This is a genomic window from Pseudomonas sp. St386 (assembly GCF_018325865.1).
GTDB classification, from domain to species: domain Bacteria; phylum Pseudomonadota; class Gammaproteobacteria; order Pseudomonadales; family Pseudomonadaceae; genus Aquipseudomonas; species Aquipseudomonas brassicacearum.
The window spans coordinates 977,163-1,029,002 of the sequence record NZ_AP021900.1; the positions used below are offsets into that span (position 1 = coordinate 977,163).

At 59.7% G+C, this 51,840-nt stretch carries 74 protein-coding genes and 3 tRNA genes (2 of these 77 running past the window's edge); 49 read left to right on the plus strand and 28 right to left on the minus strand.

The window, feature by feature from the left end; genetic code table 11:
* Together greA and KI235_RS04110 are read left to right on the plus strand one after the other, a co-directional pair.
* A protein-coding gene (greA, locus tag KI235_RS04105; protein ID WP_027911987.1) for a transcription elongation factor GreA crosses the window boundary here: on the plus strand, positions 1 to 421 show its 3' portion. It extends 56 nt beyond the left edge of the window; the window shows 421 of its 477 coding nt (coding positions 57-477); its start codon lies beyond the left edge, outside the window; the stop codon is at positions 419 to 421.
* A 28-nt stretch (positions 422 to 449) separates the two neighbouring features.
* Positions 450 to 854: a hypothetical protein gene (locus tag KI235_RS04110; RefSeq protein ID WP_003197702.1), complete on the plus strand. Its 405-nt coding sequence runs from the start codon at positions 450 to 452 to the stop codon at positions 852 to 854.
* A gap of 10 nt (positions 855 to 864) precedes the next feature.
* On the opposite strand, the gene KI235_RS04115 is transcribed toward KI235_RS04110, so the two are convergent.
* Complete coding sequence (locus tag KI235_RS04115) at positions 865 to 1,173, minus strand: YhbY family RNA-binding protein (protein ID WP_003197704.1); 309 nt, start codon at positions 1,171 to 1,173, stop codon at positions 865 to 867.
* 105 nt (positions 1,174 to 1,278) lie between these two features.
* Here KI235_RS04115 and rlmE point away from each other — a divergent pair, with 105 nt between their 5' ends.
* The 17 genes from rlmE (at position 1,279) to KI235_RS04200 (ending at position 18,186) form a co-directional block, all read left to right on the plus strand.
* A complete protein-coding gene (rlmE, locus tag KI235_RS04120) occupies positions 1,279 to 1,911 on the plus strand; it encodes a 23S rRNA (uridine(2552)-2'-O)-methyltransferase RlmE (RefSeq protein ID WP_003177853.1) in 633 nt (210 codons plus the stop codon).
* A 200-nt stretch (positions 1,912 to 2,111) separates the two neighbouring features.
* The gene (gene ftsH / locus KI235_RS04125) at positions 2,112 to 4,022 is read left to right on the plus strand and encodes an ATP-dependent zinc metalloprotease FtsH (protein ID WP_013692252.1); all 1,911 of its coding nucleotides are present in this window, start codon (positions 2,112 to 2,114) and stop codon (positions 4,020 to 4,022) included.
* 8 nt (positions 4,023 to 4,030) lie between these two features.
* Entirely contained in the window at positions 4,031 to 4,882 is an 852-nt protein-coding gene (folP, locus tag KI235_RS04130; RefSeq protein WP_003197708.1) for a dihydropteroate synthase, read from the plus strand.
* Between the two features lie 16 nt (positions 4,883 to 4,898).
* The gene (gene glmM, locus KI235_RS04135) at positions 4,899 to 6,236 is read left to right on the plus strand and encodes a phosphoglucosamine mutase (RefSeq protein WP_003197710.1); all 1,338 of its coding nucleotides are present in this window, start codon (positions 4,899 to 4,901) and stop codon (positions 6,234 to 6,236) included.
* Between the two features lie 66 nt (positions 6,237 to 6,302).
* A complete protein-coding gene (gene tpiA, locus KI235_RS04140; protein WP_212795515.1) occupies positions 6,303 to 7,058 on the plus strand; it encodes a triose-phosphate isomerase in 756 nt (251 codons plus the stop codon).
* Between the two features lie 4 nt (positions 7,059 to 7,062).
* Positions 7,063 to 7,446 (plus strand): preprotein translocase subunit SecG, encoded by a 384-nt coding sequence (secG, locus tag KI235_RS04145; protein WP_003197714.1) that lies wholly within the window; start codon positions 7,063 to 7,065, stop codon positions 7,444 to 7,446.
* Positions 7,447 to 7,467: 21 nt separating this feature from the next.
* Positions 7,468 to 7,553, plus strand: a tRNA-Leu gene (locus KI235_RS04150).
* A 97-nt stretch (positions 7,554 to 7,650) separates the two neighbouring features.
* Positions 7,651 to 7,727, plus strand: a tRNA-Met gene (locus KI235_RS04155).
* A gap of 140 nt (positions 7,728 to 7,867) precedes the next feature.
* Positions 7,868 to 8,326, plus strand: coding sequence for a ribosome maturation factor RimP (rimP, locus tag KI235_RS04160; RefSeq protein WP_013692254.1), 459 nt, complete (start codon positions 7,868 to 7,870; stop codon positions 8,324 to 8,326).
* Between the two features lie 59 nt (positions 8,327 to 8,385).
* Positions 8,386 to 9,867, plus strand: a complete 1,482-nt coding sequence (gene nusA, locus KI235_RS04165; RefSeq protein ID WP_003197716.1) for a transcription termination factor NusA — start codon at positions 8,386 to 8,388, stop codon at positions 9,865 to 9,867.
* Between the two features lie 27 nt (positions 9,868 to 9,894).
* The gene (infB, locus tag KI235_RS04170; RefSeq protein WP_003197719.1) at positions 9,895 to 12,414 is read left to right on the plus strand and encodes a translation initiation factor IF-2; all 2,520 of its coding nucleotides are present in this window, start codon (positions 9,895 to 9,897) and stop codon (positions 12,412 to 12,414) included.
* A gap of 159 nt (positions 12,415 to 12,573) precedes the next feature.
* Positions 12,574 to 12,975, plus strand: a complete 402-nt coding sequence (rbfA, locus tag KI235_RS04175) for a 30S ribosome-binding factor RbfA (RefSeq protein WP_003177871.1) — start codon at positions 12,574 to 12,576, stop codon at positions 12,973 to 12,975.
* 3 nt (positions 12,976 to 12,978) lie between these two features.
* Positions 12,979 to 13,896, plus strand: a complete 918-nt coding sequence (gene truB / locus KI235_RS04180) for a tRNA pseudouridine(55) synthase TruB (RefSeq protein ID WP_003197722.1) — start codon at positions 12,979 to 12,981, stop codon at positions 13,894 to 13,896.
* 143 nt (positions 13,897 to 14,039) lie between these two features.
* The gene (gene rpsO, locus KI235_RS04185) at positions 14,040 to 14,309 is read left to right on the plus strand and encodes a 30S ribosomal protein S15 (RefSeq protein ID WP_003197723.1); all 270 of its coding nucleotides are present in this window, start codon (positions 14,040 to 14,042) and stop codon (positions 14,307 to 14,309) included.
* Positions 14,310 to 14,503: 194 nt separating this feature from the next.
* A complete protein-coding gene (gene pnp, locus KI235_RS04190) occupies positions 14,504 to 16,609 on the plus strand; it encodes a polyribonucleotide nucleotidyltransferase (protein WP_003197725.1) in 2,106 nt (701 codons plus the stop codon).
* 125 nt (positions 16,610 to 16,734) lie between these two features.
* A tRNA-Thr gene (locus tag KI235_RS04195) sits at positions 16,735 to 16,810 on the plus strand.
* 164 nt (positions 16,811 to 16,974) lie between these two features.
* Complete coding sequence (locus KI235_RS04200; protein WP_212795516.1) at positions 16,975 to 18,186, plus strand: integrase arm-type DNA-binding domain-containing protein; 1,212 nt, start codon at positions 16,975 to 16,977, stop codon at positions 18,184 to 18,186.
* On the opposite strand, the gene KI235_RS04205 is transcribed toward KI235_RS04200, so the two are convergent.
* From KI235_RS04205 to KI235_RS30595, 24 genes are all read right to left on the minus strand, one after another.
* Positions 18,156 to 18,404, minus strand: coding sequence for an AlpA family transcriptional regulator (locus KI235_RS04205; protein WP_212795517.1), 249 nt, complete (start codon positions 18,402 to 18,404; stop codon positions 18,156 to 18,158). The two genes, KI235_RS04200 and KI235_RS04205, sit on opposite strands and share 31 nt — an antisense overlap.
* A gap of 36 nt (positions 18,405 to 18,440) precedes the next feature.
* Positions 18,441 to 18,596: a hypothetical protein gene (locus KI235_RS04210; RefSeq protein ID WP_212795518.1), complete on the minus strand. Its 156-nt coding sequence runs from the start codon at positions 18,594 to 18,596 to the stop codon at positions 18,441 to 18,443.
* Between the two features lie 45 nt (positions 18,597 to 18,641).
* A complete protein-coding gene (locus KI235_RS04215) occupies positions 18,642 to 18,866 on the minus strand; it encodes a hypothetical protein (RefSeq protein ID WP_212795519.1) in 225 nt (74 codons plus the stop codon).
* 48 nt (positions 18,867 to 18,914) lie between these two features.
* Positions 18,915 to 20,159 carry a site-specific DNA-methyltransferase gene (locus KI235_RS04220; protein ID WP_244864281.1) on the minus strand — a complete coding sequence of 415 codons (1,245 nt, stop codon included), beginning with the start codon at positions 20,157 to 20,159 and terminating at the stop codon, positions 18,915 to 18,917.
* Positions 20,160 to 20,208: 49 nt separating this feature from the next.
* Positions 20,209 to 20,586, minus strand: coding sequence for an ASCH domain-containing protein (locus KI235_RS04225; RefSeq protein WP_212795520.1), 378 nt, complete (start codon positions 20,584 to 20,586; stop codon positions 20,209 to 20,211).
* A gap of 51 nt (positions 20,587 to 20,637) precedes the next feature.
* A complete protein-coding gene (locus tag KI235_RS04230) occupies positions 20,638 to 21,735 on the minus strand; it encodes a hypothetical protein (RefSeq protein WP_212795521.1) in 1,098 nt (365 codons plus the stop codon).
* Positions 21,736 to 21,738: 3 nt separating this feature from the next.
* Positions 21,739 to 22,158: a hypothetical protein gene (locus tag KI235_RS04235; protein ID WP_212795522.1), complete on the minus strand. Its 420-nt coding sequence runs from the start codon at positions 22,156 to 22,158 to the stop codon at positions 21,739 to 21,741.
* Between the two features lie 88 nt (positions 22,159 to 22,246).
* Positions 22,247 to 22,372: a hypothetical protein gene (locus KI235_RS30590; protein WP_280527335.1), complete on the minus strand. Its 126-nt coding sequence runs from the start codon at positions 22,370 to 22,372 to the stop codon at positions 22,247 to 22,249.
* A 46-nt stretch (positions 22,373 to 22,418) separates the two neighbouring features.
* Complete coding sequence (locus tag KI235_RS04240) at positions 22,419 to 24,362, minus strand: DNA cytosine methyltransferase (protein ID WP_212795523.1); 1,944 nt, start codon at positions 24,360 to 24,362, stop codon at positions 22,419 to 22,421.
* Positions 24,363 to 24,402: 40 nt separating this feature from the next.
* A complete protein-coding gene (locus tag KI235_RS04245) occupies positions 24,403 to 25,404 on the minus strand; it encodes an RNA-directed DNA polymerase (RefSeq protein WP_212795524.1) in 1,002 nt (333 codons plus the stop codon).
* A gap of 370 nt (positions 25,405 to 25,774) precedes the next feature.
* Positions 25,775 to 26,131 carry a four helix bundle protein gene (locus KI235_RS04250; protein ID WP_212795525.1) on the minus strand — a complete coding sequence of 119 codons (357 nt, stop codon included), beginning with the start codon at positions 26,129 to 26,131 and terminating at the stop codon, positions 25,775 to 25,777.
* Positions 26,132 to 26,188: 57 nt separating this feature from the next.
* A complete protein-coding gene (locus tag KI235_RS04255) occupies positions 26,189 to 26,809 on the minus strand; it encodes a DUF1566 domain-containing protein (RefSeq protein WP_212795526.1) in 621 nt (206 codons plus the stop codon).
* Positions 26,810 to 26,887: 78 nt separating this feature from the next.
* Positions 26,888 to 27,490: a DUF1566 domain-containing protein gene (locus KI235_RS04260; protein ID WP_212795527.1), complete on the minus strand. Its 603-nt coding sequence runs from the start codon at positions 27,488 to 27,490 to the stop codon at positions 26,888 to 26,890.
* 54 nt (positions 27,491 to 27,544) lie between these two features.
* Positions 27,545 to 27,856 (minus strand): hypothetical protein, encoded by a 312-nt coding sequence (locus tag KI235_RS04265; protein ID WP_212795528.1) that lies wholly within the window; start codon positions 27,854 to 27,856, stop codon positions 27,545 to 27,547.
* Positions 27,857 to 27,931: 75 nt separating this feature from the next.
* Entirely contained in the window at positions 27,932 to 28,393 is a 462-nt protein-coding gene (locus tag KI235_RS04270) for a hypothetical protein (RefSeq protein ID WP_212795529.1), read from the minus strand.
* Positions 28,390 to 28,992: a hypothetical protein gene (locus KI235_RS04275; RefSeq protein WP_212795530.1), complete on the minus strand. Its 603-nt coding sequence runs from the start codon at positions 28,990 to 28,992 to the stop codon at positions 28,390 to 28,392. The genes KI235_RS04270 and KI235_RS04275 overlap by 4 nt, the downstream gene beginning before the upstream one ends.
* On the minus strand, positions 28,989 to 29,756 hold the full coding sequence (locus KI235_RS04280; protein WP_212795531.1) for a lambda exonuclease family protein: 768 nt from the start codon (positions 29,754 to 29,756) through the stop codon (positions 28,989 to 28,991). Before KI235_RS04280 ends, KI235_RS04275 begins: the two co-directional genes overlap by 4 nt.
* Positions 29,753 to 30,676 carry a recombinase RecT gene (locus tag KI235_RS04285; protein ID WP_053183598.1) on the minus strand — a complete coding sequence of 308 codons (924 nt, stop codon included), beginning with the start codon at positions 30,674 to 30,676 and terminating at the stop codon, positions 29,753 to 29,755. The genes KI235_RS04280 and KI235_RS04285 overlap by 4 nt, the downstream gene beginning before the upstream one ends.
* A 13-nt stretch (positions 30,677 to 30,689) precedes the next feature.
* Positions 30,690 to 30,998, minus strand: coding sequence for a hypothetical protein (locus KI235_RS04290; protein WP_212795532.1), 309 nt, complete (start codon positions 30,996 to 30,998; stop codon positions 30,690 to 30,692).
* A gap of 270 nt (positions 30,999 to 31,268) precedes the next feature.
* On the minus strand, positions 31,269 to 31,457 hold the full coding sequence (locus tag KI235_RS04295) for a hypothetical protein (protein ID WP_060613323.1): 189 nt from the start codon (positions 31,455 to 31,457) through the stop codon (positions 31,269 to 31,271).
* Entirely contained in the window at positions 31,439 to 31,645 is a 207-nt protein-coding gene (locus tag KI235_RS04300) for a hypothetical protein (RefSeq protein WP_212795853.1), read from the minus strand. Before KI235_RS04300 ends, KI235_RS04295 begins: the two co-directional genes overlap by 19 nt.
* Before the next feature lie 2 nt (positions 31,646 to 31,647).
* A complete protein-coding gene (locus KI235_RS04305; protein ID WP_212795533.1) occupies positions 31,648 to 32,073 on the minus strand; it encodes a hypothetical protein in 426 nt (141 codons plus the stop codon).
* Between the two features lie 21 nt (positions 32,074 to 32,094).
* Positions 32,095 to 32,526 carry a hypothetical protein gene (locus KI235_RS04310; RefSeq protein ID WP_123351014.1) on the minus strand — a complete coding sequence of 144 codons (432 nt, stop codon included), beginning with the start codon at positions 32,524 to 32,526 and terminating at the stop codon, positions 32,095 to 32,097.
* A gap of 21 nt (positions 32,527 to 32,547) precedes the next feature.
* A complete protein-coding gene (locus KI235_RS30595) occupies positions 32,548 to 32,682 on the minus strand; it encodes a hypothetical protein (protein ID WP_280527336.1) in 135 nt (44 codons plus the stop codon).
* A gap of 298 nt (positions 32,683 to 32,980) precedes the next feature.
* Between KI235_RS30595 and KI235_RS04315 the strand changes: the two genes are divergently transcribed.
* The gene (locus KI235_RS04315; RefSeq protein WP_212795534.1) at positions 32,981 to 33,202 is read left to right on the plus strand and encodes a hypothetical protein; all 222 of its coding nucleotides are present in this window, start codon (positions 32,981 to 32,983) and stop codon (positions 33,200 to 33,202) included.
* On the opposite strand, the gene KI235_RS04320 is transcribed toward KI235_RS04315, so the two are convergent.
* The 3 genes from KI235_RS04320 to KI235_RS04330 all read right to left on the minus strand — a co-directional run bounded on the left by KI235_RS04320 (position 33,192) and on the right by KI235_RS04330 (position 35,245).
* Positions 33,192 to 33,794, minus strand: a complete 603-nt coding sequence (locus tag KI235_RS04320; RefSeq protein ID WP_212795535.1) for a DUF1566 domain-containing protein — start codon at positions 33,792 to 33,794, stop codon at positions 33,192 to 33,194. The genes KI235_RS04315 and KI235_RS04320 overlap by 11 nt on opposite strands.
* Positions 33,795 to 34,238: 444 nt before the next feature.
* Positions 34,239 to 34,508: a hypothetical protein gene (locus KI235_RS04325; protein WP_212795536.1), complete on the minus strand. Its 270-nt coding sequence runs from the start codon at positions 34,506 to 34,508 to the stop codon at positions 34,239 to 34,241.
* Positions 34,508 to 35,245 carry a LexA family transcriptional regulator gene (locus KI235_RS04330; protein ID WP_212795854.1) on the minus strand — a complete coding sequence of 246 codons (738 nt, stop codon included), beginning with the start codon at positions 35,243 to 35,245 and terminating at the stop codon, positions 34,508 to 34,510. Before KI235_RS04330 ends, KI235_RS04325 begins: the two co-directional genes overlap by 1 nt.
* Positions 35,246 to 35,328: 83 nt before the next feature.
* Between KI235_RS04330 and KI235_RS04335 the strand changes: the two genes are divergently transcribed.
* From KI235_RS04335 to KI235_RS04475, 29 genes are all read left to right on the plus strand, one after another.
* On the plus strand, positions 35,329 to 35,568 hold the full coding sequence (locus KI235_RS04335) for a hypothetical protein (RefSeq protein WP_212795537.1): 240 nt from the start codon (positions 35,329 to 35,331) through the stop codon (positions 35,566 to 35,568).
* A 29-nt stretch (positions 35,569 to 35,597) separates the two neighbouring features.
* Positions 35,598 to 35,792, plus strand: coding sequence for a hypothetical protein (locus KI235_RS04340; RefSeq protein ID WP_028236758.1), 195 nt, complete (start codon positions 35,598 to 35,600; stop codon positions 35,790 to 35,792).
* 18 nt (positions 35,793 to 35,810) lie between these two features.
* Entirely contained in the window at positions 35,811 to 36,053 is a 243-nt protein-coding gene (locus KI235_RS04345) for a hypothetical protein (RefSeq protein WP_212795538.1), read from the plus strand.
* Positions 36,054 to 36,223: 170 nt separating this feature from the next.
* Positions 36,224 to 36,952, plus strand: coding sequence for a Rha family transcriptional regulator (locus KI235_RS04350; RefSeq protein ID WP_212795539.1), 729 nt, complete (start codon positions 36,224 to 36,226; stop codon positions 36,950 to 36,952).
* Complete coding sequence (locus tag KI235_RS30320; protein ID WP_244864282.1) at positions 36,952 to 37,731, plus strand: Pyocin large subunit-like protein; 780 nt, start codon at positions 36,952 to 36,954, stop codon at positions 37,729 to 37,731. The genes KI235_RS04350 and KI235_RS30320 overlap by 1 nt, the downstream gene beginning before the upstream one ends.
* Positions 37,721 to 38,539, plus strand: a complete 819-nt coding sequence (locus KI235_RS04365; RefSeq protein ID WP_212795540.1) for an ATP-binding protein — start codon at positions 37,721 to 37,723, stop codon at positions 38,537 to 38,539. The genes KI235_RS30320 and KI235_RS04365 overlap by 11 nt, the downstream gene beginning before the upstream one ends.
* Positions 38,539 to 38,724, plus strand: coding sequence for a DUF1382 family protein (locus KI235_RS04370; RefSeq protein WP_212795541.1), 186 nt, complete (start codon positions 38,539 to 38,541; stop codon positions 38,722 to 38,724). Before KI235_RS04365 ends, KI235_RS04370 begins: the two co-directional genes overlap by 1 nt.
* The gene (locus KI235_RS04375) at positions 38,724 to 39,182 is read left to right on the plus strand and encodes a recombination protein NinB (protein WP_212795542.1); all 459 of its coding nucleotides are present in this window, start codon (positions 38,724 to 38,726) and stop codon (positions 39,180 to 39,182) included. The genes KI235_RS04370 and KI235_RS04375 overlap by 1 nt, the downstream gene beginning before the upstream one ends.
* The gene (locus KI235_RS04380; protein ID WP_212795543.1) at positions 39,179 to 39,505 is read left to right on the plus strand and encodes a hypothetical protein; all 327 of its coding nucleotides are present in this window, start codon (positions 39,179 to 39,181) and stop codon (positions 39,503 to 39,505) included. Before KI235_RS04375 ends, KI235_RS04380 begins: the two co-directional genes overlap by 4 nt.
* Positions 39,499 to 40,110: a recombination protein NinG gene (locus KI235_RS04385; RefSeq protein WP_212795544.1), complete on the plus strand. Its 612-nt coding sequence runs from the start codon at positions 39,499 to 39,501 to the stop codon at positions 40,108 to 40,110. The genes KI235_RS04380 and KI235_RS04385 overlap by 7 nt, the downstream gene beginning before the upstream one ends.
* Positions 40,107 to 40,466, plus strand: coding sequence for an antiterminator Q family protein (locus KI235_RS04390; protein WP_212795545.1), 360 nt, complete (start codon positions 40,107 to 40,109; stop codon positions 40,464 to 40,466). Before KI235_RS04385 ends, KI235_RS04390 begins: the two co-directional genes overlap by 4 nt.
* On the plus strand, positions 40,463 to 41,008 hold the full coding sequence (locus tag KI235_RS04395) for a GIY-YIG nuclease family protein (RefSeq protein WP_212795546.1): 546 nt from the start codon (positions 40,463 to 40,465) through the stop codon (positions 41,006 to 41,008). Before KI235_RS04390 ends, KI235_RS04395 begins: the two co-directional genes overlap by 4 nt.
* 152 nt (positions 41,009 to 41,160) lie before the next feature.
* Complete coding sequence (locus KI235_RS04400) at positions 41,161 to 41,412, plus strand: holin (protein WP_060613340.1); 252 nt, start codon at positions 41,161 to 41,163, stop codon at positions 41,410 to 41,412.
* On the plus strand, positions 41,409 to 41,918 hold the full coding sequence (locus KI235_RS04405; RefSeq protein ID WP_212795547.1) for a glycoside hydrolase family protein: 510 nt from the start codon (positions 41,409 to 41,411) through the stop codon (positions 41,916 to 41,918). Before KI235_RS04400 ends, KI235_RS04405 begins: the two co-directional genes overlap by 4 nt.
* A 4-nt stretch (positions 41,919 to 41,922) precedes the next feature.
* Complete coding sequence (locus KI235_RS30325; protein ID WP_244864283.1) at positions 41,923 to 42,147, plus strand: hypothetical protein; 225 nt, start codon at positions 41,923 to 41,925, stop codon at positions 42,145 to 42,147.
* 29 nt (positions 42,148 to 42,176) lie between these two features.
* Positions 42,177 to 42,407 (plus strand): hypothetical protein, encoded by a 231-nt coding sequence (locus tag KI235_RS04410; RefSeq protein WP_212795548.1) that lies wholly within the window; start codon positions 42,177 to 42,179, stop codon positions 42,405 to 42,407.
* A gap of 12 nt (positions 42,408 to 42,419) precedes the next feature.
* Positions 42,420 to 42,884 (plus strand): lysis system i-spanin subunit Rz, encoded by a 465-nt coding sequence (locus KI235_RS04415; RefSeq protein WP_212795549.1) that lies wholly within the window; start codon positions 42,420 to 42,422, stop codon positions 42,882 to 42,884.
* Positions 42,885 to 43,046: 162 nt separating this feature from the next.
* Positions 43,047 to 43,667, plus strand: coding sequence for a terminase small subunit (locus KI235_RS04420; protein ID WP_081042387.1), 621 nt, complete (start codon positions 43,047 to 43,049; stop codon positions 43,665 to 43,667).
* Positions 43,664 to 43,975, plus strand: a complete 312-nt coding sequence (locus KI235_RS04425; RefSeq protein WP_212795550.1) for a hypothetical protein — start codon at positions 43,664 to 43,666, stop codon at positions 43,973 to 43,975. The genes KI235_RS04420 and KI235_RS04425 overlap by 4 nt, the downstream gene beginning before the upstream one ends.
* Positions 43,976 to 44,036: 61 nt before the next feature.
* The gene (locus tag KI235_RS04430; protein ID WP_212795551.1) at positions 44,037 to 44,483 is read left to right on the plus strand and encodes a hypothetical protein; all 447 of its coding nucleotides are present in this window, start codon (positions 44,037 to 44,039) and stop codon (positions 44,481 to 44,483) included.
* The gene (locus KI235_RS04435; protein WP_212795552.1) at positions 44,483 to 46,054 is read left to right on the plus strand and encodes a terminase family protein; all 1,572 of its coding nucleotides are present in this window, start codon (positions 44,483 to 44,485) and stop codon (positions 46,052 to 46,054) included. Before KI235_RS04430 ends, KI235_RS04435 begins: the two co-directional genes overlap by 1 nt.
* A gap of 186 nt (positions 46,055 to 46,240) precedes the next feature.
* A complete protein-coding gene (locus KI235_RS04440; protein ID WP_212795553.1) occupies positions 46,241 to 47,863 on the plus strand; it encodes a portal protein in 1,623 nt (540 codons plus the stop codon).
* Positions 47,860 to 48,153 (plus strand): hypothetical protein, encoded by a 294-nt coding sequence (locus KI235_RS04445; RefSeq protein WP_060613349.1) that lies wholly within the window; start codon positions 47,860 to 47,862, stop codon positions 48,151 to 48,153. Before KI235_RS04440 ends, KI235_RS04445 begins: the two co-directional genes overlap by 4 nt.
* 63 nt (positions 48,154 to 48,216) lie before the next feature.
* Positions 48,217 to 49,161: a hypothetical protein gene (locus KI235_RS04450; protein ID WP_060613350.1), complete on the plus strand. Its 945-nt coding sequence runs from the start codon at positions 48,217 to 48,219 to the stop codon at positions 49,159 to 49,161.
* Between the two features lie 177 nt (positions 49,162 to 49,338).
* The gene (locus tag KI235_RS04455; RefSeq protein ID WP_060613351.1) at positions 49,339 to 50,169 is read left to right on the plus strand and encodes a phage capsid protein; all 831 of its coding nucleotides are present in this window, start codon (positions 49,339 to 49,341) and stop codon (positions 50,167 to 50,169) included.
* An 11-nt stretch (positions 50,170 to 50,180) separates the two neighbouring features.
* Complete coding sequence (locus KI235_RS04460; RefSeq protein ID WP_060613352.1) at positions 50,181 to 50,444, plus strand: hypothetical protein; 264 nt, start codon at positions 50,181 to 50,183, stop codon at positions 50,442 to 50,444.
* Positions 50,445 to 50,513: 69 nt separating this feature from the next.
* Positions 50,514 to 50,813 carry a hypothetical protein gene (locus KI235_RS04465; protein WP_212795890.1) on the plus strand — a complete coding sequence of 100 codons (300 nt, stop codon included), beginning with the start codon at positions 50,514 to 50,516 and terminating at the stop codon, positions 50,811 to 50,813.
* Between the two features lie 12 nt (positions 50,814 to 50,825).
* On the plus strand, positions 50,826 to 51,248 hold the full coding sequence (locus KI235_RS04470) for a hypothetical protein (RefSeq protein WP_212795554.1): 423 nt from the start codon (positions 50,826 to 50,828) through the stop codon (positions 51,246 to 51,248).
* Positions 51,245 to 51,840: the 5' portion of a hypothetical protein gene (locus KI235_RS04475; protein ID WP_212795555.1), read on the plus strand. 37 nt of this gene lie beyond the right edge of the window; the window shows 596 of its 633 coding nt (coding positions 1-596); its start codon is at positions 51,245 to 51,247; its stop codon lies beyond the right edge, outside the window. The genes KI235_RS04470 and KI235_RS04475 overlap by 4 nt, the downstream gene beginning before the upstream one ends.

The following is a 51,840-nucleotide window of genomic DNA, read 5'->3' on the forward strand; positions in this document are numbered from 1 at the left end:
TTTCCTGACCAAGGTCGAGCGCCCGCGCTTGAGCCAGGCTATCGGTGAAGCGCGTGAGCTGGGCGATCTCAAGGAAAACGCCGAATACCATGCTGCCCGAGAGGAGCAGGGGATGGTCGAGGCGCGTGTCCGTGATATCGAAGGTCGCATGCAGAATGCGGTGATCATCGATGTCACGACGATCCCGCACACCGGCAAGGTGATCTTTGGCACTACCGTGGAAATCGCCAACGTCGAGACCGATGAAAGCGTCACTTACCAGATCGTTGGTGAGGACGAGGCAGACATCAAGCTCGGCAAGATTTCCGTTGGTTCGCCCATCGCTCGTGCCTTGATTGCCAAGGAAGAGGGCGATGTGGTGGTGGTGAAGACGCCAGGTGGTGTCATCGAGTATGAGATTGTCGAAGTCCGTCACATCTGAACGAAGGCGCCCGCTGCGAGCGGGCGCCATGATCTGGCAGCTCACTCAGATGTTGTGGGTGGGCGGCGTCTGGTTGTTGCACGTCGGTTTGCTGCCGGTGCTGGGTCGAGTCGGCCTGGCGCCGCTGCTCATCGATGAAATCGCAGGCATGCTGACGGCGCTGCTGGTGGGTTTCTCCGCGGCGTGCGTAATGTTTCAGGCTTTGGTGCTGGTTCAGGCCGAGGGCCTTGCCAGTCTATGGCGCGACATTCGTGGGCAATTGTTGCTCATGTCGTTGTACGCGTGCGGGATGTTCTTTGCGGTGCGTCTCGGCTGGCCGGATGCGAGCCAGTGGCAGGCATTCAGTTACCTGGTGCTGGGTTTTTCCGGATTGGTGCTGGTGTTGCAACCGGTTCCCGGGTGGAGCGGCAGGGTGTGCGAGGCACACCCTTGACCCTTTGACATCACTTGAAGCGGTGAACGTTCGACAGTTGCTTGTTGACGCTGAAGTTCTTGCGATAAATCAGCGCCATCTTGCCGATGACCTGTACCAGGTCTGCCTTGCCGGTCTTGCACAGTTCGGCAACGGCAGCCAGGCGGGCTTCGCGGTCGAGGATGTTGAGCTTGATCTTGATCAGCTCGTGATCGCTCAAGGCGCGCTCCAGTTCGGCGAGTACACCTTCAGTCAAACCGTTGTCAGCCACAGTCAAAACCGGTTTCAGATGGTGGCCAATGGATTTGTATTGTTTCTTCTGCTCTTGAGTGAGCGGCATAATCTGACCCCTGCGTCTGATCTTGTAAAAAGCGGCGGCCAGTTTACCCGAGCAAGTCCGGGACCGCCCACTTAATCACGACCCGTTTTATTTTTGAGGTGGCCCGTGGCCCGTTCCAAGACAAGTCTTAAATGGCTGCAAGAGCATTTCAACGACCCATTCGTGAAAATGGCGCAAAAAGACGGGTATCGTTCCCGTGCCAGCTACAAGCTGCTGGAGATTCAGGAAAGAGACCGTCTGATCCGTCCAGGCATGAGCGTGATCGACTTGGGCGCCGCCCCGGGTGGCTGGTCCCAAGTGACCAGTCGTCTGATTGGTGGGCAAGGCACACTGATCGCTTCCGATATCCTGGAAATGGACAGCATCCCGGATGTGACCTTCATTCAGGGCGACTTTACCGAGGACGCCGTACTGGCGCAGATCCTTGAAGCGGTTGGAAAAAACGAGGTGGACCTTGTGATTTCCGATATGGCCCCCAATATGAGTGGATTGGCATCTGTTGATATGCCGCGATCGATGTTCCTGTGCGAGTTGGCACTGGATCTTGCGACTCGGGTGTTGAAGCCAGGTGGTGATTTTTTGATCAAGGTCTTCCAGGGTGAAGGCTTCGACGAATACCACAAAAGCGTGCGCAAGCAGTTCGAGAAGGTCACGACGCGCAAGCCGAAATCATCGCGTGATCGCTCCCGTGAGCAGTACCTGCTGGGCCGTGGTTTCCGTGGTCGCAGTGAGGAATAAGAGGTTTTTCGACCGGGGCGATAGGTTTTTCGTATTTCGTCCCGTGAGCATTAGCGAATATTGTGTAGAAAGTGTTTCACAAAGGGTTACAGACGGCGCCTGCCAGAGTCGTAGGTAATGTAGTAAGTTAGGCCGGTGAATATCATGCGAAGCGCGCGCCAGTAGCGGAGCTTGCTTCAGAGGGTAGTTAATTGAACGATATGGCAAAGAATCTGATCCTGTGGTTGATCATCGCCGCTGTCCTTGTGACCGTGATGAACAACTTCTCCAGCCCTAACGAGCCGCAGACCCTCAACTATTCCGACTTCATCCAGCAGGTCAAGGATGGCAAGGTCGAGCGCGTAGCCGTTGATGGCTATGTGATTACCGGTAAGCGCACCGATGGCGACAGCTTCAAGACCATTCGCCCGGCAATCCAGGACAATGGCCTGATCGGCGACCTGGTGGACAACCATGTCGTGGTCGAAGGCAAGCAGCCTGAGCAGCAAAGCATCTGGACCCAGCTCCTGGTCGCCAGCTTCCCGATCCTGGTGATCATCGCCGTGTTCATGTTCTTCATGCGCCAGATGCAGGGCGGCGGTGGAGGCAAGGGCGGGCCGATGAGCTTTGGCAAGAGCAAGGCCCGGCTGCTTTCCGAAGACCAGGTGAAAACCACCCTGGCCGACGTCGCGGGTTGCGACGAAGCCAAGGAAGAAGTCGGCGAGCTGGTTGAGTTCCTGCGTGATCCGGGCAAGTTCCAACGCCTGGGCGGTCGTATCCCGCGCGGCGTACTGATGGTAGGCCCGCCAGGTACTGGTAAAACCTTGCTGGCCAAGGCGATTGCCGGTGAAGCCAAGGTGCCGTTCTTCACGATTTCCGGTTCCGACTTCGTCGAGATGTTCGTCGGCGTGGGCGCCAGTCGTGTTCGCGACATGTTCGAGCAGGCCAAGAAACACGCGCCATGCATCATCTTCATCGACGAAATCGACGCCGTCGGTCGCCACCGTGGTGCCGGCATGGGTGGCGGTCACGATGAGCGTGAACAGACCCTCAACCAGTTGCTGGTCGAGATGGACGGTTTCGAAATGAACGACGGCATCATCGTGATTGCCGCCACCAACCGTCCTGACGTGCTCGACCCCGCGCTGTTGCGTCCAGGTCGTTTCGACCGCCAGGTCGTGGTGGGGCTGCCGGACATTCGTGGCCGCGAGCAGATCCTCAAGGTTCATATGCGCAAGGTGCCAATGGGTGACGACGTCGCCCCGGCAGTCATTGCGCGTGGTACGCCGGGCTTTTCCGGTGCCGACCTTGCGAACCTGGTCAACGAGGCGTCGCTGTTCGCTGCTCGTACCGGCAAGCGCGTCGTGGAAATGAAGGAATTCGAGCTGGCCAAGGACAAGATCATGATGGGCGCAGAGCGCAAATCCATGGTCATGTCGGAGAAAGAAAAGCAGAACACTGCGTATCACGAGGCGGGTCACGCGATCGTCGGTCGTGTCGTGCCTGAGCATGATCCGGTCTACAAGGTCTCGATCATTCCGCGCGGTCGCGCCCTGGGCGTGACCATGTTCCTGCCGGAAGAGGATCGCTACAGCCTGTCCAAGCGTGCATTGATCAGTCAGATCTGTTCGTTGTACGGCGGTCGTATCGCTGAAGAGATGACGCTGGGCTTCGACGGTGTGACCACTGGCGCGTCCAACGACATCATGCGTGCCAGTCAGATCGCCCGAAATATGGTCACCAAGTGGGGCCTGTCCGAGAAGTTGGGGCCGCTGATGTATGCCGAAGAAGAGGGAGAAGTATTCCTCGGTCGTGGTGGCGGTGGCCAGCATGCAAGCTTCTCTGGCGAAACGGCCAAGCTGATCGATTCCGAAGTGCGCAGCATCATCGACCAGTGTTACGGCACAGCCCGGCAGATTCTCACGGACAACCGTGACAAGCTCGATGCCATGGCCGATGCCCTGATGAAGTATGAAACCATCGATGCCGAGCAGATCGACGACATCATGGCGGGTCGCGTACCTCGCGAGCCTCGTGACTGGTCGGGTGGTACTGGCACCTCCGGTACACCTCCGGCTGTACAGGGTGAGCGTCCGGAAACACCGATTGGCGGTCCGGCCGCTGATGTCTAAGGCTTGAAATGACTTCTGTTCAGTCCTCGACCCGGTTGCCTTGCGGCAACCGGGTTCTTGATTTGGCCCATGCGCATGTCATGGGCATTCTCAATGTCACGCCTGATTCCTTTTCCGATGGTGGTCGATTCAGCCAGCTCGATGCTGCGCTGCGGCACGCCGAGGCCATGGTGGTCGCGGGCGCAACGCTGATTGATGTGGGTGGTGAATCGACCCGGCCGGGCGCGCGTGCGGTCTCGCCGACCGAAGAGCTGGAGCGAGTGGCGCCGATTGTCGAGCGTATCCATCGCGAACTTGATGTCATTATCTCCGTCGATACGTCCACGCCTGCGGTCATGCGTGAGACTGCGCGACTGGGGGCGGGCTTGATCAATGATGTTCGATCCCTGCGGCGCGATGGTGCCCTGGACGCTGCGGCGGCCACCGGGTTGCCGGTGTGCCTGATGCATATGCTCGGCGAGCCGGGGACCATGCAGAATGACCCGCACTATGATGATGTGACCAGGGAGGTGGGTGAATTCCTGGTGGAGCGTCTGGACCAGTGTGTCGCCGCGGGCATTCCCGCCGAGCGGATCATCCTTGACCCTGGGTTCGGCTTTGCCAAGACGCTGGCTCACAACCTGAGCCTGTTCAAACATATGGAAGCCTTGCATGCCTTGGGGCGGCCCCTGTTGGTTGGGGTCTCGCGAAAGAGCATGATAGGCAATGCCTTGGGCCGCCCGGTGGGCGAACGCCTGTATGGCGGTCTCGCGCTGGCTGCCTTGGCCCTTGCCAAGGGCGCGCGTATATTGCGCGTGCACGATGTAGCCGAAACGATGGATGTCGTGCGGATGATCGCAGCTGTGGATTCAGCCGAATAAGAATGACGGAGCACTTATGAGCAAGAAATACTTTGGCACCGACGGGATTCGTGGTCGGGTCGGCGAATACCCTATTACCCCTGATTTCATGCTCAAGCTCGGCTGGGCGGCCGGCATGGCGTTCCGCAAAATGGGCGCTTGCAAGGTGCTGGTCGGCAAGGACACGCGAATTTCCGGCTACATGTTCGAATCGGCACTCGAGGCCGGCCTGACGTCGGCGGGTGCCGATGTGATGCTGCTGGGCCCGATGCCGACGCCAGCCATTGCCTACCTGACGCGTACGTTCCAGGCCCAGGCAGGCATCGTGATCAGTGCCTCGCACAACCCTCATGATGACAACGGCATCAAGTTCTTCTCCGGCCAGGGTACCAAGCTGCCGGATGATATCGAGCTGATGATCGAAGAGCTGCTGGACACGCCGATGACTGTGGTTGAGTCGAGCAAGATCGGCAAAGTGTCGCGGATCAACGATGCATCGGGTCGCTACATCGAGTTCTGCAAAGGCAGTGTGCCGACCGGTACCAGCTTTTCCGGCCTGAAAGTCGTCGTCGATTGCGCCCACGGGGCAACCTATAAAGTTGCGCCGAGCGTCTTTCGCGAGCTGGGCGCCGAGGTGGTGGTACTCTCCGCCCAGCCTAATGGCCTGAACATCAACCATAACTGTGGCTCCACCCATACCGAGGCGTTACAGGCCGCGGTGCTGGCTGAGCAGGCCGATCTCGGGATCGCCTTCGATGGCGACGGTGATCGGGTCTTGATGGTCGATCACACCGGCACGGTCGTCGATGGTGACGAGCTGCTGTTCATCATTGCCCGTGACCTGCATGGGCGCGGCAAGCTGCAGGGCGGCGTGGTTGGTACGTTGATGAGCAACCTTGGGCTTGAACTGGCCCTGGCGGACCTGGATATTCCGTTCGTGCGGGCTAACGTGGGTGACCGCTATGTGATCTCGGAGCTGCTGGAGCGCAACTGGGTGATCGGGGGCGAGAACTCCGGCCACATCGTGTGCTTCGACCATACCACCACAGGTGATGCGATCATTGCAGCCCTGCAAGTGCTGATGGCGCTCAAGGCGCGTAACGAAGGCCTCGCGCAGTCGCGCCAGGCATTGCGCAAATGCCCGCAAGTGTTGATCAACGTGCGTTTCGGTGGCGGTGTAAATCCTCTCGAGCATGCGAAGGTCAAGCAGGCCAGTGAGCATGTGACACAGGCGATGGCGGGGCGTGGGCGTGTGTTGTTGCGCAAGTCCGGCACAGAGCCTTTGGTGCGTGTCATGGTCGAAGGGGAGGATGAAGCGCAAGTTCGCGGTTATGCCGAAGAGCTGGCAAAACTGGTTACTGAAGTTTCTGCCTGAATTCGGCTTGCCAGTCATGAATCGGTTGGGTAACATCTGCGCCCACTTTGACCGACGAGGTACAGCATGCGTCGCCCTATGGTAGCTGGTAACTGGAAGATGCACGGTACCCGCGCCAGCGTCGCTGAGCTGATCAATGGCCTTCGTCATCTGGCCTTGCCAAGCGGTGTTGATGTTGCGGTATTCCCGCCTTGCCTGTTTATCAATCAAGTGATTGATGGCTTGAAAGGCAAATCGATTTCGGTCGGTGCGCAGAATTCTGCGGTGGAATCCATGCAAGGTGCGCTGACTGGTGAAATTGCGCCGAGTCAGTTGCTGGATGCAGGTTGCTCCCTGGTCCTGGTCGGGCATTCCGAGCGCCGCCAGATCATGGGCGAGCAGGACAAGACCTTGATCCGCAAGTTTGCTGCGGCCCAGGGCTGTGGTCTGATTCCGGTGTTGTGCGTAGGGGAAACCCTCGAGCAGCGTGAAGCCGGCAAGACCCTTGAAGTTGTCGGGCGTCAGCTGGGCAGCATCATCGAAGAGCTGGGTGTCGGTGCTTTTGCAAAGGCAATCATTGCTTACGAGCCAGTCTGGGCCATTGGCACCGGGCTGACTGCTTCGCCGCAACAGGCGCAGGATGTGCACGCAGCCATCCGCGCACAGTTGGCGGCAGAGAATTCTGAAGTGGCACGAGGTGTGCGGCTTCTATACGGCGGCAGCGTGAAGGCGGCCAATGCGGTCGAACTGTTCGGCATGCCGGATATCGATGGGGGGCTCATTGGTGGAGCGTCCCTGAATGCAGATGAGTTCGGTGCGATTTGTCGCGCCGCGGGAAACTGAAAAAATGCTGGAAACAGTCGTAGTCGTTTTTCATCTGCTGGGTGCACTGGGCGTAGTTGCTCTCGTATTGCTGCAGCAGGGTAAAGGTGCGGATGCTGGTGCGTCTTTCGGTGCAGGTGCTTCAAATACTGTGTTCGGAAGCCAAGGTTCCTCTACCTTTCTTAGTAAGTTTACTGCTATACTTGCCGCCGGTTTCTTCATGACCAGCTTAGGGTTAGGTTACTTTGCTAAAGAGAAAGCTCATGAGCTGACTCAAGTAGGTTTGCCAAACCCAGCGGTACTGGAAGCGCCAAAGCAACAGCCGGCTTCTGATGATGTCCCGGTGCTTCAAGAGCAAAAGTCGGCCAACCCGGCGACTGACGTACCTCCAGCTCAAGAGCAGAAGTAAGAAGGTTTCAAACGCTGTATTGCCGAGGTGGTGGAATTGGTAGACACGCAACCTTGAGGTGGTTGTGCCCATAGGGTGTAGGGGTTCGAGTCCCCTTCTCGGTACCAATTATCAGGAGAGCCCGCGATTGCGGGCTTTCTTGTAGGTGGAAGGGTTACATTGACCCTGTAAGGGATCGGTCGTATACTTCCGCCCCAGCTTTGTCGCGGGATGGAGCAGTCTGGTAGCTCGTCGGGCTCATAACCCGAAGGTCGTCGGTTCAAATCCGGCTCCCGCAACCAGTTTCAGGGGCCCCTTCCAAGGGGCTTTTTGTTAGCTGGACACTTTATAACGCCGCTGTTCGACGGCGTTTCAGGGATGGGCGATTCGCCCATTTTTTTTTATTTGCACAGCATGCACAAACATGCACGAGGGGGTTCAGGTGTCGAGCAAGCTAGAACAGTTGCAGGCCTTGTTGGCCCCGGTGGTCGTGGCCCTTGGCTATGAATGCTGGGGTATTGAGTTCTCGGCTCAAGGTCGCCACTCACTGTTGCGCGTTTATATCGATAAGGAAGGCGGCGTGTTGGTGGATGATTGCGCCATCGTCAGCCGTCAGATCAGCGGTGTACTGGATGTTGAAGATCCAATCACCTCCGAATACACCCTTGAAGTTTCCTCGCCTGGCATGGAGCGCCCCCTGTTCACACTTGAACAGTTCGCTTCGTTTGCCGGTGAACAAGTGAAGATCAAGCTGCGCTCGCCTTTCGAAGGTCGACGCAACTTCCAAGGCCTTCTGCGCGGTGTAGAAGAGCAGGACGTCGTGGTGCAGGTAGATGACCATGAGTTCCTGTTGCCGATCGATATGATCGACAAGGCCAACATTATTCCCAGTTTTGACTGATACGTGCCAGATACTGCGGATCCCGCGGATCCAATGGCTTGCGAAAGGCGAGGCGTACGATGAGCAAAGAAGTACTGCTGGTTGTTGAGTCGGTATCCAATGAAAAGGGCGTACCGGCTAACGTTATTTTTGAAGCGCTGGAGCTGGCTCTGGCCACTGCTACCAAGAAGCGGTTTGAAGACGAAGTTGATTTGCGTGTGGAAATCAATCGCCACACCGGTGCCTACGAGACTTTCCGTCGCTGGACGGTGGTCGAGGAAGCCGACCTGGATGATCCGGCTATCGAAACCTGGCCGAGCAAGGTTGCAGAAACGCATCCGGGCGCCAAGGTTGGTGATGTAGTAGAAGAAAAAATCGAGTCCATCGAGTTCGGTCGCATCGCTGCACAGACTGCCAAGCAGGTTATTGTGCAGAAAGTTCGCGAAGCCGAGCGCGCGCAAGTCGTCGACGCTTATCGCGAGCGCCTGGGGGAAATCATCTCCGGCACCGTGAAAAAAGTGACCCGCGACAACGTGATCGTCGACCTGGGCAACAACGCCGAAGCGTTGCTGGCTCGCGAAGACATCATCTCTCGCGAAACTTTCCGGGTTGGCGTGCGTTTGCGTGCGCTGCTCAAGGAAATCCGCACCGAGAACCGCGGCCCGCAGCTGATCCTGTCGCGTACCGCGCCGGAAATGCTGATCGAGTTGTTCCGCATCGAAGTGCCGGAAATTGCTGAAGGCCTGATCGAAGTCATGGCCGCCTCCCGTGATCCGGGATCGCGTGCCAAGATCGCGGTCCGCTCCAAGGACAAGCGCATCGACCCGCAAGGCGCCTGCATCGGCATGCGTGGTTCGCGTGTCCAGGCCGTATCCGGCGAGTTGGGCGGCGAGCGCGTGGACATCGTCCTGTGGGACGACAACCCGGCTCAGTTCGTGATCAATGCCATGTCGCCTGCTGAAGTGGCGGCAATTATCGTCGACGAAGATGCCCACGCCATGGACATCGCCGTTGGCGCAGACAATCTGGCTCAGGCCATCGGTCGCGGTGGTCAGAACGTGCGTCTGGCCAGCCAGTTGACTGGCTGGACCCTGAACGTGATGACCGAATCGGACATCCAGGCTAAACAGCAAGCTGAAACCGGCGACATCCTGCGCAACTTCATCGACGAGCTTGAAGTCGATGAAGAGCTGGCGCAGGTGCTGGTGGATGAAGGCTTTACCAGCCTGGAAGAGATTGCCTACGTACCGGTGGAGGAAATGCTCAACATCGACGGCTTTGACGAGGAGATCGTCAACGAGCTTCGCGCTCGGGCCAAGGATCGTTTGTTGACCAAAGCCATCGCTACTGAGGAAAAGCTGGCAGACGCCCATCCGGCCGAAGACCTGCTCTCGCTTGAGGGCATGGACAAGGATTTGGCGATGGAACTGGCGGTGCGCGGCGTAATTACCCGCGAAGACCTGGCCGAGCAGTCTATTGACGATCTGCTCGACATCGACGGCATTGACGATGATCGTGCCGGCAAGTTGATCATGGCCGCCCGAGCCCACTGGTTCGAGTAATTAGGCGCGGCCTGAGGAGAGAAGTGCATGACGCAAGTCACGGTGAAACAACTGGCCGATGAGGTCAAAACACCGGTAGAGCGCCTGTTGCAGCAGATGCGTGAGGCAGGTCTGCCGCACACCGCCGCCGAGGAACATGTGACCGACAGTGAGAAGCAGTCCCTGCTGACTCACCTGAAGAGCAGTCACAAGGCGAAAGTGGAAGAACCGCGCAAGATCACTCTGCAGCGTAAAACCACCAGCACCCTGCGTGTTGCCGGTAGCAAAAGCATCAGCGTTGAAGTACGCAAGAAGAAAGTCTTCGTACAGCGCAGCCCGGAAGAAATCGAAGCCGAGCGCAAACGCGAACAGGAAGAACGTCGCGCAGTAGAAAATGCTGCTCGTCAGAAGGCTGAAGAAGAAGCCAAGCGTCGCGCCGAAGAAGAAGCGCGTCGCCAGCCTGCTGCTGCGCAAGCTGCTCCGGTAGAAGCCGTCGAGGCTGTTGCCCCGGTAGCCGAACCTGTGCGCGAAGCTGCTCCAGTCGTGGCTGCGGCTGCGGCTCCAGCCGATACTCGCAAGCGCGACGAACAGCGTCGTCCGGACAAACCACGTGCCGACGACAACCGTCGTGGCAGTGGCGATGGCGAGCGCAAGAACGCGCCTCATCGTGCTTCGGTCAAGGAAAAGGCACCAGCGCCACGCGTTGCACCACGTACCACCGACGAGGAAAGCGATGGCTTCCGTCGTGGCGGTCGCGGCAAGGCCAAGCTGAAGAAGCGCAACGCCCACGGTTTCCAGAGCCCTACCGGCCCTGTCGTGCGTGAAGTGAAGATCGGCGAGACCATCACTGTGGGCGATCTGGCCCAGCAGATGTCGGTCAAGGCTGCTGAAATCATCAAGTTCATGTTCAAGCTGGGTACGCCAGCCACCATCAACCAGGTACTGGACCAGGAAACTGCCCAACTGGTTGCTGAAGAGCTGGGCCACAAAGTGACCCTGGTCAGCGACACCGCCCTGGAAGATTCCCTGGCCGAGTCCCTGAAGTTTGAAGGTGAGGCGGTTTCCCGTGCTCCGGTCGTGACCGTCATGGGTCACGTTGACCACGGTAAAACGTCCCTGCTCGACTATATTCGTCGTGCGAAGGTTGCGGCAGGTGAGGCTGGCGGCATTACCCAGCACATCGGCGCTTACCACGTTGAAACCGACCGCGGCATGGTGACGTTCCTCGACACCCCGGGTCACGCCGCGTTTACCGCGATGCGTGCCCGTGGTGCCAAGGCGACCGACATCGTGATCCTGGTGGTTGCAGCGGACGACGGCGTGATGCCGCAAACCATCGAAGCCGTTCAGCATGCCAAGGCAGCTGGCGTGCCGCTGGTGGTTGCGGTGAACAAGATCGACAAGCCGGGCGCCGATCTCGATCGCATCCGCAGCGAACTGTCGGTCCACGGCGTGACCTCCGAAGAGTGGGGTGGCGACACTCCATTCGTTCCGGTCTCGGCGAAGATGGGTACCGGCGTTGACGAACTGCTCGAAGCCGTTCTGTTGCAGGCCGAGGTTCTGGAACTGACCGCTACGCCTTCGGCTCCAGGCCGTGGTGTGGTCGTTGAATCGCGCCTCGACAAGGGCCGTGGCCCGGTTGCGACCGTCCTGGTTCAAGACGGTACCCTGCGCCAAGGCGACATGGTGCTGGTCGGTTCGAACTACGGCCGTGTACGTGCCATGCTCGACGAGAACGGCAAGTCCATCAAGGAAGCAGGTCCCGCTATCCCGGTCGAGATCCTCGGCCTGGACGGCACCCCGGATGCTGGCGACGAGATGAGCGTTGTGGCTGACGAGAAGAAAGCCCGTGAAGTGGCTCTGTTCCGTCAAGGCAAGTTCCGCGAAGTCAAACTGGCTCGTGCTCACGCTGGCAAGCTGGAAAACATCTTCGAGAACATGGGTCAGGAAGAGAAGAAGACGCTCAACATCGTCCTCAAATCCGACGTCCGTGGCTCGCTGGAAGCGTTGAACGGCGCCTTGAATGGCCTGGGTAACGACGAAGTGCAAGTGCGTGTGGTCGGTGGCGGTGTCGGTGGTATCACCGAATCCGACGCCAACCTGGCTCTGGCCTCCAACGCTGTACTGTTCGGCTTCAACGTGCGCGCCGATGCCGGCGCTCGCAAGATCGTCGAGCAGGAAGGCCTGGATATGCGTTACTACAACGTGATCTACGACATCATCGAAGACGTCAAGAAAGCGTTGACCGGTATGCTGGGCAGCGACGTCCGGGAGAACATCCTGGGTGTGGCCGAAGTTCGCGACGTGTTCCGTTCGCCGAAGTTTGGTGCCATCGCCGGTTGCATGGTGATCGAGGGTGTTGTTCACCGTAACCGTCCGATCCGTGTACTGCGTGAAGACATCGTGATCTTCGAAGGCGAGCTGGAATCCCTGCGCCGCTTCAAGGATGACGCTTCCGAAGTACGTGCCGGCATGGAATGCGGTATTGGCGTCAAGAGCTACAACGACGTCAAGGTCGGCGACAAGATCGAAGTCTTCGAGAAGGTCCAGGTTGCTCGCAGCCTCTGACTCGCGCACTTCAAGAGCTGCACCGGGTAGCCGCATTAACATGCGCTGCTTCGTTGGCAGACTCTAAACGCAACGCCCGGTCTGGCTTTTGCCAGGCCGGGCGTTTGCCGCTTTCAGACCTCGCGGGTTTCACCGTGGGGCAGTAACAGGTAACAAGACATGGCAAAAGAATACAGCCGTACCCAACGAATCGGCGATCAGATGCAGCGTGAGCTGGCCCAACTGATCCGTCGCGAAGTCAAAGACCCGCGCGTCGGCCTGGTCACCATTACCGCAGTGGAAGTCAGTCGTGACGTCGGTCATGCCAAGATTTTCATCACCGTGATGGGCCAGGATAGCGCCGAAGAAATCGCCCAGAGCATCAAGGTGCTCAACTCGGCCGCCGGCTTCCTGCGTATGCAGCTGGCCCGGGAGATGAAGCTGCGCAGCGTCCCACAGCTGCACTTCCACTATGACGAAAGCGTCGTGCGTGGTGCGCATCTGTCGGCCCTGATCGAACGCGCCGTGGCTGAAGACAGCCAGCATCCGGTTGCGGCTGAACCCGAAGACACCAAGGAGTAATCGGTGGCTCAGGTCAAACGTATCCGTCGTAACGTCAGCGGTATCATCCTGCTCGACAAGCCGCTGGGGTTCACGTCCAACGCGGCGTTGCAGAAGGTTCGCTGGCTGCTCAATGCCGAAAAGGCCGGGCATACCGGTAGCCTCGATCCGCTGGCCACCGGCGTGCTGCCGCTGTGCTTTGGCGAGGCGACCAAATTTTCCCAGTACCTGCTCGATTCCGACAAGGGCTATGAAACCCTGGCGCAACTGGGCAAGACCACCACCACGGCGGATGCCGAAGGTGAGGTTTTGCTCGAGCGCCCGGTGACCGTTGGTCAGGCTGATATCGAAGCCGTGCTGCCAGCTTTTCGTGGGCAAATCAGTCAGATACCGCCGATGTACTCGGCTCTGAAGCGTGATGGCCAGCCCTTGTATAAACTGGCCCGGGCAGGCGAAGTAGTGGAGCGCGAGCCGCGTTCTGTTACTATTGCGCGCTTGGAATTGCTGGCCTTTGACGGTAATACTGCGCGGCTGGCCGTGGATTGCAGCAAGGGCACCTATATCCGGACCCTGGTGGAGGATATTGGTGAACAGCTCGGCTGTGGCGCGTACGTGGCAGAATTGCGACGGACCCAGGCCGGGCCTTTCACGTTGGCCCAGACGGTCACGCTGGAAGAGCTTGAAGCGGTACATGCCGAAGGCGGCAACGAAGCGGTCGACCGTTTCCTGATGCCATCGGACAGCGGCTTGCTGGATTGGCCGCTGTTGCAGTTCTCGGAACACAGTGCGTTCTACTGGCTCAACGGCCAGCCGGTACGTGCCCCGGATGCGCCGAAGTTCGGCATGGTCCGGGTGCAGGATCATAACGGTCGCTTCATCGGTATCGGTGAAGTGAGCGAAGACGGGCGTATTGCGCCGCGTCGACTGATTCGGTCGGAATGACCGGAACCAGCCTGCGTAACAGCAGGTTGGCGAGTGTGGCTGTTAACAGGCACGGTCACTACTCATTTATAGATACAGGGATTTGTCCCTGGCCTGTTGAAGCTGTTTCCTTGAAACAGTTTCCTGACTAAAAGGATTGCCTCATGGCTCTCGACGTTCAAGAAAAAGCTCAAATCGTAGCTGACTACCAGCAAGCTGTTGGTGACACTGGTTCGCCAGAAGTGCAAGTTGCACTGCTGACCCACAACATCAACAAACTGCAAGGTCACTTCAAGGCCAACGGTAAAGATCACCACTCCCGTCGTGGTCTGATCCGCATGGTAAACCAGCGTCGTAAGCTGCTGGACTACCTGAAAGGCAAGGACGTGAGCCGTTACAGCGCTCTGATCGCTCGCCTGGGTCTGCGTCGCTAATCAGCGATTGCGCTAGAGGTTGGTGGTCTGTCGTACGTCAGTGGGTTTCCCGCTGGCGCATGGCAGGCTCCCAGCCTCAAGTTTTATCTGGATACACGTTTTACCCTGGACAGACGTCGGGCCGATTCCCGCCATTGCCCAAGAATTTCGCAAGAAGACAAGTTCCCCAAGAGCCACAAAGAAGGTAGGACACCGTGAACCCGGTAATCAAAAAATTCCAGTTCGGTCAGTCGACCGTTACCCTCGAGACTGGCCGTATCGCCCGTCAGGCCTCCGGCGCAGTGCTGGTCACCGTTGACGACGACGTCAGCGTATTGGTGACCGTTGTCGGTGCCAAGCAAGCCGATCCAGGCAAGGGCTTCTTCCCTCTGTCTGTTCACTACCAGGAAAAGACTTACGCTGCCGGTAAGATCCCTGGCGGTTTCTTCAAGCGCGAAGGCCGTCCTTCCGAGAAAGAAACCCTGACTTCCCGACTGATCGACCGTCCGATCCGTCCGCTGTTCCCAGAAGGCTTCATGAACGAAGTGCAGGTTGTCTGCACCGTCGTCTCCACCAGCAAGAAAACCGATCCGGACATCGCTGCGATGATCGGTACCTCGGCTGCCCTGGCGATCTCCGGCATTCCTTTCGATGGCCCGATCGGTGCTGCCCGCGTTGCGTTCCACGAAAGCACCGGCTACCTGCTGAACCCGACCTACGAGCAACTGAAGGCTTCGAGCCTGGACATGGTCGTGGCCGGTACTTCCGAAGCCGTGCTGATGGTTGAATCCGAAGCCAAAGAGCTGACCGAAGACCAGATGCTGGGCGCCGTGCTGTTCGCCCACGACGAGTTCCAGGTGGTGATCAACGCCGTCAAGGAACTGGCCGCCGAAGCCGCCAAGCCAACCTGGACCTGGGCTCCGCAAGCCGAAGCCACCGAGCTGCTGGGCGCGATCCGTGCCGAGTTCGGCGAAGCGATCTCCCAGGCCTACACCATCACCGTCAAGGCCGACCGTTATGCGCGCCTGGGCGAGCTGAAAGACCAGGTCGTTGCCAAGCTGTCCGGCGAAGAAGGCCAGCCATCGGCCAGCGACGTCAAGGCCGCTTTCGGTGAAATCGAATACCGCACCGTTCGCGAAAACATCGTCAACGGCAAGCCGCGTATCGACGGTCGCGACACCCGTACCGTACGTCCGCTGAACATCGAAGTCGGCGTTCTGCCAAAGACCCACGGTTCGGCACTGTTCACCCGTGGCGAAACCCAGGCGCTGGTCGTTGCAACATTGGGCACCGCCCGTGACGCGCAACTGCTGGACACCCTGGAAGGCGAGAAGAAAGACCCGTTCATGCTGCACTACAACTTCCCTCCGTTCTCGGTGGGCGAGTGTGGTCGCATGGGTGGCGCCGGTCGCCGCGAAATCGGTCACGGCCGTCTGGCCCGTCGTTCGGTCCAGGCCATGCTGCCTGCCGCTGACGTGTTCCCGTACACCATCCGCGTGGTATCGGAAATCACCGAGTCCAACGGTTCGAGCTCGATGGCTTCGGTCTGCGGCGCTTCCCTGGCCCTGATGGACGCCGGTGTGCCGATGAAGGCTCCGGTTGCCGGTATCGCCATGGGTCTGGTCAAAGAGGGCGAGAAATTCGCCGTCCTGACCGACATCCTGGGTGACGAAGACCACTTGGGCGACATGGACTTCAAAGTGGCCGGTACCGCCAAAGGCGTCACCGCACTGCAGATGGACATCAAGATCAAGGGCATCACCGAAGAGATCATGGAAATCGCCCTGGGCCAGGCCCTGGAAGCGCGCCTGAACATCCTCGGTCAGATGAACCAGATCATCGGTCAGTCCCGTACCGAACTGTCGGAAAACGCTCCGACCATGATCGCGATGAAAATCGACACCGACAAAATCCGTGATGTCATCGGTAAAGGCGGCGCGACCATCCGTGCGATCTGTGAAGAAACCAAGGCTTCGATCGACATCGAAGACGACGGTTCGATCAAGATCTTCGGCGAAACCAAGGAAGCGGCAGAAGCAGCACGCCAGCGCGTCCTGGGTATCACCGCAGAAGCCGAGATCGGCAAGATCTACGTCGGCAAGGTTGAGCGCATCGTCGACTTCGGCGCGTTCGTCAACATCCTGCCGGGCAAGGACGGTCTGGTTCACATCTCCATGCTGAGCGATGCTCGCGTCGAGAAAGTGACCGACATCCTCAAAGAAGGCCAGGAAGTGGAAGTGCTGGTACTGGACGTGGACAACCGCGGCCGTATCAAGCTGTCCATCAAGGACGTCGCAGCAGCCAAGGCATCGGGCGTTTAATCACCCCTTCGCCTGACCGCTGAACAAGCAAACGCCCCGACTGGTTCGGGGCGTTTTGCTGTGTGGTGAAAATCCCTGTGTCGCGGGTTGCCTGGCCACAGGGGACGATGCTAGGTTTAGCCACCGCCCGTGTAGCTCAGTCGGTAGAGCAGCGCACTCGTAACGCGAAGGTCGCAGGTTCGATTCCTGTCTCGGGCACCAAACATACTTCCAGCAGATCCCAATGGGTTCCGCAAACACCGACAAGCCGCCGGCCATGGCGGCTTTTTAGTTCCGATGAGTTCCGAGCAATACCTGTACGTTCCGAGAAGAAATAGTACATCATCCAGCACATCTTAATTTCGAGTGACAAGGTGATGTACTAAATGCCCCTCACGGACACAGCAGTTCGCCAGGCCAAGCCGGCAGACAAGGCGTACACCATCACGGATGGCAGCGGGCTTTCCCTGCACATCGCCACCAACGGAACCAAGGCGTGGCACTTCCGGTTTTCCTGGCATGGCAAGCAGGCGCGGATATCCCTCGGCACCTACCCAGAGATCGGCCTGCGCGATGCCAGGGAGCGGCGGGACCAGTCGCGGGCACTGGTAGCCAAAGGTATCGATCCACGCATTGAGCGCCGGCAGGCGAAGGCAGAGGCAGCCGTGCGGCATGAGAATACCTTTGAGGCCGTGGCGAACCGCTGGCACGCCTTCAAGGTCCCGCGCTGGGCAAAGTCCATGAAGGGGGCCGCCGTACAGTCCAGGCTCTATCTGGAAAAGGACTTGATCCCGGAGATCGGGAAATATCCGTTGGACCAGATCAAGCGGGCGGACGTGCTGAGGGCTATGCGCCGGATCGAGAGGCGCGGGGCCCTGAACTCAGCCAAGAAGTGCCGTTCCTGGCTCAACGAGATATTCCGGTACGGGATGGCCGAGGGCCTGATAGATATCAACCCTGCCTCCGACCTGGACATCGTCGCCATGCCGGAGCCGCCGGTGCAGCACAACCCCTTCTTGAAGATGCATGAACTGAAAGACTTTCTCAGGACGCTGCGCAATGACAGTTGCGCTAGTTACGTGCGCAGCGCTATCAGGCTGCTGCTGTTGACGGGCGTACGTACGATCGAGCTGCGCACCGCGACCGTCGATCAATTCGATTTCGACAATGCACTGTGGGCGATACCGGCGGGGGTTGTGAAGCAACTGCAGAAGAGGGTAAGGACGCAAAGCGGGGAGATTCCTGCATACCTGGTCCCGCTTTCGCGGCAGGCAGTGGAAGAGGCGAAGCGCGTGCACCAGATGACCGGGGGCTACCGCTTGCTTATCGCGGGTCGCAATGACCCGCGCAAGCCAATAAGCAATGCCACAGTCAACGCAGCTATTTCACGCATGGGATACAAGGGCAGGCTCACGGGCCACGGGATCCGCGCCACGATATCAACCGCCTTGAATGAGAAGGGATATAACGAAAAGTGGATCGACGCTCAGCTGTCACACATAGGCGACTCGTACAACCATGCTGAGTTTGTGGAGCAGAGGCGGGGGATGATGCAGGACTGGGCCGATTACCTAGATTCGTTGGAGTCCGGCGACTGACCGCGAGCCGCCACCAGCTTGTCTCTATTCCATTGCAGAACCTCGGACTTCACCCAGGCTACGGCCCGGCCGCCCAGCTTTACCTGTTTTGGGAAGCGGCCATCACTGGCCATGTCGTAGATGGTGCTTTGGCTCAGGCCTACCAGCTCAATGACCTTGGGTAGCCTCATGTATTCGACCGGCGCATCCTGCGGGTCGTCGTTGCGTGCGGTGTTCATAGGATTACCTCTCCATGCCGTTGTCGGAATAAATTTTTAGTGAAGTGTCACGCTGTCCTGCCCAACGGCAACCTGGCGTGCCTGTTGTTCTGTGCGGAAGGACATGTGCTGCTTGATGCCGCCGCAGTCGGCGATGACCCACCAATAGCCGCCGAAGCGGTGTGGGCCTTTGATGATTTTGGTGATGGTCACGGTGCGATCCTGGCCGCGCTCGGCGGCAGTGACGTGGCGACCCCGCTACGGGCGCGCCTTCTGGATGATGGGGATGGCCTTCTCGATGATGTAGATGACGATACAGCTGGTGGCGGCGAGCCAGACCATCGAGCCGAAGCCGGCGGTGATCAGGGCAGCGTCCGAGCCCTGCTCGACCATTTCCGGCATCGCGTAGACGAACCAGAGCAGCGTGATGAGCAGGTACAGCAGGGCGCTGATCAGAACTTCAAACAGCTTTTTTGCTGACATAGGAATTCCTCGCCCGCCGTTCACCGGCAGGCTGTAGGTGTATTGGGGTTAAGCCGCTGGTGCTGAATCGTGAAACACGTCCATCTGTGCTGCGCCGTCGAGCCAGGCCGCCGCGATCCGGCGCTCAGCCATGGCGGCGTATTCCGGATTGAGTTCGCAGAGGATCGACTTGCGACCCTCCTGCATGGCGACCACCGCCGTGGTACCGGCGCCGCCGAACGGGTCGAGCACCACGCCGCCGCGGGGGGCCCCGGCCAGAATGCAGGGCCTTATCAGATCGGGCGGGAAGGTGGCGAAGTGGGCCTCCTTGAACGCATGTGTCGCTACTGTCCACACGCTGCGCTTGTTGCGTGTCTCGATGTCCCACGAGCTTTCCTCGCGGTCAGGCCGGTGCGTACCTTTGGCCTGGCCTGGAATCGTTTGCTCTCGCTTCGAGTCATCGCGCTTGAAACTGTCGCGCCTGGAGCGCTCGGCGCCGTCCTTGTGAAAAGCGCCGTGGCCACCGTCGCCGGTTGAGGTATCCCAGCCGGTCGGTACCGTAACTCTTGACCGGTTGCGGGCCTTTGCATCGGTACCATGACCCCAGCCGACTCCGTTGTTCGGCGGCACCGTGTTTCCCGTCGAGGTGCGCTTGCCGCCTTCCGCGTTGTCGAAGGTGGCGCCGTTGACATAGGCGCCGCCCCTGAATCCATTGGCACTGCCTTTGCCAGTGAGATTGGCGGGCTCCCGAATCGCATCGCTGTCGTAGTGGTACCGACGCGACTTGCTGAGCAAGAACAGATACTCATGGGCCTTGGTGCACCGGTCCCGCGTCGACTCAGGCATCGGGTTTGGCTTGTGCCAGATGATGTCCTGTCGCAGATACCAGCCATCATCCTGTAGGGCGAAGGCCAGGCGCCACGGCATGCCCATCAGGTCCTTCGGCTTGTACTCGGCATGAGTGGTGGCTTTCGACTTCCGTTGCGAGGCCATCACCTGGCGCTGGCTGATCGTTGAGACTCCGACGCCCATGTCATCGCGCCCGTGCGCACCCCAGCTTCCGGCGTAACTGTCACCCATGTTCACCCAGGCGGTACCGTCGTCACGAAGCACTCGGCGCACTTCCCGGAACACTTCGACCAGGCGGGTGATGAACTCGGCCGGCGTTTCCTCCAGGCCAATCTGGCCGTCGACCCCGTAGTCCCGCAACCCATAGTAGGGCGGGCTGGTAACGCAGCACTGCACTGACTGATCCGGCAAGGTCCGCATCATGTCGATGCAGTCGCCGACTAGTATGCGGTGTTGTTCTGTCATGGCCTCGGCCCCCTGTATATGAGCCAGGCCATGTAGAGCAGGGGGAGGATCATGGCGTCACCAGTTCGTCAGGGATCTCGAAGAAACCGAGCTGGCCCTTGCACGGCGTGAAGGGCAGTGGCTCCGGGTCGCGCAGGACAAGCGCCTTCTCGCCCATGTACCATGGCGATTCGCTGGTATTGAGGCTATCGACCAGGTCAACCGAGCCGACGATGCCACCGCGCTGCAGCTCTTCAAAACGCGGAAGGTTGACGCCGAGCGGGCCAGCAACCCAGCTCGCCGAGTTGTACTCGCCACGGGTCATGCCTTGGGCAGCGTGAACCAGGAATCGGCCACGGTGCTTCGTGTGCCAGGTCCGGTTTTCGACGTCCTTGCCGCCGTGGATGATCAGCCAGGCCCAGGGCTGGCGAATGGATAGGGCTTTCATCGGCAACACTTTTCCTTGCCGCTATAGCGGCTGACTTTGAAGGGGGAGGGGTTACTGCTTGATTGGGTTTAGGTGGGCTATTTCGTCGAGGCAGGCGTTCCAGCCAACGCAGTACCAATACTCCTTGTTCAGTTTCAACGGATCCATGCGCTCAGGCAGCACCACCGCTACCGGCGCGGGCTGCTCGGCGTAGAGCGGCTTCCAGTCGATGTAATCTTCGCGAGGCCAAAGTATCCGAAGCCCCTCGACCACCTTTCCCTCCCTTACGTCTTTTAGGTTGTCGCTTTCCATCTGTACCAACTGGCCCAGGCACTCGCCACCCTCGCGGCGGTACATCCACGCCACCGGCTCGACCTGGCCCTTGCCTGCTTCCAAGTCCGCAATCCTCTGTGCCTGCTGGGCGATGGTAGCCTCCATTGCGATGCGGTCACCGTTGGCGCGGAGGGTTTCGATCAGGGCTGGCGCGTGCTTCGCCCCTGGCGCATACAACGTGTAACCGTCCAAGTTAACGATCACACCATTCATGGTTTGCGTGACAGGATTTTGAGAACCATTCCCGTGAATTGTCACGCCCATCATGCTTACCCGGTCAACCCCTGCCGGTAGAAAGCTTTTTACATCTTTAGAGATAGTCACCCAGCCGCCTTGCAAATCACCGCGACCCTTGTCGGCTGGCGCGGATTGGTTGTGGTGCTGTTCGTGCCATTCCTCGGGAACGAGATCGATGAGCTTATCGAAGTCCGTGCGGTATAGCGTAACTTGACCGGTCTGGGCGTCTTCTTCGGAATCGTCCAGTGCGTGGTGTACCGCGTCTTTGAGGGTATCGAGCTCTTCCAGAGCATTGGCAAGTTCAGCTTGTAACAGCTCGACGTGATCCCGGGCAAATTCAGCCATCCACACGCTAATGTCGTTTGACAAGGGAGTCCCGTCAATGAACCGCTTCCAAATGCACTTGCTTTCGACAATTGTTTGGGCTTCTCGCATCAGATCAGCAAGCCCAACGCGTACCCCGCCAGCAGGCGGCACAGGGTTAGCGAGGGCGGCGCGCAACGCCTCCAGGTCCTCAGGATAGAACAGTGCGCCTTGGTCGATAGTAGCGGCGATGCGCTCGGCTGCAGCGTGGTCCAGATTGATTGTTTTATTGGTCATGGCTTAACCCTCTTCGCCGCAGCAGTCTGGGCAGTCTTTTACGAAACCGCCGTGGATGTTGCCGGGTACGGTTTTCTTATCGAGGCAAAGCAAGCAGTTAGGCTCAGCCTCGGAGGCGGGGTTGAGGGCTGCTCGTAGCTGCGCGGACTGGCTTTCGCGCACGCAGGCCTTGATCCTGTTCTTCAGGTCGTCGTGTAAAAGGCCGAACACCCCGAGACAGCTGATCGACTGCAGCAGGTCATCACGTACCGCAAGCAATCCCTTCAAATCGTCCTCCCGCTGATCCTGCACCGTGAGGCGCTGCTGTAGGGCCAGGTTCTCGGCGGACACGCGGTCGAATTCAGAGGCCAGGACTACCTGCTCTCTTCCATAGCCATACGGCCCGACAGGCCATAACACGCTTATACGCTTCACGCTTTCCATACACCCTCCTGGGGCTTGACGCTCGCCACGCACAGGCCGGCGGCGATCAGTAAATTGATGAGTACCCAGCCCGCAAAGAACCACTCCATCACAACCTCCGGCCCTTGTAGGCAGAATGCATAAACAGGTAATTGCCTCGATCATCCTGGATGACCGTCCACTGCTCGCTGGTCAGGCGGGCCATGAGCTCGCTGAATCGGTATTGGCGGATCACGATGATTTTCCTTGCCGGGGCATGCCCGGGCGGTGGAGTGGGGGAGTTATGCGGCTTCGGCCTGACGCTCTGCTGCGCGCCATGGATCGTTTGCCCGGGCGAGTGCTGCCATCGGCGGCGGGCTGACGCTGTTGCCGCACATGTGAACCTGCTGGGTCTTGGTGAATGGCTTGCCGTCGGCGCCGTGGCTGATGACGTAGTCGGCGGGGAAGCCCTGGGCCTTGTACAGCTCGGATGGCTTCAGCATGCGCAGGCAGATGTCGACGATGACATACGGCGTGCCCTTGACCATCACTGTGACCATAGCCAAGCGATCCTTGGTGGTGATCGTCGGCAATGGCGCATCGCAAGCGCTGATGTTCTCGGTGCCGTAGTAGCTGATCAGGAAGGCCGCGACGCGAAGGGCGCCGTCTTCATGCTCTGGCGACAGCTTGTAATGCAGCAATGCATGATGCTCAGCGCCGGCGGTCATGGTCGGTACTGGCTCATCTACTCCGCGACCAATGCAGTTCCGGCGCAGGGTGGCTAGGCTGGCGCTCACCAACTGCTGCTGGCTGCCGGTGTTGGTCACCGTGGTCAGAGGCTCGTCCATGCCCTTTGCAAACGTGGTGTTGAAGCCTCCGTTCATCTGCGCCATGAAGACCGTGGATATCCCCATAGCGTGAGCCGCGCCGGCAGGGCGCTGGTAGTTGCCGCCGCTGGTGATGGTCGGCAGCGGTTCGTCGAGCGCTTTGCCTGCGTCGTTGAATCTGAACTTCACAAGGTGCGCCGCGGCGATCGCGCGATGGTTCTGCGTCATCAGCGTTCCGGCTGGCTGATCGGCTGTCGTGGGCTTGCCGCTGTATTCAGGGCCGCCCGCTCCGACCATCACTGGGCTGATCAGCGTCAGCTCGCCGCGGTTGGCGCACGTCACGGTGGGTAGCGGCTCCATGGGGTCGTTAACCCTGACGCTTCCCTGGTGTGTGGCGGGTGCGATGACGGGGCTTGCCATGGCGAACGAGCCGCCGCGAGGCCAACTGGTAATGGTTCGCAGAGGTTCGTCGGACGATTGCACTGCCTCCCCAGACCAGTTCGCGATGGGCACAATGAACGGCGCCGGGTTGTCGATGACGAACTTCTTCATGCCCTTGGCAACGCGTCGAAGGGTGGCTGGCGCCAAGTCCTTCTTACGGCCGAAGATGCTTTTGCCCAGGTCGCTGAAGTCGATACAGTCGGCGGCGGTCTTCCACTTCTGCTGGCCTTTGACCGGGTTCTTCGCGTGGGTTGGCTCCGGCCACACGATCGGCTGGCCATCGCACCGGGCAATCATGAACAGGCGTTCCCGGCTGGTTGGGGCGCCGAAGTCGCAGGCTTTGATCACGCGCCATTCGACGGCATAGCCCAGGCGCTTCAGCTCGGCGACGAACACAGCCCAGGTCTGCCCGCGGCGTTTCGGGTCAGGCACCAGGAACTGCTGGTGGACAGGAACCACCTCGCCAGGCTCAGCGATATCGCCGCCCAGTTTCACAACGCGGCCGGTAACCTTGCAGCGCTTGGCGATCAGCGGACCCCATTGAAGGATCTGCTTCACGTTCTCCAGGCTGATCACGCGGGGCATTTTCTTGCCGGCCCACTTGAGGCCGATCCACGACAGGTTGCGGATCTCGCGCTTGCGCGGCTGGCCGCCGGCGGCCTGGCTGTGGTGCGTGCAGTCCGGTGACATGTGGAACCAGCCAACTGCCTTGCCGCCGCACTCGGTGTCTGGGTCACCGTCGAACACATCCGTGGTGTAGTGCACCGCGCCCGGGTGATTCACGGTGTGCATGCTGATGGCCTGCGGGCTGTGGTTTTTGGCCACGTTCACCGTTCGGCCCAGGCCCATTTCCAGCCCGGTACCGGCACCGCCGCCACCGCAGAAGAAGTCGACTACGATCTCGTCATCCTGAGGGTTGAAGCCGAGTCCGTATTGGGTTTTGAAATCGAATGGGTGTTTCTTCTGTTGTGCGGACATAGGGGATCCTCGCCGGTTGGCGTGATTCGAGTTTGTGGGATTACTTCTTCGGGTAGGTCTTGGTCAGCGCACCATTGACGACGTGGCCGCGCTTCAACACGACGCGAGCCAGGGCACCCCGGTCCTTCTCGCTGTGGCTGGCCTGGCTGAGCAGGCCGAAGTAGCTGTTGGCGGTTTCGCGCAGGTCCTCGGCGGGCGCTGCGGCTGTTCGCTTCAGTGCCTGGGCCAACGACCGCTTCCTGGTTGTGCGCCGCCAGGGCTTGATGACATGGCCGACGAAGTCGACGCCGCGATCCACAGTTTGAAGAATCGTTTTCTTCGGGTTCAACTTGGCGCCCAGGCTGGGCAGGAAGGCTTCCACCTCTGCCAGCCAGGCGTTGAGTTGTTGCGGCGACTCATGCAGGAACACGAAGTCATCGACGTACCGGACGTAGTGCTTGGCGCGGAGCTGGTGTTTGGCGAACTGGTCGAGCGCGTCGAGATAGACGTTGGCGAAGAACTGCGATGACAGGTTGCCGATCGGCAGGCCGAGATGCGCCGGCTGCGCGGTGAGCCGCTTGTGCTGAGGCACTCGGTTGAACAGGTGCGGCGCGCTGCGCAGCACGTAGTCTTCGCGCGGGTCGTGCATCAGGATCGTTTCGGCCAGTGCCAACCACCAAGGCTCGGTGATTTTCTTGGCCAATTGCTGGCGCAGCACCTGCTTATCGATCGCGACGAAGAAGTTGGCCAGGTCGCACTTGAGGTAGAAGATCGGCTTCGACCAGTTCTCGCTGGCGCTGCGGATCTTCGATTCAAGGCGCTGGGCGGCGTACAGCGTGCCGCGCCCTGGGATGCATGCGCAACTGTCCGCTATGAAGCTGGCGTAGAAGCGCGGTGCCACATGGTTGTACAGCAGGTGGTGGACGACGCGGTCCCGAAAGGCTGCCGCCCAGACTTCCCGGGCTTTCGGTCGGGTGACCACGAAGCAAATGGAGCGGCCTGGCCGGTAAGTGCCGGCGGTCAGGTCGTTGTGCAGCTCGATCAGGTTCCGCTCCAGGTCCATTTCGAAAGCCAGCGCGCTGTCGCTGTTGCGCTTGGAGCGTCGGCAGTCGTAATAGGCCTGGACCAGATCGCTGAACGGGTATGGACCAACGTTCGAATCTGCGGACGGGGCGGACGCGGAGCTCGTTGTTCTTGTCGTTGTTGTTCTGATTGCCATCATCGAAGTTCATGTTGAATGCGTTGTTGGCGGAGCGCTGCGACCTATCGTGCTATCTACGTCACCAAGCCGAAGGCAGAGCCGATCAGCGAGGCAACTGCGCGAGACCTACACGGACGCTTTAGACCGGCGGTATCTCTTGTGCGCATGGCGGTGACCCAGAGGTCAGCGGCACGACCAGATTCAATTCGCACAGACCTGAAAGCCGTGGCTCTCAGATGGCGGGCGCGGTTGGGGTGGAGCGTTTCCAGGCGTTGGCCTGTTTGCCAATTGAGGTGGTGACCTCGATAGCCTTGGCATGCTGCGGGACGCTAATAAACCGGCTGTCCTTGAAAAGCCGCATCAGGAACTCGATCACCTGGACCTTCTCGACCAGCACGATCAGGTGAGGGCGTTTGTCCCGCGTTGCATTGGCCCGGGCGATCAGCATCAAGACATCAATGCATTCATCGATCACCCGTTTGCCGAGCGATTGCTTCAGGTCGCGAGGGATGTTCCGGGTCAGGTTGGTTGCCATGTGCAGAAGGCCCATGGCGGCGGTATAGATCGACAGATCAGTGTGCATTCCCATTGCAGTGTTTCTCCATTTACAGCCGCCGGCCGCAAGCGGCCGGATTAAATAAGCGAATTAATCAATAAGCTCGCTGCGGACGGGGCGGACGCGGAGCTCGACGCCCTTGCCGTAGATGACCTGAAAGCCAACATCGAAGTCCATGCCGAACGCGTAGTGGGCGGAGCGCTGCGAACTCGACCAGTAGGCGCGATCCTGGAACGCCTCAGGGCCACCTTCCTGGAAGGCTTCGATGCCGGTCTGGGTCGGCGACTCATCGGTGTACAGCAGGCCAACCGGCTCGCTGTTCGGGTTATCGCCGCTGCGCCCGTACTGCCAGTTCTCTTCGGTGGTCGGCTTGAAGTGGCGGTACTGCAGCTCCTGCACATCGCGGGCGGGGATAGCCCAGTCGGTGAAGCCGCCGATGTCCAGGACCAATACCTTCTGTGCCAGTTCGCTGCCAGAGGCGGCCATGGCCTCGGTATTGGCCCGGCTGTCCGTGAAGCTGTCGGCGCCCTCTATTTTCTCGCCGTACTTGCCCCAGGCACCCACCAGTTCATGCTCGGCGCCGGCGGTGATGTTCAGGTAACGCTTGCCGGTATCCGGGTCGCGGGTGATACCGGAGAAGAACCCGCCGCCGTAGGCCTGGCCGATTTCCGGGATGGTCACTGCTGGTGCTGCTTGAGCTGCTGCGGACATGGTCTTTCCTCTTTTCGAAGGCAACAAAAAAGGCGCTGCTGCGCCCCGGTGCCGGATCAAGAACGGATGAATGAAGGATTAAATAAAGAATCTGCGGACGGGGCGGACGCGGAGCTCGTCGTACTTGCCGAGGAAGCTCTGAAGGCCATCATCGAAGTACATGTAGAACGCGTTGCCGGCGGAGCGCTGCGAACTCGACCAGTAATAGCAGTCCTGGGCGAACACCTCGGGGCAGTTCAGCCAGCCCTGGTACAGCTCAGCAGCGGCAGGCAGATAGAAGTCTTCATGCCCGTCAGCGGCATACCCGTCAGCAGCTTCCGCCGCTGGATGGCCTTCATCCGTCAGGAGCGTAATCGTGTTGGCGTGTCCGTCAGTTTTGCTTGTGGCTCCCGACTCCTTGCCACGATTGCCCCACTCATGACTTCCTACATCGTCCCTGGCGATGATCAAGTAATGCGCCGGAACATCGCCGCGAGCAGCAACGAATCCACCGTTGATGCCGCCATGACCCGGCCAGTAGGTTCCAATGGCTGGCACAGCAGGGGTCGCAACAGTCTGAACATTCGCTGCCGGTGGCAACACCTGCGCAAACACGCTTGCCATCGCCAGCTTTGCCAGGGAGGAGGCCGGCATCTTGATTGATGCGTCGCCGTGCTTCAGGGTAATCATTTCGGGCTTCATTGGTTTTCCTCAGGATGACGCCAGGCCCGTCACCGGGGGATCGGCGTTTTTTGGTTATTCGTCGTGGCAGATGCGAAGGGCTTCGCGCTGATACGCCAGGGTCAGTTTTGCCGACACGTTTTCGGGTATCACGTATTCGTGTCGCGGCAGAGCGAAGAACGGGGCAGACCCGGCCGGGCCCAGGCCATGCAGACGGTGAATCATCAGCGTCATGGCCTCGCCCTGTTCCTCAATACCGTGCCAGGCCATCAGGTCGGCCAGGGCCTGGCGGGTGCCGACCATTGCATGCATCCGCAACTCTTCCTCGCCGCGGCTCTTTCGCTTCGCCGCGGTCTTTGCTGACCGGTCTTTCTGAGCTGCTGCCATGGCAGACCTCCGTTATTCCACTGGTCGGCAGTGCCAGCCAGGTATGTCGTTTGCGTTGTTGGGTGCGGAAACGTCTCACGCTGCTTCCTTGACTTGGCCCCAGGCACCGACGGAAGCCAGTAGCGCAGACAATCGCGCCTCTGTTACTGGCGTGTCGCCGGGCACGGCCAGCCAGCCCATGCCGATCCGGTGATTCGGGTTGCAGTCGGCCTTCACCTCTTCGTAGAAGTGCTCAAGGACATCCGAAAGCCGTTCCACCAGGTGGACGCCATCCGGCCTTATGTCGATTGACTTGATGTACTGGGCGCCATCCTGGCGAACGCAGATGCCGGCGATGTAGATCGTCCAGCGATGCGCGACATCGCAGAGCGCGTCAGACACCGGCTTTGAAAGGATCTGCTTGCCGTTCTTCCAGTTGATCATCACCTGCAATCCACTGGGGTCGATGTTGATCACGGCGGCGTGGTTTGTATTGACCAGGGCGCGCATGCTGCGCTCGATTTGAACTCGCCGATTGCACGGCTTGCGCTTGCTCATTCAGACCCCCGCGATAGCATTTGGACGGGGTAGTCAATTTCGAACTTCAGCAGGAGGCGGCTGAATGTCTTGTGGGTGACGCCAATCCGCTTAATGGCCTGATATCGCGAAAGGCCTATCTCCTTGAAAGCCCTGATTCGCTCGGCATTCTTCAGATCATCCGCCTCCGAGGCGCGCTGCGGCCTGCGGTTGTTGATTGCTGGCTGAAACTTGAAGCCTCCCTCAACAGCAAGTCGCTGCAGTGTCCGTCGCGCCAGGCCGGTCTGTAGCTCAGCCTGGATATACGTCGCTGTCTCGGCCAGCTTGCGAACCCTTTCCATCAGTTCAGCCTTCTCCTGCTCGCGCTTGGCGGCGCGCTCTTCGCGCTCGATATCCCGCTGAGCCATCTTGTCGAGCCAGTTTTGTTTGGGGGGCTCCTTCTTCGGTTTGGCTGACCTCACACTTGGCGGTGGTTCGTGCCTTGGCGGTGGCGGCTCGAAGGTCGGCCCTTCCAGCACCTCAATAGTCCCGCCCTTTCTCAAGAAGGCCTCCTGGAGCAGAGCCAGTTCATGGCGCTGCGGGTTGAGCATCTGGATCATGCTGAGTTCGGTGCTGATCATGCCGCTTTACTCCTCAGCTTCTGCTCGTAGTCGTCCACCAGCAGCTTGAACTGCCACAGGTCTTCCTCGAGCTTTTCGATGTAGTCGTCGTCGCGTTTGAATTCCTGCCACCAGAGCTGGCGGCCAACGACCTCAAGCGCCGGGCAGTACATGCCGACGTGCCAGAACTTACGGCCAGTGATCCACATACAGCCCTGGACCTGATCCATGATGCCGCTGGCGTCGTTGTCGATGTGGAAGGCGCGCAGCTTGTCCGGAGCCAGGAAGCACTTGTATTCACTGCCGCCGTCTTCGCCGATCAAGCCGTCGGCACTGGCGCCGAACGCGCCGTCATCCGTGGTGACGAAGCCAGCACGCTGAACAATCAATCCGGTCTGGATCTCGTGCTCCATGCGCGCTTCTGGCTCCAGTTCGTGACCGCGCTTCATCTGCCAGGTTTCAAAGCCCCCATCAAGTGGCTCGCCGCTGATGCGCTCAACGGCCAGGGCGAAAGCGTAATTGAGCGCAGCCTCGGTAGGCTGGCCGACTGGCTGACCCAGCAGCGCCAGGCGCACCGACTCGGCCTTTGGCGCGGCCTTGTAGCCAGCCTCGGCCATGGCTTCCCTATCGGTCATCCCGGCCTGCACAGCGGCGACGTACATCGCCTGCTTCTCGTCCAAGCCACCAGCGCGGGAGCGGGCAACGGTGAACATGCTGGCGGTTATGCAGCCTGCCCGGGCCAGGTGCCACTGAGCGCTGCCCTGTTCGCATTCGATGAGGATCATGCTGCCTCTCCTGCGGTTGGGGCTGGAGCTTCCAGCTCGGACTTTCTGGCGTTGACCGCCGACTTGAACAGCTCGTAACCAGCGACGTCTTTCGCCTTCTTGAAAGCGCTGACGCCTTCGGTCCAAGTTGACTGGAGAGTGTCCAGGGCCTTGCAAGCTTTGGCCTGTTCTATCCAGCGATCCGTCATTTCCGGATCGGTCTGTGGCACGTCCTTGATCTGGCTGAGGCCTTCGTCCGTCTCGGTGTTGAGATAGTGGATGGCTTTTTCCAGGCGCTCCGTCTTGGGCCAATACTTGTAGGCCTGCTTCACGCACGTCTTCTTGGTCATTTCTCCCGGGTCGGTTACCCATGGGCAGACCTTTGAGTTGTCCTTGACGTAGGCCTTCCAGGCCTCGGAGCGGTCACGGATGGCGATGACCTCGTTCATGCTCATGGGGTGGGTCAGGTAATCGCCATCAGCAGTCTTGACGACCACATAGACGCCAACCACCAGGCCCTTATCCGTGGAGAACGGCTTGGTTTTATGCGTCGGCGCCTGATCAACACCGTTCAGCTCGAACACATCGTTCTCGTAGACCAGCTTCGCCTGGCCCCAGCGCACGGAGCCGGTAGCCATCGCCAGGTCCATCAGACCCATGTAGGAGATATCGAGGCAGATCTTGCCCTTGCGAGGGACGAAGTAGGCCTGCTTCTTCGCCGGGTTGAGGCTCAGGCCGATGGAGGCGATGTTGGTTACCGCATCGATCACGGCTTGGCGGTTCTGCAAGGCCACCTTGAGTGTGTAGCTGTTGCCCTCCAGGATCTGGATGGCAAAGTTCGCCTCGCGGTCGAAGTTCAGGCTTGGCTCGGCCTGAACGGCCAGGAAGGCGTCACGGCACGAGTAGATATCGCCAGTAACGAGCGCCAGATCATTGGACATGACTGTTCTCCAGTTAGAGGCCGGTGCGGGCGCCGTCGCGCTTGTGAGGCCAGAAGTCGAAAGCGAATGCAGACAGGGCCATGTGCATCTGGTTTGCCAGCTCTCGGCCAGGCCGGCGCAGTTCGTCCTGCAAGTAGCACCACTGCATTTCGCCGAACCCGTAGGCGTACGGTGAGACGGTTTGGATGCGATTTGCCAGGGCTTCAAAGAAGTCAGCCTGTTGCTCGGCGTCCATACCCCAGAAGGCCTTGGCGAGCGTTTCCGCAGTGATTTGGACGGCGATGCCTTCAGCAACAACGATTTCAACTGGTGAGTTTTGCATGACTGTTCTCCGCGCCACCGGAGAGGGGCGCCATGGAATTGTTAGGAGGCGATGCGATCAGCCAATGCGCTCATCAGCATCAAGAAGGTCCAGAAGGTGACGGCCGAGAACGACCCGCGCCAGATCAGGATGCGCCTGGCGCGCTGATGGCCGGTCACCGCAGCACCTGCGAAAGCTGAGGAACGCTGCAGGTCGTATGCCTTTCCTTCGCCACGGTGTAGGCGAGCATGGTAGAGAGTAGGGCGGCGGTGAGGATCCAGGTGAGGGCTTTTATTGCCTGGCCCTCACCGCGATACGCCCATCCTTCATGACCGTCTCCATCTGTTTTGGCAGCAGGGCGACGGGGAATTCACGGGGCGCCAGTTCTTCAGGAACAGCCACGAAACCGAGGATCGATAACTTCTGCTCGATATCCTCGATCTGTTCATCAATCAGCGTTTTCACGACTGGAGTGGGCATGACGACTCCTTGCGCCGGTCAACGATCTTGTTGAGGCGCCCGCAGTAGTGGTTGAATTCTTCGATGGTGATGCGATTGTCGAGCATCATTTCGTTGATTGTTTTCTGGATCATCACCGACCAGCTGACCGGCGTTTCTGGATCCTCGAGGGTTTCTAGTTCCTGGCCGATCAGGACGTGCGCGCTGATCGTCACAATGAGTCGTCCTCTGCCTGGGCGATCAGTGCGTCATCGGCCAGCGGGCGCAGAAGTCTGCGGGCGATCATGCGCACCTGTTCCTTCGGGTCTGGCCCAGCCATCATGTCCATGGCGCCGTCACGGGCCAGCGACTTGTCGCCGAACAGGCCGCCGATGATCATTTCGCCAATGGCGCACGGGCTCTTACAGGCGCTGGCAATGGCGAACTGTTCCACCTCGGCCGCCAAGTACTTGAAGGTGATGCCCTGGGTAGCGTACAGCCGACGCTTGAATTTCACGTCGCTGCGACGATCCACAAGTTGCTCGACGGCGTTTTCAATCCATTCGGCCCGAGCCATGTCCAGCGCCTCGGCATCATCCGGAGGCAGCCGGTTATCGTGGCGCCACTGGGCGTCCTGCATTGCCTGTAATGCGTTCATGGTTGCCTCCAGGGTGGCGGGTCAGTCGGTGTAGGCGATGTACTTGAAGTGGCCGGTGTCTTCGTTGAAGCGCTCGAATCTTCCGCCGAAGGTCCCTCGCACCAATGTCTCCACCTCAGAGAAAGGCGTACCTATAGGGCAGACGCCCTCTTTGATCATTGTTGAATTGGTGTGTGGGTGGCTGCGCCAGTCGATCTTGGTGGAATCAAGCGGGCGAGGTTCCCAAGAGCGAAACACGCCAGTGGACTTGTCCACGCTGACCAGGTAGTCGTTGATCACCTGATCTTCCGACTCTTCCCAGCCACAGGCTTCGCAGTAGCCGCGCGGTGAGGTGCAGGCGCCGCAAGGAGGGCAGATGTGGCACGAGCAATTCTCGACCGCATGCTCTTTGACGACACCCGCGCAACCTTTGCGCTGGCACGTCTCTCCTTCGCAATATCCAAAATCGCCCATGGCGACCTCCAGTGTTTGGGGTTAGGCTTCGCCCGCGATGATCCATGCAGCCCAGCGGCGGGCGGCATTGAGGCAATAGGCTTGTTCTTCAAGATCGTTGCAGCCTTCGCGAAGGGTTTCGGCGAAGTAGGCCAAGGTGCGTGCGTTGTCGCTCATGACTCTCTCCATTCGTTGATTGATCCAACAAAACTCGGATGCACTCATCCGTTCCGCTGGTTGCCGTTGGGCGCGGAGGGAGTGCATTCGGACTGTGTCGGCTGTGTCGGCTGTGGGAGCGAAGTAGGCGCTTTCGTGTCACCAGCGTCCGGAATAGAGCGGTTTGTCTGTGGGAGCGAGAAGTGAAAAGGCCCAACTCGACAGGAGGGCCTTTCCGATGCAGTGGTGTTCAATATTTGGTTCGGGACAGCGATAGCCAGAACTACCCCTGACCCCCGGTACATCGCCAGCGCTCACGATGGAAGCGCAATTGATCGGTTGGCAGGCCGTCATCAGGTGGCGGTTCTGGCCGCGCATGGCTGAGCGCTGCACCGATCAGGAAGATTTGGAGCATGCGATTCTCCAGTTTGAGGGTTGCAGGTGGCCGGCACTGCCCGGCACGTATCAGGCCTGGCCGCTCGTACCTGAGCAGCCCCGCGATTCACCTGCGATGAAAAGCAATAAATGGATCAATGAATAGGCAATCTGCGGACGGGGCGGACGCGGAGCTCGCGGCTCTTGTCGTCGTAGAGCTGACCGCCACCAGCGAAGTACAAGCTGAATGCGAGGTGGGCGGAGCGCTGCGTGCTGCTCAGGTGCCATTCCTTCTCGAACAGCTCCGGAACGTTCGCCATGCACAGGGCAAGCTCGCTGATGGCTGGCAGGTACAGGTCCTTGTGCCCTTCAATGGTGAGGCTGTCGCACCACTGGGCGGCGGGATGATCCTCGCCAGAACCTTCGGCTAGGTGCAGGGTGTTCGCCAGGCCATCGCGGCGGCTGGATGCTTCCTGCTCATCAACTTCGTAGCCGCCATACGCCAGCTTCTTGCCCTTGACCGACTCGTGAGTCGGGACGATCAGGTGGTAGTCAGGGTGGCCTTCTTCGCCGCGCATCACGCCGGCATACACACCGCCTTGGCCGGACCAGTATTCGCCGATGGCTGGAGCCGAGTTGGCTGCCGGCGCGGTGTGGACGCCAAGGGCCAGGGTGGCGAGTTTCAACACAACAGCTTCGTCAGGGCTGCTGATCATCAGGTCGCCACGGGTGTAGGTGGTCAGTTGATTTGCTTGCATGGGGGGTATTCCTTGTCGGGGATGTTCTGTTGATTTCCCGTCAGGCCCTCTTGCGAAGGCCTGCCAGTGAAATCTGTTTTCTCCACCACGCGCATCGCCCGATTCCTATCTCTAACCTGCGTCACACATTTCGTGTCCGGTGTTCTTCGCAGATCGGCTTGCGTGGTTTCGCGTACTCACATCTGGTGAGCACGGCCAGTTCCAGAGCTGGCATGGCATCGACTATTTGTTGCTCGCACTTACCGGATGAAACCCGGGGTAGTCGATGGCGAGGATCCTGAACTGTCAAAGAGCGGCGGGTCTGTTGAGGCCCTGACGCCTTGTTGCTTGGCGTTGAAGCAAATATGTACCAACGGTTCACAATGGTCAAGTACCAAAAGTACATATTTTTATCCCGGGCATAAAAAAGCCCGCTCAGTGGCGGGCTCATTCATGGCGGGAAGGTTATTTGTTGAAGGTCCGCCAGGCTACCCAGACGAAAAAGGCGATACCAGCAAGAAGGGGCAGGGCGTCTTCCAGCTTCGCGCCGCCTTCGCGGCATAGAGCAGATACAGCGCCGACAGACAGCACGGCGATCATGCCGGACAGGAACACGTATCCATCATGAGGAAGGTCAAGCAGATATAGCGCCGCACTGATGGCCAGAGCTACGAGACCAGAGACCATAACCACAAAGAGGGCCCTGGACGTATATGTGTGGGCGTTATCGGACATCATAGCATTCCCCCGCGCCAAACCACGCGCCCGATAATACGAACTTCGTTGATTTCCCCGTCACGCAGAGTCTCATCGCCATATCGAGTTTTGTCCGGGTTGTCGCTGCGGATGATCCAGCCACCAATGTCGGACTTCACCAAGCGTTTCACGATCGTTCCCTTGGTCGCGCTCTGCATGGCGAATATCTGGCCGTCCTTCGGCTCGATCTTGGATTCGTCCACCAGCAGCACGTCACCATCGTTGATGGTAGGGTCCATGCTGTGGCCGTTCGCATAGATGACGTCTAGGTGCCTCTGGTTGAGATTGTTGGCGCGCAACCAGGACGACTTGAATGCCATGACCCCGCGAATCTCGACGTGAGTATTGTCCTCGCCGCTACCGGTTGACCCCTGGGCGGTGAGCTGGAGCACGCCGGTATAGCCCGGCTCGTTCTCGAGCTCGAAGCCCCTGGGCGGAACTCGCTCATCCAGGACAGGGAGGGTGGCCGCCTCCCTCATGTCACCGCGGCCGTACTCAAGCCACTCGACGCGAACGCCCAGGGCATTGGCAACGGCAAGCATCTTCGCCCCGCCTGGCATCGACTCGCCATTCAGCCATTTGCTGGTTGCCTTCGGCGTCACGCCGGCCATTTTCGCCAGGCGAGCGCCTGCGCCCCATTCGGGGATCTCTTTTTCCGCCACAGCCCTTTTCAGACGGCTGACGAAAGCTGCGCGCAAATCTTCTATTTGAACCATGGGTACATTTTCACATGCGCTTGCATGTACTTTCAGTTCCGACATAATATGTACCGTAAGTTCATATTCCACTCGGAGGCTCTATGCGGCCGCTCAAGAAATCGATCGACGACGCCGGTGGTGTTCCGGCGGTTGCGCAGGCTTGCGAAAAGACCCCTCGCGCCATTTACAAATGGATCGATGCGGACGCTTTGCCGCGAACCGAATACACCGGCGAGACCCAATACGCCGAAAAAATCGCCGAGCTGGCTGCCTCCAATGGCAAGCCGTTCGAATCCGCCTGGCTGCTCGCCGAGGCGCGCCCAAAGAAATCCGCTGCATAACCATTTTGAACAACCAAGGAGCCTCACCAATGGCATACGACGACACGCGCCACTTGAAAGACCGGGAGATCAAGTCCCGCTATGACGATGAAACCTATGAGGCCTTAAAGGCCGTGGCTCGCCTGCACAAACTGCAGCTCGCGGTATTCGTGCGCATGTGCGTCGAGGAGAAGCTGGAGAGCATCGTCGAGAGCGATGTTACCGATGAACGCCACATGGCCTGAAGGCCTACAGGAGGCCCTGTGCCTGAAACCACGATCTGCCATGGGATCGATGGAAGGCTTTACGAAAAGCTTGAACGACTGGCGAAAGCGGAAGGTATGACGCCTGACGACTACGCCGCAAAGCTTGGAGCGGAGCGTTTCTTCGAGAAGACCAGGCCAAAGGGTTCCGGAAAGCTTCGGAATCTGCCAGTAACACGGCGCGACCCGGCGAAGGACTCAATAGGCCCGGAAAAAGGAGGCCCTGATGAAGCCTTTGAATAGCGACACCCAAACCGCAGGCGAAAAAAAACCACCAGGCCCGGTGGTTTCTTCTACTGCATACAACAAAAGCATCTGTGAGGCGAATTATGCATACCTCTAACCACGATGTACAGGCCCTCAAAAAGCCCGCGACACATTTTCATAATTCTCAAAACGTGTCGCGACCCACGATGTCGTCTCGCGAGATCGCCAACGTCACCGGCAAGCGCCACGCGAACGTCAAGCGCGACATCCTGGCGATGCTCAAAGAGCTCCAGGTAGATGCACTCAGTTTTGAGCACATCTACCTGGACGGCCAGAACCGCGAACAGATCGAGTACCTGCTGGACCGCGAGCATACCGATTGCCTACTGACCGGCTACAGCGCCCCAATGCGGATGAAGGTGATTCGCCGCTGGCGTGAACTTGAGCAGCAGGATGGCGCACGCCAGGCTGTTCTCGCCAACGGTACGAAGGTCGTCGGCGAACTGGCAATCCTTGAGTGCTTCACGCGCCTACTGAAGCCCGCGCCGTCCAGCCAGGTTCTGATGCTTGCCCAGATCGCCAAGAACAATGGCCTGGAGTCGAGTTTCCTCCCCGGCTACGCAATCGACGCCGCGCCCGATGCTGCTGGCGGCTCCTCGATGCCCACCAAGTCGGCCACGGCACTGCTGAAGGGCAACGATATCCGCTGCTCGCCGGCCGCCTTCAACACTGCCCTGGCTGCCCGTGGCTTCCTCAAGCAGCTCCAGCGCAAAAACTCCAAGGGCGAAATGGTCCCGTTCTGGTCGGTGACTGATAAGGGCCTGCAGTACGGCAAGAATCTCACCAGCCCTCAATCCCCACGCGAGACGCAACCCCACTGGTACGTCGATCGCTTCCTCGAGCTTGCCGGCCTGGTCGGCAAAGGCAGCAAGTAATGGCCGGAGACTGGATAAAAATGCGAATCGACCTTCAGACGCATCCGAAAGTGTTCCGCATGGTGTCCGCATTGCAAGCGGACAGGTTGCGGATTATCGGCGGACTGCATATTGCCTGGAGCATCTTCGACACCCATTCGAGCGATGGTGTTTTGGTGGGTTACACCGTGGATGCGATGGATGCAGTGGTCGGCTGGCCGGGGTTTACCCAGGCCATGATCGACGTCGAGTGGGCAGCCGTTGAGGACGATGGAAGCCTTGTGATGCCTCGCTTTGACGAGCACAACGGGGCCAGCGCCAAGCGCCGCGCAAACGACGCCGAACGCAAGCGCAACGACCGGAAAAGCCATGTCCGAAATTTGTCCGCTTCGGATGCGGACAGTTTGCGGACCAGAGAAGAGAAGAGAAGAGAAGAGAAGAAAGAGCAAGATCAAAAGCAAGGTGCTGGCGCACCGGCGAAATCTTCGAAGTTCGATCCCCTGACTGCCAAGCCTGAGAACGTGTCCGAAAAGGCCTGGGCCGACTGGTGCCAGCATCGCAAGGAAATCCGCAAACCACTGACCGCCAAGAGCTGTGAGCAACAGGCCAAGTCGCTGTTGGGCCATTCAGCCCCGGACCAGGTGCTCGCCACATCGATCGCCAACGGTTGGACCGGGATCTTCCCCGAGAAGGCCGTGGGCAACGTCCACCAGTTCCCAGCATCCCGTCACACAGGGTTCGAGGGTCGCGATTACAAGGCGGGGCTAACAGCTCGCGGGGATGGCACCTATGACTTCTAGCCCGAAGCAGATCGACCTGACCATCAACGACATCGAGAAGCGCTTTGGCGTGATCGGCAAGCAACCGGCCACCTGTCCGCAACACGGCGAATACGCCTCTGTCATCCGCAAGAACGCGGATAGGGCGTCTGGGTGCCCTGATTGCGCCGACAAAGCTCGCCAGGAGCGCGACGAGGAAGAACAGCGCGCAACGTATGCCCGGATCGTCGAACAGCGCCTGGAGCGCAAACTGGGGGCTTCCCTGATCCCGAAACGGTTCATGGGTAAGAACTTCGCCGACTTCCATGCCGAGACGGAAGGGCAGAAGGCGAACCTTGCCATGTGCATCGATTACGCCGAGACGTTCCCGCGGCACCTGGAAGAGGGTCGCTGCATCGTCATGACCGGCACTCCTGGAACTGGCAAGACGCACCTGGCCGCCGCCATCGCCGGTTATGTGATCGTCAATCACAACGCCACAGCCGTGTACCGCACCGTCGGCGGACTGCTGCAGTTCATCAAGGGCAGCTATGGCGACCGGGCCGAATACACCGAGGCCGAGGCATTCGCCAGCCTGGTCGAGCCTTCGCTGCTGATCATCGATGAGGTCGGGGCCACCAAACCATCCGAGTTCGAGCTGGCAACCCTGTTCGCCGTGATCAATGGCCGGTACGAGGCGCAACTGCCCACCATCGTGATTTCCAACATCGACGCCAAGGAGTTGGGCGCGGTGCTGGGTGACCGCAGCGTGGATCGGTTGAGGGAAGGCCGCGGCATTGGCCTGGTATTCGAAGGCGCCTCAGAGCGCAGCAAGCGGAGGGCTTCCTGATGAAACGAGCATCCCCAGTACAGCTACGCCAAGCCCTTGATGCAGCGGACGGTCTCGCAAAGGCCGGCGTTCGTTTCGTGTGCGTTCCAGTGATCGACGAGGCGGACGCCATGAACCTTGCCAGCCAGGCTGCCCAGCGGTTGGAGCGCATGGCATTGATCGCGGAAGCGCAGGAGAAGCGGTGATGGCCGAGAAACTGCGCATCAACTCCATTGCTGAACTGTCCTCCTTGCAGGCCGCCGTCCGCAAGAAGGGCTTCCCCTGCAACATTACCATCACCGGAGCAAGCCGAAGCCTTCCCCAGAATGCCCTGTTCCACAAGTGGTGCGAGTGCGCCGCTCAGTTCTTCGTGTCCATGGGCAAGACGACCTTCGCCACTGGTGCCCCGATGAACATGGAGAACATGAAGCGGAACCTGAAGCTGACCTTCCTGGGTGAAGAGGTAATCCGCGACATCAATCTGAAGACGGGCGAAGTCACTGAGCGCTACGAGCTGAAGCACACCAGCGAGCTGGACAAGGGCGAAATGCACTCGTTCATGACCTGCATTGACGCCTGGGCGGCTGAGCACGGGATATACCTGCCGCACCCCGAGGACAGCGAGTACATGAAGATGCGCTGCAATATGGGGGAGGCGGCATGAGCGTCTACAGCGAAGAGATTCAAAAATGGATTAAGCGCAGCAATCGCAAGAGCGCAAAACTCATCCGCACCGAGGCTGGCAAGCACCACATCGTCTACTTCGATAAGGGCAAAGCTCGAGTTGGAGTTGTCGAGGACGGAATGTACTGCCGATATGGGGTTTCCTGTCGTGGTGCGATGTCCAGCACTGACCCAATGAGTCTTTGGCAGGCAGGCCCAGGGTCTTGCGCGCAGGCTGACGTGCAGGTCATGACCGATTATCTGAACGACGCCTGCACGCTTCCAGACTTCGACTTCGGGTCGATCAAGGGGATGAAATGGTGATCGCCGCCAAACAACCCCGCGCCAAGAAGTGCCGTGTTGCCGAGTGCAGAGCCTCATTCGTCCCTCAGCGCCTGGGCCAGGCCGTATGCAGTCCGACCTGTGCAGCAATCGACGCGAAGACGAACAAGGTCAACCAGGAGAAGGCCCGCAAGTCCCTGGCCCAGGTCGAGCGCCGGGAGATCAAGGTACGCAAGGAGAAGCTGAAGAGCAGGGCGGATCACCTGCGCGAGGCCCAGGCCGCGGTGAACGAGTACGTCCGCCTGCGCGATGCGCACCTGCCGTGCATCAGCTGCGACTCGATGCCAAACGACAACGACCTCATGACCGGCAGCCGATGGGACGCCGGTCACTACCGATCCGTCGGCGCCTGTCCCGAGCTGCGCTTCGAGCCGCTGAACATCCACCGCCAGTGCGTGAAGTGCAACCGCAACCTTTCCGGCAATGCAGTCGAGTACCGCATCCGCCTGGTGCTGCGCATCGGCGCCGACCTGGTGGCCTGGTTGGAAGGGCCTCATCAGGCCCGCAAGTACACCGTGGAAGAGATCAAGGCCGTCAAGGCTCAGTACAGAGCACTCGTTCGCACACTCAAGGGGGCTGCAGCATGACCTACGACGCCGAAGAACTCCTCACCCAATGGGGTCGCTGGAGCCGCCAACAGGTTGGAATGCCGCGCTGCACGTCACCGTCCTACGTCCTGATGAGGGACAACGTCGAGCAGATCGGTGGACTTCCGGCCGCTGACATCACGGATGATGAGGCTGTATTGGTTGATCGAATCATTGCGAGAATGTCGCAGCGCTACCCTAAAACCGCCGAGTGCGTAGTTATCTTTTACAGGTCTGACCGAACTCTTGCAGAGGTAGGGCGGATCGTCGGCGAGCCACGCCTCAAGGTGCGTGAATACCTGATCGCAGCAAAGGGCTATGTCGAGGCGTACATGGAAATGGGGGTTGCGGCATGATTCGCTCAAGAGCTAGGCAGCTTATGTGTGACCGGTCTTTCGCCAGCAAGGGCGCTCACATCGATGAGTCCATCCCCGTTAACGAGCGCATCATCCGCATGATCGACGATGAGATAGAGAAGACATCATATATTGCGAATGCTCGACAGAATGGCCCTGGAGAAGGTGAGCGGCTCGCGAAATCCGGACTTTCTTGGTATGCCAAGTCGTTTACTTACATCTACTTCATCATCTGCGGAGGGACGGGCGCAGTAAAGATAGGTCGAGCGGATAACGTGAAGAAGAGGATGGCTGAACTGCAGGTATCCAATCCGAGCAAGCTGTCGCTACTCTGCCACTTCCGCGCGCCCTCCATATTTGAGCCGACCCTGCACACAATCTTCTCTAAGAGTCGACTGCGCGGCGAGTGGTTCTCGATCACGGACGAGCTGCTTGACCTGGCCGAGATTGGGAACGACCAAAACTACATCGGCGTGCTGAACTACTGTAAAGACATGTTAGAACGTAACAAGCCAGTTGACGGTTTAAATGGCCAGGAGTAATGTACCCCCATATTGCGGTTTTACCGCTTCAAGACAAGCCCGGCCATTGAGTCGGGCTTTTTTGTATTCGAAATTCAACCCTGAGCCTCGCCACTGTGCGGGGCTTTTCGTTTCTGGAGGCCCTAATGGCAGCCTCAGGCAGGAGTTCAAGCATGGCCAACCCGACGCCCGAGAGCATCGTAGAGGTGGTGGGAGCGTCAGTGGCCAACAAAGGCATGATGGTTGGTGCAAGTGCTGGTTTCATTGGCTGGCTGTCCCAGGTGAACTGGATCGGCATCACTGGTGTTGTGGTTGCAGTGCTGGGCCTGGTCATCAGCACCTACTTCCAGATTCGCCGGGATCGCCGGGAGCACGCAGAGAGCACCGCCCGCATCCAGGCCCTGCGTGACCAGTGCCGCCCATGAACAACCGCCAGCGCGTTGTCGTGGGCCTACTCACCATGAGCCTGGCCGGCATCGGTGCCTGGAAAACGAACGAGGGCTACACCGATCACGCGGTTATCCCCACCAAGGGCGACGTACCCACCATCGGCCACGGATCAACCCGCTACGAAGACGGCACACCGGTACGCATGGGCGACACCATCACCCGGCAACAGGCTGACGTGCTGGCCCGCAACCTGATCAGCCAGGACGAGAAGCTGTTTGCTGCGTCCATCCAGGGCGTGAAGCTGCACCAAGCCGAGTTCGACCTGTACATGGACTTCATCGGCCAGTACGGCATCGGCACCTGGCGCAAGTCCTCGATGCGCACCAAGTTGCAGACCGGTCAGTACGCCCAGGCGTGCGCCTCGCTGCTCAAGTACCGTTTCGCCGCCGGCTTCGACTGCTCCACCCCAGGCAACAAGCGTTGCCCAGGCGTGTGGACTCGACAGCTCCAGCGCTATGCCAAGTGCATGGAGGCGCAGTAAGACCATGCCAAAGCAGCCCTACACACCATGCAAGCTGTACGTCGATGGTGCTGATGGCATCGCAGTTGGCGACTACATCACCACGTCGGGCGGCTCCGCCTATCTGGTCCAGACGCTTCGCGTGAGTCGCACCAGGCCCGAGCGCAAGCATATGCAGTGCCTGCGCTGGCCGATCGCTGATGTTCCGGCAGATGCGCGGTGTTTCACTCTGACTTGGTATGCACGATAAATCCCCCACCACCACCCGAGGCAATACCCATGGATAACCAGCACAAGAAGATCACCGGCTATCGCGACCTGACCCAGTCCGAAATCGACGGTATGAACTCCATCAAGGCCCTGGAAGCCGACACCGGCGCGCTGTTCAAGCAGATTGGCCAGATTGAAGGCGTTGACCCACGGTTGCTGGCCCTGGCCAAGACCAACCTGCAACAGGGTTTCATGTGGTTTGTGCGCTCCATCGCCAAGCCTGCCGACCCCTTCGCCTGATTGGTGCGCGCCATGACTCGCTATCTCATCGTTGGGCTGGTTGTGGCGCTGATCCTGGCGGGCTGGCGCCTGGATCATGTCAGCAACAGCCTGGACAGAGCCAAAGCAGTCATCAGCGACCAGGTGGACACGATCAACACGCTTGAGTCCGCCGCGCAGTCTCGCCGCAACACCCAGAAGCTGCTGGCCCAACTCGACACCGAACACACAAAGGCCCTGACCGATGCTCAAGCCGCTAATAGCCAGCTTCGTGCTGATGTCCGCAATGGCGCTCGCCGGCTGTCAGTCAAAGCCACCTGTCCCGCTGTGCGAGACACCGCCACCACCGCCGGCCTGGGTAATGCAGAAGCGCGAGCCGAACTTGACCCAGCGGCTGGTGAACGAATTGTCGCCATCACCGACGACGGCGACCAAGGATTGATTGCGCTGCGTGCGGCTCAGGCCTACATCGCCAACATTTGCCTGAAGGGGAACTGAGGTGACAGAGAAGTCTGCCCCGGACTGGGAGCGCATCGAGGCTGAGCGCAAATCACTGTTGCCAGAGGATGTTCCGATAGGCGTGGAGCGCGACCTGGTGCGGTTGCGCATCCTTATGTCAACCGGCGAGGCTGTTCGGCGCGTTATGGGGGTAGGGGTGCAATGAAGCTCTCCTCAGAACAGCGCCGGCTATTCGAGCAGTTGACCGAGCTGCAACAGCGCACAGCAACAAATGTATTAAGCGGCATGAGCCAGCGAGAGGCATACAAGGCTGCTGGCGGCAGGGCCAAGAGTGATTCAGCAGCCGATCAAGTCGCTTGCGTCATGTTGAGCAATATCAAGGTGAAGGCGTTCATGGATTCGATGAAGGAATCAGCCCTGTCTGATGCCGTCATGTCACGCCAGGAGGCCATGGAGCGTTTGAGCAGCCTTGCCCGTATCAGCCTGACCGACTTGATCGAGTTCGGCTCCTACGAGCTTGGGGATGACGGCGAGGGCAACCCTGTTGTTCAGACGTCATTCAAGATTCGCGACTCTGCGCTGCAAGACCCGAAGGCGCTACCTGCCATCGCTGAACTGACTGCTGGGCGGGACGGCATCAAGATCAAGCAGCACTCACCATTGGCGGCAATCAAGCAATTGGCTGACATGCAGGGCTGGAATGCACCAGTGAAGCAAGAAGTCACCGGCAAGGATGGCGGCCCGATCGAGACGAAAGACCTGACCGACAACGAAGTCGCCCGCCGCATCGCATTCCTACTGTCCAAAGGGCTCAAGCCATGACTTATCCAGCAGAAACCCCGTTCCGCCCGGGCGCATCGCAGAACATCACTGCAGGTGCTGCTTCGGCTGCTACTGCGTTGGGTGCCTTCCCGGTGGCTGGCGTGCGTACCGTGCGCATCGTGACCGGTGCCGAGGCGGTGCGTGTGGCGTTCGGTGCCTCCACTGTTACCGCTACGGCTACCAGCCTGCTTGTGCCGGCCGCGTCGGTGGCGATCTTCTCGGTGGCTCCAGGTGAAACCCATATCGCCATGCTGCGCAACGCGGCGGCTGACTCTATCTGCAACGTGACGAACGGCGCGGGCAACTGATTCACCGACCCTGGCGGCCTCCAGGACCTCCATAAGCAACAGCAAATAGCAGGAGAACACCATGCCAGACGCACTTACGTCCCTACACGGCCGAAAGCTCGGCCTGACCAAAGAGAACGCGCTCGTTTCCAACGGACTGCTGGTCACGTCGCCTTGTGTCGACGCGTCCATCACAGTGGCCGCCGAGGTTGGCGATGCCCGGGCGATCACCATCCAGCTCAAGGACTCGACCGGCAAGGCCATCGCCTACCGCGAGATCATCGAAGCCTATGTGTTCGCGGATGCGGCTGCGGCTGCCTTCGCGACCACTGGTGGCTCGACCGGTATCGCCATTGGCGCGAGCGGCGCAGCACTGACCGTCGTTGCCAAGAAGATGTTCATCCTGACCTCGACCACTGCCGGCGTTATCGCGCTGACCTGGACTGATACGGGCACTGAGGCTGCATACCTCGGACTGCGCCTGCCCAGTGGCCGTCTGGTCATCAGCTCGGCCCTGACCAACGCATAATGGATCTCAGGGAAGTCCTCGCCGCTCTGGAAGGTTTGCCCCAGAAGGAGCGCGAGGCAGTTGTATCCGAGGCACTGGAAGCGACAAAGGGGATGCTGTTCGTCCCCAACCCGGGCCCGCAGATGATGGCGTTCCACAGTGGCGCCGACGAATTGTTTTATGGTGGGCAAGCCGGTGGCGGTAAGTCGGCCCTAATCAACGGCCTGGCCGTCACCGAACATGAACGCACGCTGATCCTTAGGCGCATCAGGGAGGACGCCAAGAAGCTGGCTGAGTCCGAACTGCTTGGCAATATCCTGGACGGTGACAGGGCTGGCTGGAACGGTTCCGACCTGATCTGGCGCAACGGAAAGCGGCTCATCCAGTTCGGTGGTTGCGAGCAGGAGACGGACAAGCAGCGTTACAAAGGCGACCCGCACGACCTGATCTGTTTCGACGAGATCACGGACTTTCTCAAGTCTCAGTACGAATTCATTACCATCTGGAACCGCTCGGCCAAGGCCGGGCAGCGGTGCCGGATCGTTGCAACTGGCAACCCGCCAACCAGCGCCACAGGCCTCTGGGTTATCCAGCACTGGGCCGCATGGCTCGACCCGCGTCACCCGAACCCAGCATTGCCTGGCGAGCTTCGGTGGTATCTGCGCGACGAGTGCGGTGACGAGCAAGAGGTGGACGGCGCGGGTCCTCACCTGATTGGCGGGGAAGAGGTGTATGCCAAATCCCGCACGTTCATCCCCGCCAAGCTCAGCGACAACCCGGACCTTGCCGATGACGGCGAGTACAAGCGCATCCTCGACGCGCTGCCAAAGGAGCTGAGGGATGCTTACCGGGATGGCAAGTTCACCGCTTCCCTGCGTGACGAGGCCAACCAGACCATTCCAACGGCCTGGGTAACAGCCGCCATGGCCCGCTGGAAGTCGGTCCCGCCCATTGGCATCCCGATGTGTGCGATTGGCGTCGACGTTGCTCAGGGCGGGGCTGACAAGACCGTTCTGGCCTGGCGCCATGACGGGTGGTACGCACCGCTGATAGCTGTTCCAGGATCGGAAACGCCTGGCGGCACCGACGTAGCCGGCCTGGTCATATCCAAGCGCCGCGATGGCTGCAAGGTCGTGATCGATATCGGTGGTGGTTGGGGCGGTGATGCCTACGCGCACTTGAAGGTGAACGGTGTCGATGCCGTCTCCTACATGGGCGTCAAGCCGTCCGTGCGCCGCACTGATGACAACTTGCTCAAGTTCTTCAACATCAGGACAGAGGCCTACTGGCGCTTCCGGGAGGCACTGAACCCTGATCAGCCTGGCGGCTCGACGATCATGCTGCCTGATGACCAGGAGCTGCTGTCAGACCTGACGGCGCCCACCTACGAGATCAAGCGCGCCAACTCCGGTGGGGTCATCCAGCTTGAGCCGAAGGACGCCCTGGTTAAGCGCCTGGGTCGCTCTCCGGACAAGGGCGATGCCGTCGTCATGGCCTGGCACGCCGGTGCCAAAGCAATCACCGATGCCCGTATTTGGGGTCAACAGCACAAGGGGCGTCCTGCGCCCCGCGTAATCATGAGGAAAAAATGATGGGCGGAATCTTCAACCCTCCAAAGCCAAAACCAGCACCGCCACCTCCACCTCCGATGCCAGAGGCTGATCCGGAAGTGCTCAAGCGCGAAAAAACCAAGAAGAACGCCCAGCAGCAGAACCGTAGCGCCAGCCGTGCCAGCACGATCCTGAGCGACAACTCAAGCGAAACTCTGGGGTAATCCAATGGAAGACCGCGTAAAGGACCTGTGCGAGCAGGCCGGCAAGCTCTTCGAGAAGCGTGCGCCGCTGCTGTCCCTGTGGCAGGACATCGCCGATAACTTCTACCCTGAGCGCGCGGACTTCACTACCTCACGCAACATCGGCGAGGAGTTCGCATCAGGGCTGATGACCAGCTACCCACTGCTGGCCCGTCGCGACCTGGGCAATGCTTTCTCCGGGATGCTGCGCCCAACCAGCAAGGAATGGTTCAAGACCGGCACCACGCGCATGGATCGTGTAGACAATGCCGGCAAGCGTTGGTTGGAGCACGCCACCGAGACCCAGCGCCGGGCGATGTATGATCGCCATGCGCTGTTCGTGCGTGCTACCAAGGAGGCCGACCACGACTTCGCCGCCTTCGGCCAGTGCGTTATCTCCACCCAACTCAACCGCAACGCCGACGCCTTGCTGTATCGCACCTGGCACCTGCGCGACGTGGCCTGGTGCGAGAACGAGGAAGGTAAGGTCGACACAATCTTCCGCAAGTGGAAGCCATACGCTCGAGAGCTGATCAAGCTGTTTCCGCAGACCGTGTCGAAGAAGGTCCGGGATATCGCGATCAAGGGCCCGTACGAGGAAATCAAGGTCGGCCATGCTGTCGTGCCGGCATATACCTGGGGCGGCAAGTATCGTACCCCGTATGTGTCGATCTTCTACGAGGAAGACAGCAAGAACATCCTGGAGGAGGTAGGCTCATATACCACGGTCTACACCATTCCGCGCTGGCAGACGGTGTCCGGCTCCCAATACGCCTATTCCCCGGCCACGGTTGCGGCCCTGTCCGATGCACGCCTGATCCAGGCCATGACCCGCGTGCTGCTGGAAGCCGGCGAGAAAGCGGTAACTCCGCCCATGCTTGCAGTAACCGAAGCCATCCGTGGCGACATCAGCGTGTACGCCGGCGGCATCACGGCCATTGATTCGCAGTACGACGAGCGCCTGGGTGAAGTGTTGCGCCCGCTGGAAATGGATCGCTCTGGCATCCCGCTCGGCCTGAACATGCAGCAGGACACCCGGGAAATGATCGCCCAGGCATTCTTCCTGAATAAGCTGTCCATGCCCGTAGATACCGGGCAGATGACCGCCTATGAGGTCGGCCAGCGCGTGCAGGAGTACATCCGCCAGGCCCTACCGATCTTTGAACCCATGGAGACGGACTATAACGGCGAGCTGTGCGAGCAGACGTTCGAGATCCTGTACCGGGCCGGAGCCTTCGGGCCGATGCAGGACATTCCGCAGAGCCTGAGCCAGGCCGACATCCAGTTCACCTTCGAGAGCCCGCTGCGTGATGCGATCGAGGCACAGAAAGGCACCGTTCTCATGCAGGCCAAGAACCTGCTGGCTCAGGTGGTGGACCTGGACCCGTCGGCGGCGCTCATGTTCGACGCCAAGACAGCCCTTCGCGATTCGCTCGAAGGTATCGGCGTCCCCGCCAAGTGGGTCAACAGCGTGGAAGACACCGAGCAAGCCGTTGCTGCGCAGGAAGAGCAGGTCCAGGCGCAGCAGCAGCTCCAGCAGATCGCCCAGGGTGGCGAGATCGCCAAACAATACGCTGAGGCCGGGCAGGCCATGCAGGGGCTCCAATGACAGCGCCAAAGAAACCAGCAGACTTTCCGCACGCCTGGCTCCCAGTCAGCGACTGGGAACTGGCAGACGTCACTGCATTGCAGGCCATGGAGCGCGGGGACGCCAATGCCGACCAGCAGAAGCGCGCACTGGCCTGGATCATCAATAAGGCGTGCTGGACTTATGAGTCCACCTACAGCCCAGTCAGCGAGCATGACGGCACCTTCGCCCAGGGCCGTCGGTTCGCGGGCTTGCAGATCGTCAAGCTGTTGAAGATCAACGCTGCAGCGATATCCCGCGCAAAGAAATAACCAGGCATTCAGCCAACGACCCGCCATCGAGCGGGTTTTTTTGTACCCACGAAAAGGTGAAACATGACTGACATCGACAACGGCGCGGCCACGGCCGATATCCCGAACGCAGATGCTCCAGCAACCCCAGCACCGGCCTCCACTGCGAATCCAGCACCGGCACAACAAGCCCCTAGCAACATCCTCGATCAGCCGGCAGACCAGAAGCCTGCCGTCACGTCGGCCTGGCCCGATGATTGGCGAGAAAGCTACGCCGGCCAGGATGACAAGCTGCTCAAGCGCCTTGGCCGCTACGCCTCGCCCAAGGCTGCGCTCGATGCGCTGATCTCGGCCCAAGACAAGATTTCCCGCGGCGAGTTGAAGAAGCCGCTTGGCGCCAATGCCTCGCCCGAGGACCTGGCCGCGTTCCGTGCTGACCAGGGTATTCCGGAAACACCCGATAAGTACGACCTGAAGCTGGCCGAGGGGCGCGTCATCGGAGAGGCAGATAAGCCCCTCATCGACAAGTTCCTCACCAGCATGCACGGCAAGAACGCCACGCCCGATCAGGTGAGTGCCGGCGTCGATGCCTATTACGACGTGGTGGAAGAGATCCAGGCTCAGCGCTACGAGAACGACGAGAACTTCAAGCAGCAATCGGAGGATGCGCTGCGGGCCGAGTTCGGCAACGACTTCCGCCGCAACATGAACATGATCAGCGGCCTACTGTCCGGCGCCCCGGGCGACGTGAAGGAGATGCTGATGGATGCGCGCACAGAGGACGGTACGCGAATCATCAACTCGCCCGACACCCTGCGCTGGCTAGCTCAGTTGGCCCGCGAGATCAACCCTGTTGCCGCCGTGGTGCCTGGCGCTGGTGCAAACGCCGGCCAGGCCATCAACGACGAACTGGCGAGCATCACCAAGCTGATGGGCGATCCGAAGTCCGAATACTGGAAAGGACCGAAAGCCGAGCCCATGCAGGAACGGTTCCGGCAACTGACCAGCGCAAAAGAGCGGATGAAGTAATTTCATCTTGTTGCAATTCAACATGAAATATGCTCATATTTAGTTGTTGGCGCATTTTGCGCTATCTCGACGTAGGCCCCATGAAGGGCGCGGCACAGATCCTCCGGGACAACCTGAGCCAAGCCATGACGGACACCCCGAAGCGAGTGACTAAACATCACTTTCAGGAGGCCCGTCATGGCCGATACAGCGTTCCAAACACAGTACCGCACCGAATTCATCGCTGGCTTTGAACAGCGTCAATCCCTGGTGCGCGCTACCGTCACCACCGAAGCCCAGATCAAGGGCAACCAGGCCGTATTCCTGGTGGCTGACTCTGGCTCCGCTACTGCGGTGACCCGCGGCGTCAACGGCCTGATTCCAGCCCGTGCCGACAACCTGAACCAGTACACCGCGACTCTTGCCGAGTGGCACGACCTGGTGCGCCGGACCAGCTTCAATATCTTCGCCTCCCAGGGCGACGGTCGCGCGATCATGCAGCAGACCACCATGGCGGTGCTGAACCGCAAGATGGACCAGGACATCATCACCGAGCTGGCTACCGGCACCAACGATACCGGTGCCGCGCAGACCGCCTCGTTGTCGCTGGCGATGTACGCCAAGACCATCCTGGGCAACAACGAAGTCCCCATGGACGGCAACATCTCGGCCCTCATCACCCCGGCCTTCGAGGCCTACCTGATGCAGACCAAGGAGTTCGCCTCGGCCGACTACGTGAACAGCAAGCCGTTCGAAAGCAACCTGACCATGTTCCGCTGGGCCGGTGTGAACTGGATTGTCCACCCGAACCTGACCGGCAAGGGCACTGCTGCTGAGAAGTGCTTCATGTACCACAAGGACGCCATCGGCCACGCCGCTGACCTGGCCGGCCTGTCGACCGCTGTCGGCTTCGACGAGGAGCAGGATTACTCGTTCGCCCGCGCCACCGGTTACTTCGGCTCCAAGCTGCTGCAAAACCGCGGCGTTGTAGTCATCAACCACGACGGCTCTGCCTTCGCAGCGCAGTAAGGAGAATCGAAATGGCTTATGCAACTACCAACCCACCGAAGTTGATGATTCCTCGTATGGGGGCCGGTACGGCTCTGTGGGCTTACACCTCCACTGACGTGCACACCACCGTTGCCGGTGCGGATTACTTCTCCAACGGCGATGCCCTGGGCATGGAAGTCGGCGACGTGATCCTGGTATCGAAGTCGTCCGCGACTATCGGCACCACGGTCCACTACGTCTCTGTGGTGACCGCTGGTGGTGCTGCCACTGTGGCGGCGGCCATCCTGGCATAACCCTGTAAAGGGCAACAAAGAGGCAGGCGAGCAATCGTTCTGCCTCTTTTTTATTTGAGGACCCAAAAAATGGCCGGATTTTCAGGCTTTGGCGAGAAGTGGGGCAAGAAGATCAAGAAGATCGACCCGCTGCGCGGCGGTGACGTAATCCTTGAAAAGGCCGGGATTCCGACCATGACCGGCAAGGGCGAGAAAAACATCATGGGCGCCACTCCGGAAGCGGCGCCGGCTGCGGAAAAAGCCGCCGTGATGCCGGTCGCCGATGACGACAAGGTCACCTCGGCACGCCGCCGGCGCCTGGCCTTGCAGCAACAACAGCAAGGTCGCTCCAGCACCATTCTCACTGACGCAGACCGCCTCGGCGGTTAATCGAGGAACATCATGTCTCTGAACCAATCTCGCTTTACCCAAGCCGACTATGTTCGTAGCTGCTGGGCTGTCACGGCCGAGGCCGGCACCAAGCCTGAAGACCTGGCGAAGCTCGATTACTGGGCGCACGTTTCGACCAGCCTAAAGCCCTGGGACAAGATCGAGGTGCGCGCAGAAGACGGCGCATTCTACGCCGAACTCCTGGTCATGCAGGCCTCCCGCAACTGGGCCAAGGTTCGCCTGATCAACCTGGTTGAGCTCAACGAGGAAGGACCGGCGGCGGAAAAAGTCGAAGGGCATATTGTCAAGTGGTCCGGCCCGCACTCCAAGTACCGCGTAATCCGCGAATCGGACAATGCGATCTTGCACGAAGGGGCTGTTGATAAGGTTTCGGCCCACAAGTGGCTCACTGACCACCTGCGAGTTGTGGCATGACTCCCGCCGCGGCTCGCCTGGGCATCTACAACGAAGCTCTTCGGTTGCTTGGGGAGCGTCAACTCGCCTCGCTGACTGAGAACCGCGAGCCGCGCCGCATCCTGGATACAGTTTGGGACGCCGGCGCCATTGACTATGTGCTTGAGCAGGGTCAATGGCAGTTCGCGATGCGGTCGGTGGAGATCACCTTTTCGCCATCGGTTGAACCGCCGTTCGGGTATCGGTACGCGTTCAACAAGCCGGAGGACCTGGTGCGCGTTACTTCAGTGTGTACCGACGAGTTCTTCACCACGCCGAATCTGCATTACACCGACGAGGCCGGGTTCTGGTTTGCGGATGATGAGTCGCTTTTCGTGAAGTACGTGTCGAATCACGTCAACTACGGCTACGACCTTTCGCTATGGCCTCAGACCTTCATGAAGTACGTGGCTGCCTATTTCGCTACGGAGGCGTGCTCCGCGCTCAACAAGTCCGAGTCAACCGAGCAGAAGATCAGGCGGCTCCTGATGGACCGCCATAAAGACGCTATGTCGAAAGACTCCATGACCGAGCCTACCAAGATGCTGCCCATGGGATCCTGGGTAATGTCCAA

What these genes read in the sequence shown, in the direction of transcription:
- KI235_RS04390 (WP_212795545.1), top strand. Translation starts at nt 40,107, where the DNA reads ATGACCTACGACGCCGAAGAACTCCTCACCCAATGGGGTCGCTGGAGC.
- ftsH (WP_013692252.1), top strand. Translation starts at nt 2,112, where the DNA reads ATGGCAAAGAATCTGATCCTGTGGTTGATCATCGCCGCTGTCCTTGTG.
- KI235_RS04465 (WP_212795890.1), top strand. Translation starts at nt 50,514, where the DNA reads ATGGCCGGATTTTCAGGCTTTGGCGAGAAGTGGGGCAAGAAGATCAAG.
- KI235_RS04250 (WP_212795525.1), bottom strand. Translation starts at nt 26,131, where the DNA reads ATGGGAATGCACACTGATCTGTCGATCTATACCGCCGCCATGGGCCTT.
- infB (WP_003197719.1), top strand. Translation starts at nt 9,895, where the DNA reads ATGACGCAAGTCACGGTGAAACAACTGGCCGATGAGGTCAAAACACCG.
- KI235_RS04425 (WP_212795550.1), top strand. Translation starts at nt 43,664, where the DNA reads ATGACTTATCCAGCAGAAACCCCGTTCCGCCCGGGCGCATCGCAGAAC.
- KI235_RS04365 (WP_212795540.1), top strand. Translation starts at nt 37,721, where the DNA reads ATGACTTCTAGCCCGAAGCAGATCGACCTGACCATCAACGACATCGAG.
- rpsO (WP_003197723.1), top strand. Translation starts at nt 14,040, where the DNA reads ATGGCTCTCGACGTTCAAGAAAAAGCTCAAATCGTAGCTGACTACCAG.
- KI235_RS04220 (WP_244864281.1), bottom strand. Translation starts at nt 20,159, where the DNA reads ATGACAGAACAACACCGCATACTAGTCGGCGACTGCATCGACATGATG.
- KI235_RS04405 (WP_212795547.1), top strand. Translation starts at nt 41,409, where the DNA reads ATGAACAACCGCCAGCGCGTTGTCGTGGGCCTACTCACCATGAGCCTG.
- KI235_RS04335 (WP_212795537.1), top strand. Translation starts at nt 35,329, where the DNA reads ATGCGGCCGCTCAAGAAATCGATCGACGACGCCGGTGGTGTTCCGGCG.
- KI235_RS04350 (WP_212795539.1), top strand. Translation starts at nt 36,224, where the DNA reads ATGTCGTCTCGCGAGATCGCCAACGTCACCGGCAAGCGCCACGCGAAC.
- KI235_RS04315 (WP_212795534.1), top strand. Translation starts at nt 32,981, where the DNA reads ATGGAAGCGCAATTGATCGGTTGGCAGGCCGTCATCAGGTGGCGGTTC.
- KI235_RS04470 (WP_212795554.1), top strand. Translation starts at nt 50,826, where the DNA reads ATGTCTCTGAACCAATCTCGCTTTACCCAAGCCGACTATGTTCGTAGC.
- KI235_RS04435 (WP_212795552.1), top strand. Translation starts at nt 44,483, where the DNA reads ATGGATCTCAGGGAAGTCCTCGCCGCTCTGGAAGGTTTGCCCCAGAAG.
- KI235_RS04225 (WP_212795520.1), bottom strand. Translation starts at nt 20,586, where the DNA reads ATGAAAGCCCTATCCATTCGCCAGCCCTGGGCCTGGCTGATCATCCAC.
- KI235_RS04265 (WP_212795528.1), bottom strand. Translation starts at nt 27,856, where the DNA reads ATGGCAGCAGCTCAGAAAGACCGGTCAGCAAAGACCGCGGCGAAGCGA.
- KI235_RS04115 (WP_003197704.1), bottom strand. Translation starts at nt 1,173, where the DNA reads ATGCCGCTCACTCAAGAGCAGAAGAAACAATACAAATCCATTGGCCAC.
- KI235_RS04230 (WP_212795521.1), bottom strand. Translation starts at nt 21,735, where the DNA reads ATGACCAATAAAACAATCAATCTGGACCACGCTGCAGCCGAGCGCATC.
- KI235_RS04290 (WP_212795532.1), bottom strand. Translation starts at nt 30,998, where the DNA reads ATGCAAAACTCACCAGTTGAAATCGTTGTTGCTGAAGGCATCGCCGTC.
- KI235_RS04205 (WP_212795517.1), bottom strand. Translation starts at nt 18,404, where the DNA reads ATGAACACCGCACGCAACGACGACCCGCAGGATGCGCCGGTCGAATAC.
- secG (WP_003197714.1), top strand. Translation starts at nt 7,063, where the DNA reads ATGCTGGAAACAGTCGTAGTCGTTTTTCATCTGCTGGGTGCACTGGGC.
- KI235_RS04380 (WP_212795543.1), top strand. Translation starts at nt 39,179, where the DNA reads ATGAGCGTCTACAGCGAAGAGATTCAAAAATGGATTAAGCGCAGCAAT.
- KI235_RS04400 (WP_060613340.1), top strand. Translation starts at nt 41,161, where the DNA reads ATGGCCAACCCGACGCCCGAGAGCATCGTAGAGGTGGTGGGAGCGTCA.
- KI235_RS30325 (WP_244864283.1), top strand. Translation starts at nt 41,923, where the DNA reads ATGCCAAAGCAGCCCTACACACCATGCAAGCTGTACGTCGATGGTGCT.
- KI235_RS04455 (WP_060613351.1), top strand. Translation starts at nt 49,339, where the DNA reads ATGGCCGATACAGCGTTCCAAACACAGTACCGCACCGAATTCATCGCT.
- KI235_RS04440 (WP_212795553.1), top strand. Translation starts at nt 46,241, where the DNA reads ATGGAAGACCGCGTAAAGGACCTGTGCGAGCAGGCCGGCAAGCTCTTC.
- KI235_RS04295 (WP_060613323.1), bottom strand. Translation starts at nt 31,457, where the DNA reads ATGCCCACTCCAGTCGTGAAAACGCTGATTGATGAACAGATCGAGGAT.
- glmM (WP_003197710.1), top strand. Translation starts at nt 4,899, where the DNA reads ATGAGCAAGAAATACTTTGGCACCGACGGGATTCGTGGTCGGGTCGGC.
- KI235_RS04340 (WP_028236758.1), top strand. Translation starts at nt 35,598, where the DNA reads ATGGCATACGACGACACGCGCCACTTGAAAGACCGGGAGATCAAGTCC.
- KI235_RS04370 (WP_212795541.1), top strand. Translation starts at nt 38,539, where the DNA reads ATGAAACGAGCATCCCCAGTACAGCTACGCCAAGCCCTTGATGCAGCG.
- KI235_RS04110 (WP_003197702.1), top strand. Translation starts at nt 450, where the DNA reads ATGATCTGGCAGCTCACTCAGATGTTGTGGGTGGGCGGCGTCTGGTTG.
- KI235_RS30595 (WP_280527336.1), bottom strand. Translation starts at nt 32,682, where the DNA reads ATGAGCGACAACGCACGCACCTTGGCCTACTTCGCCGAAACCCTTCGC.
- KI235_RS04320 (WP_212795535.1), bottom strand. Translation starts at nt 33,794, where the DNA reads ATGCAAGCAAATCAACTGACCACCTACACCCGTGGCGACCTGATGATC.
- KI235_RS04280 (WP_212795531.1), bottom strand. Translation starts at nt 29,756, where the DNA reads ATGATCCTCATCGAATGCGAACAGGGCAGCGCTCAGTGGCACCTGGCC.
- KI235_RS04430 (WP_212795551.1), top strand. Translation starts at nt 44,037, where the DNA reads ATGCCAGACGCACTTACGTCCCTACACGGCCGAAAGCTCGGCCTGACC.
- KI235_RS04260 (WP_212795527.1), bottom strand. Translation starts at nt 27,490, where the DNA reads ATGAAGCCCGAAATGATTACCCTGAAGCACGGCGACGCATCAATCAAG.
- KI235_RS04215 (WP_212795519.1), bottom strand. Translation starts at nt 18,866, where the DNA reads ATGTCAGCAAAAAAGCTGTTTGAAGTTCTGATCAGCGCCCTGCTGTAC.
- KI235_RS04420 (WP_081042387.1), top strand. Translation starts at nt 43,047, where the DNA reads ATGAAGCTCTCCTCAGAACAGCGCCGGCTATTCGAGCAGTTGACCGAG.
- KI235_RS04240 (WP_212795523.1), bottom strand. Translation starts at nt 24,362, where the DNA reads ATGTCCGCACAACAGAAGAAACACCCATTCGATTTCAAAACCCAATAC.
- KI235_RS04200 (WP_212795516.1), top strand. Translation starts at nt 16,975, where the DNA reads ATGCCCCTCACGGACACAGCAGTTCGCCAGGCCAAGCCGGCAGACAAG.
- KI235_RS04395 (WP_212795546.1), top strand. Translation starts at nt 40,463, where the DNA reads ATGATTCGCTCAAGAGCTAGGCAGCTTATGTGTGACCGGTCTTTCGCC.
- nusA (WP_003197716.1), top strand. Translation starts at nt 8,386, where the DNA reads ATGAGCAAAGAAGTACTGCTGGTTGTTGAGTCGGTATCCAATGAAAAG.
- KI235_RS04445 (WP_060613349.1), top strand. Translation starts at nt 47,860, where the DNA reads ATGACAGCGCCAAAGAAACCAGCAGACTTTCCGCACGCCTGGCTCCCA.
- KI235_RS04305 (WP_212795533.1), bottom strand. Translation starts at nt 32,073, where the DNA reads ATGAACGCATTACAGGCAATGCAGGACGCCCAGTGGCGCCACGATAAC.
- KI235_RS04450 (WP_060613350.1), top strand. Translation starts at nt 48,217, where the DNA reads ATGACTGACATCGACAACGGCGCGGCCACGGCCGATATCCCGAACGCA.
- folP (WP_003197708.1), top strand. Translation starts at nt 4,031, where the DNA reads ATGACTTCTGTTCAGTCCTCGACCCGGTTGCCTTGCGGCAACCGGGTT.
- rbfA (WP_003177871.1), top strand. Translation starts at nt 12,574, where the DNA reads ATGGCAAAAGAATACAGCCGTACCCAACGAATCGGCGATCAGATGCAG.
- KI235_RS30320 (WP_244864282.1), top strand. Translation starts at nt 36,952, where the DNA reads ATGGCCGGAGACTGGATAAAAATGCGAATCGACCTTCAGACGCATCCG.
- tpiA (WP_212795515.1), top strand. Translation starts at nt 6,303, where the DNA reads ATGCGTCGCCCTATGGTAGCTGGTAACTGGAAGATGCACGGTACCCGC.
- KI235_RS04275 (WP_212795530.1), bottom strand. Translation starts at nt 28,992, where the DNA reads ATGATCAGCACCGAACTCAGCATGATCCAGATGCTCAACCCGCAGCGC.
- KI235_RS04285 (WP_053183598.1), bottom strand. Translation starts at nt 30,676, where the DNA reads ATGTCCAATGATCTGGCGCTCGTTACTGGCGATATCTACTCGTGCCGT.
- KI235_RS04310 (WP_123351014.1), bottom strand. Translation starts at nt 32,526, where the DNA reads ATGGGCGATTTTGGATATTGCGAAGGAGAGACGTGCCAGCGCAAAGGT.
- KI235_RS04255 (WP_212795526.1), bottom strand. Translation starts at nt 26,809, where the DNA reads ATGTCCGCAGCAGCTCAAGCAGCACCAGCAGTGACCATCCCGGAAATC.
- KI235_RS04235 (WP_212795522.1), bottom strand. Translation starts at nt 22,158, where the DNA reads ATGGAAAGCGTGAAGCGTATAAGCGTGTTATGGCCTGTCGGGCCGTAT.
- KI235_RS04375 (WP_212795542.1), top strand. Translation starts at nt 38,724, where the DNA reads ATGGCCGAGAAACTGCGCATCAACTCCATTGCTGAACTGTCCTCCTTG.
- KI235_RS04325 (WP_212795536.1), bottom strand. Translation starts at nt 34,508, where the DNA reads ATGTCCGATAACGCCCACACATATACGTCCAGGGCCCTCTTTGTGGTT.
- KI235_RS04460 (WP_060613352.1), top strand. Translation starts at nt 50,181, where the DNA reads ATGGCTTATGCAACTACCAACCCACCGAAGTTGATGATTCCTCGTATG.
- KI235_RS04385 (WP_212795544.1), top strand. Translation starts at nt 39,499, where the DNA reads ATGGTGATCGCCGCCAAACAACCCCGCGCCAAGAAGTGCCGTGTTGCC.
- KI235_RS04270 (WP_212795529.1), bottom strand. Translation starts at nt 28,393, where the DNA reads ATGAGCAAGCGCAAGCCGTGCAATCGGCGAGTTCAAATCGAGCGCAGC.
- KI235_RS04410 (WP_212795548.1), top strand. Translation starts at nt 42,177, where the DNA reads ATGGATAACCAGCACAAGAAGATCACCGGCTATCGCGACCTGACCCAG.
- KI235_RS04245 (WP_212795524.1), bottom strand. Translation starts at nt 25,404, where the DNA reads ATGGACCTGGAGCGGAACCTGATCGAGCTGCACAACGACCTGACCGCC.
- KI235_RS04330 (WP_212795854.1), bottom strand. Translation starts at nt 35,245, where the DNA reads ATGGTTCAAATAGAAGATTTGCGCGCAGCTTTCGTCAGCCGTCTGAAA.
- KI235_RS04415 (WP_212795549.1), top strand. Translation starts at nt 42,420, where the DNA reads ATGACTCGCTATCTCATCGTTGGGCTGGTTGTGGCGCTGATCCTGGCG.